At 68.5% G+C, this 57,671-nt stretch carries 48 protein-coding genes and 1 tRNA gene (1 of these 49 running past the window's edge); 22 read left to right on the forward strand and 27 right to left on the reverse strand.

What is annotated here, in order from left to right:
* Positions 1 to 414: 414 nt before the first annotated feature.
* The 4 genes from ABZZ22_RS03555 (at position 415) to ABZZ22_RS03570 (ending at position 6,839) form a co-directional block, all read left to right on the forward strand.
* The gene (locus ABZZ22_RS03555; protein WP_354926873.1) at positions 415 to 1,689 is read left to right on the forward strand and encodes a choice-of-anchor P family protein; all 1,275 of its coding nucleotides are present in this window, start codon (positions 415 to 417) and stop codon (positions 1,687 to 1,689) included.
* A gap of 183 nt (positions 1,690 to 1,872) precedes the next feature.
* Positions 1,873 to 5,199: a heterodisulfide reductase-related iron-sulfur binding cluster gene (locus ABZZ22_RS03560; protein WP_354926875.1), complete on the forward strand. Its 3,327-nt coding sequence runs from the start codon at positions 1,873 to 1,875 to the stop codon at positions 5,197 to 5,199.
* A gap of 214 nt (positions 5,200 to 5,413) precedes the next feature.
* Positions 5,414 to 6,004, forward strand: a complete 591-nt coding sequence (locus ABZZ22_RS03565) for a toxin-antitoxin system HicB family antitoxin (RefSeq protein ID WP_354926877.1) — start codon at positions 5,414 to 5,416, stop codon at positions 6,002 to 6,004.
* Positions 6,005 to 6,077: 73 nt separating this feature from the next.
* Positions 6,078 to 6,839, forward strand: coding sequence for a DUF4097 family beta strand repeat-containing protein (locus ABZZ22_RS03570; RefSeq protein ID WP_354926879.1), 762 nt, complete (start codon positions 6,078 to 6,080; stop codon positions 6,837 to 6,839).
* Between the two features lie 10 nt (positions 6,840 to 6,849).
* Here the strand turns inward: ABZZ22_RS03570 and ABZZ22_RS03575 are convergent, their stop codons facing one another.
* The 9 genes from ABZZ22_RS03575 to ABZZ22_RS03615 form a co-directional block, all read right to left on the reverse strand.
* Positions 6,850 to 7,146, reverse strand: a complete 297-nt coding sequence (locus ABZZ22_RS03575; protein ID WP_354926881.1) for a hypothetical protein — start codon at positions 7,144 to 7,146, stop codon at positions 6,850 to 6,852.
* Between the two features lie 10 nt (positions 7,147 to 7,156).
* On the reverse strand, positions 7,157 to 8,893 hold the full coding sequence (locus tag ABZZ22_RS03580; RefSeq protein ID WP_354927105.1) for a sodium:solute symporter family protein: 1,737 nt from the start codon (positions 8,891 to 8,893) through the stop codon (positions 7,157 to 7,159).
* A gap of 84 nt (positions 8,894 to 8,977) precedes the next feature.
* A complete protein-coding gene (locus tag ABZZ22_RS03585) occupies positions 8,978 to 9,919 on the reverse strand; it encodes a siderophore-interacting protein (protein ID WP_354926883.1) in 942 nt (313 codons plus the stop codon).
* 1 nt (position 9,920) lies between these two features.
* Positions 9,921 to 10,751, reverse strand: coding sequence for an ABC transporter ATP-binding protein (locus ABZZ22_RS03590; RefSeq protein WP_354926885.1), 831 nt, complete (start codon positions 10,749 to 10,751; stop codon positions 9,921 to 9,923).
* A gap of 1 nt (position 10,752) precedes the next feature.
* Complete coding sequence (locus ABZZ22_RS03595; protein WP_354926887.1) at positions 10,753 to 11,790, reverse strand: iron chelate uptake ABC transporter family permease subunit; 1,038 nt, start codon at positions 11,788 to 11,790, stop codon at positions 10,753 to 10,755.
* Positions 11,790 to 12,833 (reverse strand): iron ABC transporter permease, encoded by a 1,044-nt coding sequence (locus ABZZ22_RS03600; RefSeq protein WP_354926889.1) that lies wholly within the window; start codon positions 12,831 to 12,833, stop codon positions 11,790 to 11,792. Before ABZZ22_RS03600 ends, ABZZ22_RS03595 begins: the two co-directional genes overlap by 1 nt.
* A complete protein-coding gene (locus ABZZ22_RS03605; protein WP_354926891.1) occupies positions 12,830 to 13,888 on the reverse strand; it encodes an iron-siderophore ABC transporter substrate-binding protein in 1,059 nt (352 codons plus the stop codon). The genes ABZZ22_RS03600 and ABZZ22_RS03605 overlap by 4 nt, the downstream gene beginning before the upstream one ends.
* A gap of 94 nt (positions 13,889 to 13,982) precedes the next feature.
* A complete protein-coding gene (locus tag ABZZ22_RS03610; RefSeq protein ID WP_354926893.1) occupies positions 13,983 to 14,585 on the reverse strand; it encodes a DNA-3-methyladenine glycosylase I in 603 nt (200 codons plus the stop codon).
* A gap of 36 nt (positions 14,586 to 14,621) precedes the next feature.
* Positions 14,622 to 15,125, reverse strand: coding sequence for a DNA-binding protein (locus ABZZ22_RS03615; protein ID WP_354926895.1), 504 nt, complete (start codon positions 15,123 to 15,125; stop codon positions 14,622 to 14,624).
* Between the two features lie 79 nt (positions 15,126 to 15,204).
* Between ABZZ22_RS03615 and ABZZ22_RS03620 the strand changes: the two genes are divergently transcribed.
* A complete protein-coding gene (locus ABZZ22_RS03620) occupies positions 15,205 to 17,160 on the forward strand; it encodes a VWA domain-containing protein (protein WP_354926897.1) in 1,956 nt (651 codons plus the stop codon).
* On the opposite strand, the gene ABZZ22_RS03625 is transcribed toward ABZZ22_RS03620, so the two are convergent.
* The gene (locus tag ABZZ22_RS03625) at positions 17,157 to 18,113 is read right to left on the reverse strand and encodes a serine/threonine-protein kinase (protein ID WP_354926899.1); all 957 of its coding nucleotides are present in this window, start codon (positions 18,111 to 18,113) and stop codon (positions 17,157 to 17,159) included. The two genes, ABZZ22_RS03620 and ABZZ22_RS03625, sit on opposite strands and share 4 nt — an antisense overlap.
* 7 nt (positions 18,114 to 18,120) lie before the next feature.
* Positions 18,121 to 18,696 (reverse strand): dCTP deaminase, encoded by a 576-nt coding sequence (gene dcd / locus ABZZ22_RS03630; protein ID WP_141794788.1) that lies wholly within the window; start codon positions 18,694 to 18,696, stop codon positions 18,121 to 18,123.
* A 102-nt stretch (positions 18,697 to 18,798) separates the two neighbouring features.
* Here dcd and ABZZ22_RS03635 point away from each other — a divergent pair.
* The 5 genes from ABZZ22_RS03635 (at position 18,799) to ABZZ22_RS03655 (ending at position 23,331) form a co-directional block, all read left to right on the forward strand.
* Positions 18,799 to 18,874 (forward strand) — tRNA-Gly (locus ABZZ22_RS03635).
* Between the two features lie 144 nt (positions 18,875 to 19,018).
* Positions 19,019 to 19,834, forward strand: a complete 816-nt coding sequence (locus ABZZ22_RS03640; protein ID WP_354926901.1) for a class I SAM-dependent methyltransferase — start codon at positions 19,019 to 19,021, stop codon at positions 19,832 to 19,834.
* Between the two features lie 330 nt (positions 19,835 to 20,164).
* On the forward strand, positions 20,165 to 21,541 hold the full coding sequence (locus ABZZ22_RS03645) for an adenylosuccinate lyase family protein (RefSeq protein WP_354926903.1): 1,377 nt from the start codon (positions 20,165 to 20,167) through the stop codon (positions 21,539 to 21,541).
* A 31-nt stretch (positions 21,542 to 21,572) separates the two neighbouring features.
* Positions 21,573 to 22,214 carry a DUF2461 domain-containing protein gene (locus ABZZ22_RS03650; RefSeq protein ID WP_354926905.1) on the forward strand — a complete coding sequence of 214 codons (642 nt, stop codon included), beginning with the start codon at positions 21,573 to 21,575 and terminating at the stop codon, positions 22,212 to 22,214.
* A gap of 205 nt (positions 22,215 to 22,419) precedes the next feature.
* Positions 22,420 to 23,331, forward strand: coding sequence for a calcium-binding protein (locus tag ABZZ22_RS03655; protein WP_354926907.1), 912 nt, complete (start codon positions 22,420 to 22,422; stop codon positions 23,329 to 23,331).
* Between the two features lie 44 nt (positions 23,332 to 23,375).
* Here ABZZ22_RS03655 and ABZZ22_RS03660 read toward each other — a convergent pair whose 3' ends face one another.
* On the reverse strand, positions 23,376 to 23,828 hold the full coding sequence (locus ABZZ22_RS03660; protein WP_354926909.1) for a nuclear transport factor 2 family protein: 453 nt from the start codon (positions 23,826 to 23,828) through the stop codon (positions 23,376 to 23,378).
* 199 nt (positions 23,829 to 24,027) lie between these two features.
* Here ABZZ22_RS03660 and ABZZ22_RS03665 point away from each other — a divergent pair, with 199 nt between their 5' ends.
* Both ABZZ22_RS03665 and ABZZ22_RS03670 read left to right on the forward strand, forming a co-directional pair.
* On the forward strand, positions 24,028 to 25,896 hold the full coding sequence (locus ABZZ22_RS03665; protein WP_354926911.1) for an acyl-CoA dehydrogenase: 1,869 nt from the start codon (positions 24,028 to 24,030) through the stop codon (positions 25,894 to 25,896).
* A 113-nt stretch (positions 25,897 to 26,009) separates the two neighbouring features.
* Positions 26,010 to 27,233: an MFS transporter gene (locus tag ABZZ22_RS03670; RefSeq protein WP_354926913.1), complete on the forward strand. Its 1,224-nt coding sequence runs from the start codon at positions 26,010 to 26,012 to the stop codon at positions 27,231 to 27,233.
* A 9-nt stretch (positions 27,234 to 27,242) separates the two neighbouring features.
* Here ABZZ22_RS03670 and ABZZ22_RS03675 read toward each other — a convergent pair whose 3' ends face one another.
* On the reverse strand, positions 27,243 to 28,184 hold the full coding sequence (locus tag ABZZ22_RS03675) for an ArgP/LysG family DNA-binding transcriptional regulator (RefSeq protein WP_354926915.1): 942 nt from the start codon (positions 28,182 to 28,184) through the stop codon (positions 27,243 to 27,245).
* A gap of 74 nt (positions 28,185 to 28,258) precedes the next feature.
* Between ABZZ22_RS03675 and ABZZ22_RS03680 the strand changes: the two genes are divergently transcribed.
* The 3 genes from ABZZ22_RS03680 (at position 28,259) to ABZZ22_RS03690 (ending at position 30,774) form a co-directional block, all read left to right on the forward strand.
* The gene (locus tag ABZZ22_RS03680) at positions 28,259 to 28,903 is read left to right on the forward strand and encodes a LysE/ArgO family amino acid transporter (protein WP_354926917.1); all 645 of its coding nucleotides are present in this window, start codon (positions 28,259 to 28,261) and stop codon (positions 28,901 to 28,903) included.
* A 74-nt stretch (positions 28,904 to 28,977) separates the two neighbouring features.
* The gene (locus tag ABZZ22_RS03685; protein ID WP_354926919.1) at positions 28,978 to 29,919 is read left to right on the forward strand and encodes an oxidoreductase; all 942 of its coding nucleotides are present in this window, start codon (positions 28,978 to 28,980) and stop codon (positions 29,917 to 29,919) included.
* 69 nt (positions 29,920 to 29,988) lie between these two features.
* Positions 29,989 to 30,774: a hypothetical protein gene (locus ABZZ22_RS03690; protein WP_354926920.1), complete on the forward strand. Its 786-nt coding sequence runs from the start codon at positions 29,989 to 29,991 to the stop codon at positions 30,772 to 30,774.
* On the opposite strand, the gene ABZZ22_RS03695 is transcribed toward ABZZ22_RS03690, so the two are convergent.
* Positions 30,756 to 31,547 carry a crotonase/enoyl-CoA hydratase family protein gene (locus ABZZ22_RS03695; protein WP_354926922.1) on the reverse strand — a complete coding sequence of 264 codons (792 nt, stop codon included), beginning with the start codon at positions 31,545 to 31,547 and terminating at the stop codon, positions 30,756 to 30,758. The two genes, ABZZ22_RS03690 and ABZZ22_RS03695, sit on opposite strands and share 19 nt — an antisense overlap.
* Before the next feature lie 38 nt (positions 31,548 to 31,585).
* On the opposite strand from ABZZ22_RS03695, the gene pgm reads away from it, so the two are divergent.
* The gene (gene pgm / locus ABZZ22_RS03700; RefSeq protein ID WP_354926924.1) at positions 31,586 to 33,283 is read left to right on the forward strand and encodes a phosphoglucomutase (alpha-D-glucose-1,6-bisphosphate-dependent); all 1,698 of its coding nucleotides are present in this window, start codon (positions 31,586 to 31,588) and stop codon (positions 33,281 to 33,283) included.
* A 15-nt stretch (positions 33,284 to 33,298) separates the two neighbouring features.
* On the opposite strand, the gene ABZZ22_RS03705 is transcribed toward pgm, so the two are convergent.
* Entirely contained in the window at positions 33,299 to 33,763 is a 465-nt protein-coding gene (locus tag ABZZ22_RS03705; RefSeq protein WP_354926926.1) for a carboxymuconolactone decarboxylase family protein, read from the reverse strand.
* A 146-nt stretch (positions 33,764 to 33,909) separates the two neighbouring features.
* Here ABZZ22_RS03705 and ABZZ22_RS03710 point away from each other — a divergent pair, with 146 nt between their 5' ends.
* Positions 33,910 to 34,806, forward strand: coding sequence for a sigma-70 family RNA polymerase sigma factor (locus ABZZ22_RS03710; RefSeq protein ID WP_354926928.1), 897 nt, complete (start codon positions 33,910 to 33,912; stop codon positions 34,804 to 34,806).
* Here the strand turns inward: ABZZ22_RS03710 and ABZZ22_RS03715 are convergent.
* Positions 34,803 to 35,066 carry a WhiB family transcriptional regulator gene (locus ABZZ22_RS03715; protein ID WP_354926930.1) on the reverse strand — a complete coding sequence of 88 codons (264 nt, stop codon included), beginning with the start codon at positions 35,064 to 35,066 and terminating at the stop codon, positions 34,803 to 34,805. The two genes, ABZZ22_RS03710 and ABZZ22_RS03715, sit on opposite strands and share 4 nt — an antisense overlap.
* A gap of 207 nt (positions 35,067 to 35,273) precedes the next feature.
* Here ABZZ22_RS03715 and ABZZ22_RS03720 point away from each other — a divergent pair, with 207 nt between their 5' ends.
* On the forward strand, positions 35,274 to 38,348 hold the full coding sequence (locus tag ABZZ22_RS03720; protein WP_354926932.1) for a M4 family metallopeptidase: 3,075 nt from the start codon (positions 35,274 to 35,276) through the stop codon (positions 38,346 to 38,348).
* A gap of 70 nt (positions 38,349 to 38,418) precedes the next feature.
* The gene (locus ABZZ22_RS03725; RefSeq protein ID WP_354926934.1) at positions 38,419 to 39,132 is read left to right on the forward strand and encodes a peptidase E; all 714 of its coding nucleotides are present in this window, start codon (positions 38,419 to 38,421) and stop codon (positions 39,130 to 39,132) included.
* Between the two features lie 155 nt (positions 39,133 to 39,287).
* Here the strand turns inward: ABZZ22_RS03725 and ABZZ22_RS03730 are convergent, their stop codons facing one another.
* The 3 genes from ABZZ22_RS03730 to ABZZ22_RS03740 form a co-directional block, all read right to left on the reverse strand.
* The gene (locus ABZZ22_RS03730) at positions 39,288 to 39,851 is read right to left on the reverse strand and encodes a hypothetical protein (protein WP_354926936.1); all 564 of its coding nucleotides are present in this window, start codon (positions 39,849 to 39,851) and stop codon (positions 39,288 to 39,290) included.
* An 89-nt stretch (positions 39,852 to 39,940) separates the two neighbouring features.
* Positions 39,941 to 41,191: an acyl-CoA desaturase gene (locus ABZZ22_RS03735; RefSeq protein ID WP_179660043.1), complete on the reverse strand. Its 1,251-nt coding sequence runs from the start codon at positions 41,189 to 41,191 to the stop codon at positions 39,941 to 39,943.
* Positions 41,192 to 41,218: 27 nt separating this feature from the next.
* Positions 41,219 to 42,376 (reverse strand): ferredoxin reductase, encoded by a 1,158-nt coding sequence (locus tag ABZZ22_RS03740; protein ID WP_354926938.1) that lies wholly within the window; start codon positions 42,374 to 42,376, stop codon positions 41,219 to 41,221.
* 71 nt (positions 42,377 to 42,447) lie between these two features.
* Between ABZZ22_RS03740 and ABZZ22_RS03745 the strand changes: the two genes are divergently transcribed.
* Complete coding sequence (locus tag ABZZ22_RS03745; RefSeq protein WP_354926940.1) at positions 42,448 to 43,632, forward strand: helix-turn-helix domain-containing protein; 1,185 nt, start codon at positions 42,448 to 42,450, stop codon at positions 43,630 to 43,632.
* Between the two features lie 8 nt (positions 43,633 to 43,640).
* Here the strand turns inward: ABZZ22_RS03745 and ABZZ22_RS03750 are convergent, their stop codons facing one another.
* The 4 genes from ABZZ22_RS03750 to ABZZ22_RS03765 form a co-directional block, all read right to left on the reverse strand.
* The gene (locus tag ABZZ22_RS03750; RefSeq protein ID WP_354926942.1) at positions 43,641 to 43,808 is read right to left on the reverse strand and encodes a hypothetical protein; all 168 of its coding nucleotides are present in this window, start codon (positions 43,806 to 43,808) and stop codon (positions 43,641 to 43,643) included.
* 51 nt (positions 43,809 to 43,859) lie between these two features.
* Complete coding sequence (locus ABZZ22_RS03755; protein WP_354926944.1) at positions 43,860 to 44,261, reverse strand: VOC family protein; 402 nt, start codon at positions 44,259 to 44,261, stop codon at positions 43,860 to 43,862.
* Position 44,262: 1 nt separating this feature from the next.
* Positions 44,263 to 44,814, reverse strand: coding sequence for a DinB family protein (locus ABZZ22_RS03760; RefSeq protein ID WP_354926946.1), 552 nt, complete (start codon positions 44,812 to 44,814; stop codon positions 44,263 to 44,265).
* A 70-nt stretch (positions 44,815 to 44,884) separates the two neighbouring features.
* Positions 44,885 to 46,186, reverse strand: coding sequence for a DUF222 domain-containing protein (locus ABZZ22_RS03765; RefSeq protein ID WP_354926948.1), 1,302 nt, complete (start codon positions 46,184 to 46,186; stop codon positions 44,885 to 44,887).
* Between the two features lie 380 nt (positions 46,187 to 46,566).
* Between ABZZ22_RS03765 and ABZZ22_RS03770 the strand changes: the two genes are divergently transcribed.
* Both ABZZ22_RS03770 and ABZZ22_RS03775 read left to right on the forward strand, forming a co-directional pair.
* Positions 46,567 to 47,031, forward strand: coding sequence for a DUF4383 domain-containing protein (locus ABZZ22_RS03770; protein WP_354926950.1), 465 nt, complete (start codon positions 46,567 to 46,569; stop codon positions 47,029 to 47,031).
* 76 nt (positions 47,032 to 47,107) lie between these two features.
* Positions 47,108 to 47,473 carry a PPOX class F420-dependent oxidoreductase gene (locus ABZZ22_RS03775; protein WP_354926952.1) on the forward strand — a complete coding sequence of 122 codons (366 nt, stop codon included), beginning with the start codon at positions 47,108 to 47,110 and terminating at the stop codon, positions 47,471 to 47,473.
* A 21-nt stretch (positions 47,474 to 47,494) separates the two neighbouring features.
* Here ABZZ22_RS03775 and ABZZ22_RS03780 read toward each other — a convergent pair whose 3' ends face one another.
* The 4 genes from ABZZ22_RS03780 to ABZZ22_RS03795 form a co-directional block, all read right to left on the reverse strand.
* Complete coding sequence (locus ABZZ22_RS03780; protein ID WP_354926954.1) at positions 47,495 to 49,732, reverse strand: transglutaminaseTgpA domain-containing protein; 2,238 nt, start codon at positions 49,730 to 49,732, stop codon at positions 47,495 to 47,497.
* Entirely contained in the window at positions 49,729 to 50,964 is a 1,236-nt protein-coding gene (locus tag ABZZ22_RS03785) for a DUF58 domain-containing protein (protein WP_354926956.1), read from the reverse strand. The genes ABZZ22_RS03780 and ABZZ22_RS03785 overlap by 4 nt, the downstream gene beginning before the upstream one ends.
* An 88-nt stretch (positions 50,965 to 51,052) precedes the next feature.
* Positions 51,053 to 52,021, reverse strand: a complete 969-nt coding sequence (locus ABZZ22_RS03790) for a MoxR family ATPase (protein WP_354926958.1) — start codon at positions 52,019 to 52,021, stop codon at positions 51,053 to 51,055.
* A 13-nt stretch (positions 52,022 to 52,034) separates the two neighbouring features.
* A protein-coding gene (locus ABZZ22_RS03795) for an Ig-like domain-containing protein (protein ID WP_354926960.1) crosses the window boundary here: on the reverse strand, positions 52,035 to 57,671 show its 3' portion. 585 nt of this gene lie beyond the right edge of the window; 5,637 of the gene's 6,222 nt are visible here — the last part of the coding sequence; the start codon falls outside the window, past its right edge; its stop codon occupies positions 52,035 to 52,037.

Consider the following 57,671-nt stretch of genomic DNA (forward strand, 5'->3'; position numbering starts at 1 on the left):
CGTGGGTCTCCGGAACCTCGATGTCGCCGATCCGCGAAACCGTCAGCACGCACACGTGGCTCGTCTCCTGGCGGCCTCCGATGCTGCTGGTGACCGGCGTGGTCGACGCACTCACCGGAATCAAGATCGATCTGACCCCGTAATCCCGGGATCCCTGAAACGGGCCGTGACCTCAGCCGAGGTCACGGCCTGTTTACGTTCGCCTGGGTGGCTTGGGGATAGTCAGGACGGGTCATTCGGAAAAAGGACCTCCGTCCCGATAACTTCCATGGTTTTCTCTCGTTTGAGCGGTGTGCCACCCCATAACTCGGGAGTGCGCCAGGTTCCCCCGGATCTGGCAGGTGGCACGGCCCCGTAGCGGGGATCTTGGGGGATCCCCACCGCAGAATCGGAGTCCAACCAACAATGCGAAGCATGCGTACGCTCGCGCTGTCCGCAGCCTCTGTCGCCGTCGTCGGCGCAGTCCTGGCTGTGCCAGCGCCCTCTCAGGCCGCTCTGACGAACACCGACTTCGGGCTGTTCGCCAGCGGTTTCGGCACCCGTGTGACCGGTGGAAGCATCCCGGCGAACTCGGGAGATCTCGGCTACCAGACCATCGGTTGCACCCGTAAGGCTGGTCACAACGTCAGCAACAACACCGCCGGCGCCAAGGTGCCCGGCCTCGGCACGATCGGTGCCACCACCACCAAGCAGCGCACAGTCAAGTCCGGCTCGATGGTGAAGTCCATCTCGGAGCACAAGATCGCCGACGTCGTTCTCGACAAGAGCCCGCTCGGCAAGGTCACCGTCGAGGGTCTCAGCTCGGTCTCCCAGGCTTGGTGGGACGGCAAGGGCTACAAGTCCGACTCGAAGGCCAAGATCGCCCACGTCATCCTCGACCCGGCCGGTCCCGGCCGGAAGATCGACCTTCCGGTCCCCGGTCGCGACAAGCCGCTGGTCATCCCGGGCATCGCCACCATCGGCATCGGCAACACCGTCGAGCGCGCCAACGCCGACGGCGCGCACGCCTACGCCAACGGCATCTGGATCAAGCTCCACGGCACCGACTCCGAGGTCATCGTCGGTCGCTCCCGCGCGGAGATCAATGGCCAGGCCTTCTCCGCGGTCTTCAACGGCTTCTCCAACTCGGTCGACGCCACCGCTCTCGGCGGTGTCGTCAAGGTCGGCAAGAACCCGCTGACCAACGCCGGCTGCGCCGGCACCAAGGGCAAGCTGAAGACCAAGTCCATCGGGCATGTCCCGCTGGGCGAGGTTGGCAACATCGTGGACGTCAAGGGTCTCACGAGCGGTCAGCGCTCGAACCAGACCAAGACCACCGCCGGGGGCTACACCTTCGGCGAGGTCGCCAACGTCAACATCGGCGACGGCGCCATCCGCATCGAGGCCATCCGTGCCCAGGCGAACGCGAAGTACGTCAAGGGCAAGGGCTCGACGACCTCCATCTCGGGCACCAAGTTCGGTGACATCTACATCGGCAAGCAGAAGGTCTCCCTCGCCCAGCTGGAGTCGGCGCTCTCTCGCGTCGACATCCCCGGCCTGGCGAAGATCGAGACCAAGGTCGTCGTTGAGCGCAGCAAGAACCTGGTCGAGGTCGTCGCCCTGCGACTGACCCTCCTCGACGGTTCCAAGGGCACCAAGACCGTGGTCAACATTGGTCACGCCAAGTTCAAGGTCAACGCGAACAAGTGAAGCTTTGAAACACTAAGGCTGTCCTAAGAAACGGCCCGCGACCTGCCCAGGTCGCGGGCCGTTTCTTCACTATGAAGTTACTCACGGGTAGTATCAACCCACCCTTAGCAACCGAACCGACTCACAAGCATTAGGCTCGGTTGCATTCCGGCAGTCCTGCCCCCTGATGAGGAGCGCCTAGGCATGTTGCAGATCATCGCCATCGTCGTGTGTCTTGCGGCAACGGTGGCCACCGCCTACCTGGTGACCAAGGCGGTCCGGTCGATGCTCGCGGTAATCAAGGTCGGTACGCCGATCAGCCGCGTCGACCAGCCGCTGGCCCGCACCCTGACGATGTTGAAAGAGACCGTCCTCCACACGCGCATGCTGCAGTGGACCTGGGTCGGTGTGCTCCACTGGTTCGCCTTCGCCGCGTTCCTGCTGCTCTCGACGGCAGTGGGGGCTGCGTACTTCCAGCTCTTCGACCCGGAGTGGACGCTCCCGGTCATCGGACAGCTGTTCGCCTACGAGTGGCTCGCCGAGCTCCTCGGCCTGCTCGGCGCCCTGGGCATCATCCCGCTGATCATCTACCGGGTGACCCACCTGCCCTCGAAGATGGGCCGCGGCACGCGGTTCTACGGCTCCACGCAGTGGCAGGCCTTCTTCGTCGAGGCGATGGTGCTGCTGGAGAGCGCGGCGATCCTGTTCATCCGCGGTGCGGAGTACAACCTCGCCAAGGCCCACGGCGGCGAGGTCGCCGAGCACGCCACCGCGTTCCACTTCCCGATCTCGCAGTTCTTCGGGGCGCTCTACCCCACCGGGCCCGATGCGATCCACACGCTCGAGAACATCATCTACGCGATCGCGGCCTTCAAGATCATCACCGCGCTGATCTGGCTGGCCGTCGTCTCCACCCACCTGACGATGGGTGTCGCCTGGCACCGCTTCACCGCCTGGTTCAACATCTGGTTCAAGCGCGAGCCGGGTTCGCGTACCTCCGACACCGAGGGCGCCCGACCGCTCGGCACCGCGCTCGGCGCGATCAAGCCGATGCTCATCGACGGCAAGCCGGTCACCCTCGAGGACGTCGAGGAGGACCGCATCCCCGAGGACGCGATCCTCGGCGTCGGCTCGATCCAGGACTTCTCCTGGAAGGGCATCCTCGACTTCACCACGTGCACCGAGTGCGGCCGCTGCCAGTCGCAGTGCCCCGCCTGGAACACCGAGAAGCCCCTCTCCCCCAAGCTGCTGATGATGGGCCTGCGCGAGCACGCCTACGCCGCCGCCGGCGACTCTGACTTGAAGGAGCTGCCGCTCATCGGCAAGGCCGATGGCGCCCCGGAGGGTGCAGGCAGCAACACCGAGGTCCTCGACTGGTTCTACAACCCGGAGGACGGGGGCTTCGTCATCGACGAGGACGTCCTCTGGTCCTGCACCTCCTGTGGCGCCTGCGTCCAGCAGTGCCCTGTCGACATCGAGCACGTCGACCACATCATGGACATGCGCCGCTACCAGGTGCTCGTCGAGTCGAACTTCCCCACCGAGCTCAACGGTCTCTTCAAGGGCCTCGAGGGCAAGGGCAACCCCTGGAACATGAACGCCAACGCGCGCATGGACTGGGCCAAGGACCTGCCCTTCGACGTCAAGGAGGTCGGCAAGGACATCGAGTCGCTGGAGGAGGTCGACTGGCTGTTCTGGGTCGGCTGTGCCGGCGCCTACGAGGACCGGGCCAAGAAGACCACCCGCGCCGTGGCCGAGCTGCTCGACATGGCCGGCGTCTCCTTCGGTGTGCTCGGCAACGGCGAGACCTGCACCGGCGACTCCGCCCGTCGTGCCGGCAACGAGTTCGTCTTCCAGGGCCTGGCTCAGCAGAACGTCGAGACGTTCAAGGAGTTCAAGGTCAAGAAGGCCGTCACCACCTGTGCTCACTGCTTCAACACGTTGAAGAACGAGTACAAGGAGTTCGGCATCGAGCTCGAGGTCGTCCACCACACCCAGCTGCTCAACCGGCTCGTACGCGAGGGCAAGCTGACTCCGATCGCGGACGGCGCCGGCGCCCACAAGCGCTCGATCACCTACCACGACCCGTGCTTCATCGGCCGCCACAACGGCGTCTACGAGCCGCCGCGCGAGCTGCTGCAGATCATGCCGGGTGCCGAGGTCAAGGAGATGCCGCGAAACTCCGAGCGCTCCTTCTGCTGTGGCGCCGGTGGTGCCCGGATGTGGATGGAGGAGAAGATCGGCTCGCGGATCAACGAGAACCGCACCGACGAGGCCGTCGCCACCGGCGCCGACCAGATCGCCGTCGGCTGCCCGTTCTGCCGCGTCATGCTCTCCGACGGTCTGACCAAGGCCCAGGCCAACGGGGCCGCGCGCGAGGAGGTCGAGGTGCTCGACGTCGCGCAGATGCTGCTCGCGTCCGTGAAGGGCGAGCAGGCCACCAAGCTGGCCCCAGGCGAGGGTGCGAAGGTCGGTGCTGCCGCCAAGGCTGCTCCGGCCGTCGAGGAAGCGGCTCCGGCCGCCGGTGCTGCTGCCGCGGGCTCGTCGCTCTTCGACTCGCCCGCCGAGACCACGGAGACGACCGAGACCACGAAGGCTCCGGCCGACGCGTCCTCGCTCTTCGACACCCCTGCCCCGGCCGAGCCGGACGCAAGAGGTACGTCGGGTGGCGGGTCGCTCTTCGACACTCCCGCTCCGGCCGCTGAGCCGGAGAAGCCTGCCTCCGGCGGCTCGCTCTTCGATGACGGCGGATCGCTCTTCGACACGCCCTTAGAGACGACCGAGGAGACCCCGGCCTCGAGCGGCTCGCTGTTCGACGTGCCGGCCGACAAGGCGGCCGACAAGCCCACAGACGCGCCCGCTGAAGAGCCTGCTGCCGACCTCGGGGCTGGCGGATCGCTCTTCGACGTACCGGCTCAGCAGGCAGAGCCCGCTGCCGCGCCCGAGGCGAAGGCTGCACCCGCAGCCGAGCCCGAGGCACCTGCCGCAGCCCCGGCTGCGCCGCCGGCCGCCGAGGAGCCGAGCGTCGACCTCAGCGCGGGTGGCTCGCTCTTCGACATCCCGGCCGCCGAGCCCGAGCAGGCTCCGGCGAAGGCCCCCGAGGCCTCTGCTCCGGCTGCTCCGGCTGCTCCGGCTGCTCCGGCCGAGGCTCCGGCTCCGGCTGAGGCAGGCTCGGGCGTGACATCGGAGCCGAAGTCCGACGTCGACTTCGACAGTCTCGGCTCGCTCTTCGACATCGAGGCGCCGGAAGGCTCGGTCACCGCCGCGGCTCCGGCCGCACCCGCTGCTGCCGAGGCCGCTCCCGTGGCCGAGGCTCCTGCGGAGACCGTGGCCGAGGCGGGACCCGTCGAGGCTGCACCTGTCGAGGAGGCGGCAGTCGAGACGGAGACTCCGGCCGAGCCGGAGCCCGCCCCGAAGGCAGAGCCTGAGGCAGAGGCCGCGCCGAAGCCGGCATCGTCGGTGAGCGGTGAGGCGCACACGCCGCGTACCGACGTCGACATCCACGAGACAGGGTCGCTCTTCGACCTCTGATCCCACCGCAGCCAGTCGGCTGCACCAGACGATGACACCTTGTGAGTGATTCACAAGGTGTCATCGTCATTTAGCCGAGACGTCGCTCGCGTCGGCCGAGATGGCAACATCGCGCCATCTCGGCCGACCTGAGTGACGTCTCGGCGAAGGCTTGACATCAGATGACGCCACATTGGGATTGAAATGACGTCATAGTGATGTCATAGTGGTGCGTATGGACATCACGCCGTATATCGACAGCCTGCGACGAGACCTGCTGGCCGCGGCCGAGGCCTCCGGGCCGGAGGCACGGGAGACCGCGGAGCGGCTCACCTACGCACTCGACCCGGCCGCGCGGCTCGCCGTGATGGAGGCGGTGAGCCAGGCAGCGGCTGAGATCACCGCGGAGCTGCCGACGGGCAACGTGGACGTACGCCTGCGAGGACGCGACCTGGAGTTCGGCGTCACGCTTCCGGAGCTCGCCGAGCCGGTCGCCCCCACCCCGCCGGCACCGCCCGCTCCCCCCGCACCCCCGACTCCGCCGGCCCCGCCGGAGCCCGAGACCGACGACACCCTCTCCCGAGTGACCCTTCGCATCCCGGAGTCGCTCAAGGCGAAGGCCGAGGAGGCCGCGGCCGAAGCCGGCCAGTCGCTCAACACCTGGCTCGTCGGCGCGGTGCGCGCAGCGACGCGGGAGAACTCGGTCGGCGTCGATGTCGACCTCTCCGCGATCCCCCACATCGTCAACGAGGCGATGAACAGCTTCGATCCCTTCCGCGAGAGCTTTCGCGGCAGGTCCGACCGCCGGATGACCGGCTGGCTCTGACCTGAATCGAGACGCACCAACGGACGGCCGCCCGGCCGGTCCGGTAGATCAGCACACCCTGAGGAGCAGCACCATGAGCACGTACACCTTCATGTCCACCGCCCCCGCCAAGCTCTTCGTCGAGTTCGGCAAGGGCAACCTCGAGGTCCAGACGACCGACACCGACGAGACGACCGTCGAGGTCGACGGCGATGACGCCGAGAGTCTGGTCGTCGAGCAGAGCGGCGACACGATCAACGTCATCGACCCGCACAAGGGGCCGTTCAGCCGTACGCGGCGCTACGACATCACCATCACGGCGCCGTCCCGCAGCCAGCTGCGAGCTCGCACCGGAACCGCCGACATCGCCACCCGGGGCGTCCTCCGGGCCGCGTGGATCCAGACCGGCTCCGGCGACGTACGGATCGACCAGGTCGCCGAGGAGTTCCAGGTCGAGTCCGGCTCCGGAGACATCGAGGCCGACGCCCTCGGCGGCCGCGCCTCGATCAAGTCCGGGTCAGGTGACATCCGGATCGGTACGGCACACGACCTGAACACCAAGACCGGATCCGGAACCGTGGAGATCGACGAGGTCGAGGGCGACGTGAGCCACTCGACCGGCGCCGGTGACTTCGCGATCCATTCGATCAGCGCGGGTCGGATCTCGGTGAAGGGGGCCTCCTCCGACGTACGCATCGGGATCCCGAACGGCACCCCGGTGTGGACCGACGTCAACACCGTGACCGGCCGGTGCACCAGCACTGTCGAGAGCGCTGGCGCACCGGCCGCGGGTGAGCCCTACGTCGAGCTCCGCACCACCACGGTCAGCGGTGACGTCACTCTTGTCGGTCTGTGAACCGTCCGACCTACTCCTTGTCGCCGGGGTGAGGCGCGTCCGGCACGACCGGCTTGAGCACACCCCAGGCGATGAAGATCGCCCCGATGACGAGCAGGACGATGCCCGCCCAGAGGTTGGCGTTGGGCCCGCCGGTCTTCTCGACCTCCGGGTCACCGAAGAGGCCCATCAGCAGCAGGATGATGCCGTAGATCGAGAGCAGGGCCCCGATCACGTTGCGGATGTCGAAGAGCGCCAGCAGCGTGCCGAGAAGCCCCTTGTTGGAGTCAGTCCGGTTGGAGTCAGCCGGGTTGGATTCGGTGGACATCTCAGCCTCCTTAGAAGATCACGTTCAAGATGATGACCATGACCAGCGCGACGCCTGCCAGGGGCACCGGCCGCGCGTACCACGGGCGGCCGGCGTCCTCGGCGTCGACCAGATCCTCCTTGGGGGTCTCGGAGTAGACCAGACCCTTCAAGGAGCCCTCCGGCTTCGGCTTGGTCACCAGCGAGACGATCACGCTGACGATGATGTCGACGACGAAGGCCGCACCGGCAGCCACGAACGACGCCCCCTGGCCGGAGAGCGGCAGGACACCCACGGACAGCCCGCCGAGCGTGCCATCGGAGAGAACGCCGACGAGCACCGCGGCCAAGGTGCCGGAGACCAGACCGGTCCAACCGGCGGTGGCGGTCATCCGCTTCCAGAACATACCCAGGATGAACGTCGCGAACAGCGGCGCGTTGAAGAACCCGAACAGGGTCTGCAGGTAGTCCATGATGTTGGAGAAGTTGGACGCGAGCGCTGCGGTGAAGATCGCGATGGCGGTCGCCGAGACGGTGGCCCAGCGGCCCAGCCTGACGTAGAACTCGTCCGGCCGGTCCTTGATGATGTATTCCTGGATGAGGTCGAAGGACACCACCGTGTTGAAGGCAGACACATTCGCCGCCATCCCGGCCATGAACGCCGCCAGCAGACCGGCGAGCGCCAGGCCGAGGAGACCGTTGGGCAGCAGATCCCTCATCAGGAGGAGCAGCGAGTCGTTGTAGGTCACGTTGCCGCCCGCACCTCCCGCGATCTGTGCCTCCCCTCCGGATGCCTTGAAATCGGCCAGCTCCGTCACCAGGACCGCCGCGATCATGCCGGGCAGAATCGTGATGAACGGGACGAACATCTTCGGGAAGGCGCCGATGATCGGCGTCTTGCGCGCGGCACTGATCGAGTCGGCGGCCATCGCCCGCTGCACCTCGACGAAGTTGGTCGTCCAGTAGCCGAACGAGAGCACGAACCCGAGACCGAACACGATGCCGACCACCGAGAGGATGTCGGAGGAGAAGCCGGTCAGCGCGGTGCCGGGCCAGGAGGTGAGCTGGCCGGCGGCCGGCGCGACGGTGTCGGGGTTGGCAGCCGCGGCCCCCTCGATCTTCGAGGCGAGACCGTCCCAGCCTCCGACGTTGTAGAGGCCGAGGATGGTCAGCGGCAACAGCGCGGCCACGATCACGAAGAACTGCAGCACCTCGTTGTAGATCGCCGCCTTCAGACCACCGAGGGTGATGTAGGACAGCACGATCAGGGCGGCCACGATCAGCGCGACCCACAGCGGCCAGCCGAGCAGCGCGTGCACGATGGAGCCGAGCAGGTAGAGGTTGATACCCGCGATCAGCAGCTGCGCCACCGCGAACGAGATCGCGTTGACCAGGTGGGCCCCGGTGCCGAAACGGCGCTTCATGAACTCGGGGACCGAGCGCACCTTCGAGCCGTAGTAGAAGGGCATCATCACGACGCCCAGGAAGAGCATCGCCGGAACGGCGCCGATCCAGAAGTAGTGGACGGTGGGCAGTCCGAGCTGTGCGCCCGTCGCCGACATACCCATGATCTCGACCGCGCCGAGGTTCGCTGAGATGAAGGCGAGGCCGGTGACCCACGCGGGCAGCGATCGGCCGGACAGGAAGAAGTCCACCGAGCTCGACATGCCGCGGCTGGCCAGGAAGCCGATTCCGAGGACGAAGGCGAAGTAGATCGCGATCAGGAGATAGTCGACCGCGTTGGCCTGGATCAGGGTGTCCGCGGCCAGGATGCCTGTGTGCATTCCCAAGACCCTTCTATTTGATTGGGCGCATCAAACTTAACCCCGCGCCTGCCCGAGAACCGCGCTGGGTCAACCCTTCATCGACACGCCTTCTCGCCAGTAGCCCATGAAAGCGACCTGCTTGCGCGGCATCTCGAGCTCGTTGACCAGGTGACGGCGCAGTGCGGTGACCATCCGCGACTCCCCTGCGATCCAGGCGTAGCGCCCGTCCTCGCCGTCGTCGGCGGCCTTCACCGGGCCGTTCTCGAGCGCCGCGACCTCCTCGCCGGAGGACGAGTAGATCGGGGTCTCCCAAAGGTCCGGGTCCTCGACCTCGACCGAGGTCACGTCCTCGGGCGTGGCGTCGAAGCCGAGCAGCCCGCCGACGGCGGCCAGGGCAGGACCACCCACCGGTGCTCCGTCGCGCGGCAGCCAGCTGACCTTCAGCCCCTCAGGAGCAGACACGTCCTGTACGTCGCCGGCGACCGGCACCTCCAGGAACGCCGATCCGGTGGCATCCGCGGGCAGCGACTCGATGATCGAGACGAGCGCCGGCACGGCCGTCTCGTCGCCGACGAGGAGCAGCCGGGTGGCATCGCCGGGAAGCCACTCGATGCCGCCGTACTCCTCACCGAGCTTCGGGCCGACGACCATGATCTCGTCCCCGGGACCTGCCGCCACGGCCCAGTCGGAGCCGGGACCGTGCGCGCCGGGATGCAGCACGAAGTCGACGTACAGACGCTTCTCACTGTGCTCCCCCGAGCTGGCCTCTCCCGCGATCGAGCGGATCGTGTAGGTGCGCATCCGCGGGCGCTCCTCGTCGGGAAGAGCGAGCCACTCGGTGTACCAGTCGTCGGCGAAGAGCTCGGGCAGGACGCCCGAGGCGGCTGGGAAGAGGAGCTTGATGCGCTGGTCGAGGGTGGGACCGTCGGTGCCGAAGTCGGCCAGGTCGTCGCCGACCAGCTCGATCCGGGCGAACGACGGTGAGAGGCGTTCCACGGAGCGCACCGCGACGCGGGCGAGGATGGGCATGTCAGGCTCCTTGTGCGTGGGGGTGAGCGGACGGTCGGTGGTGGCGGCCGATGGGTACGACGAGCGGGGTGCCGGAGACGGGGTCGCGGATGACCTGCGCCTCGAGCCCGAAGACCTCCTCGACTCGGTCTGCGGTCACCACGTCGCCGGGACGGCCCGTCGCGGCGATCTTGCCGCCGCGCATCGCGATCAGGTGGTCGGCGTACCGGGCGGCCAGATTGAGGTCGTGGAGCACCATCACGACGGTGGTGCCCCGGGTCTCCCGCAGACCGTGGAGCAGGTCGAGGAGATCGATCTGGTGGGCGACGTCGAGGAACGTTGTCGGTTCGTCGAGGAGCAGCAGATCGGTCTGCTGGGCCAGCGCCATCGCCACCCAGACCCGCTGCCGCTGGCCACCGGAGAGCTCGTCGACGATCCGGTCGGCGAGATCGAGCGTGTCGGTCAGCTCGAGCGCCTCCGCGACCGCCGCGTCGTCCTCGGGAGACCAGCGCTGCAGCGCGCCGCGGTGGGGCTGGCGTCCGCGGCCGACCAGGTCGACGACGGTGATCCCCTCGGGCGCGATCGGCGACTGCGGCATCAGGCCGAGCGTCTTGGCCACCGCCTTCGTGGGCTGCTTGTGGACCGCCTTGCCGTCGAGAACGACCTGCCCGGACATCGGCTTCAGCAGTCGGGCCATCCCCCGCAGAAGGGTGGACTTCCCGCAGCCGTTGGCACCGACGATCACGGTGGTGAGCCCGTCGGGGATCTCCAGCGAGACCTCGTCGACGACGGGGTCTCCCCCGTAGCCGAGGCTCACGCTCTCCGCGGAGAGTCTCATCTGGGCCTCTTTCATGTCATCGCCTTCCAGCTCGCCCAGCGGCGAGCAACCACAACAGGAACGGCGCCCCGAACGCACCGGTGACGACGCCTACCGGGAAGGAGACGCCTGGGACCGCGTAGTCGGCGATGTAGTCGCCGGCCACCATCACGATGGCGCCGACCAGCGCAGCGCCGACAAGGGTCGTACGCCCGCCGTTGAGCGCCCGCGAGATCGGTCCGGACACGAACGCGACGAAGGCGACCGGCCCGGCTGCCGCGACGCCGAGCGCGGTGAGCAGGACCGCGAGCAGGAGCAGCAGGTCCGTACGCCGCCGACTGACCCCCAGGCCGGTGGCCACGTCCGGGCCGAGCTGGAGGACATGCGCGGAGCGAGCGGTCCAGATCAGCGCCGGGACGAGCACGACGAGGAAGCCGAGCAGGATCCAGATGGTGGGCCAGGTGACGCCGTTGAGCGCCCCGGTGAGCCAACGCAGCACGAGCAGCGCGTCGAACTCGTTGGCACGGGTGAAGAGGTAGTGGACGACCGCGGTCATCGCGGCCGCGGCGGTGACGCCGACGAGGACGAGCCGGTAGCTGCCGTCGGAGCCGGCGACGAGCCGGACCGCCACCGCGATCGCGAGCGCGCCCAGGATCGCGGCGACGCTCAGGGCCAGGCCCTCGAGGTCGAGCACCACGATCGCGAAGACCGCCGACGCGCTGGCGCCGAGCGAGACTCCGACGATGTCGGGGCTGGCCAGCGGGTTGCGCAGGGTGCTCTGGAAGACCGCGCCGGCAGTGCCGAACGCGACTCCGACCAGCACCCCGAGGATCGCCCTCGGGAGCTTCTCCGACATCAGCAGGAAGGTGGCGCCGGGGATCTCGGCCCCGCCGAGGATCCGGAAGAAGTCGGGCACAGTGATGATGTAGTTGCCGAGCAGCACTCGGGCGACGAAGGCTCCGAACAGCAGCGCTGCCAGGACACCGACGACGTAGGCATGGTGCCGACGCGGCGCCCGCCGGGCCTTGCGTACGACGTCCACGGCCGGCGTGGCTTCCGCAGATGCTGTCGTCATCACAGGCCCGCCATCCGTCCACGTCGCAGGAACCAGATGAACGCCGGTACGCCGACCACGGCGGTCATGATGCCGACCTGCACCTCGGTCGGGGGCAGCACCACCCGGCCGAGCGCGTCGGCGATGGCGGTCAGCGCGGCGCCGGCGGCGATCGAGAAGGGCAGCACCAGGGCGTAGCTGGGACCGACCAGGGCGCGTACGGCGTGCGGCACGACCAGGCCGACGAAGGCGACCGGGCCGACCAGAGCGGTGGCGGTGCCGCAGAGCAGGACCACCGCGACACCGACGACCATGCGGTCCAGGCCCGTGCGGCGGCCGAGACCCTTGGCGAGGTCGTCACCGAGCGCGAGCGCGTTCAGGACCGGGGCGCTCAACAGGGCCATCAGGGCACCCACGAGCAGGAACGGGGCACAGATCGCGAGGTCGCCCCAGTCACTGCCGATGGTGCCGACCTGCCATTGCCGGAAGACCTCCAGCCCTTTGTGGTCGATCAGCAGGATGCCGCTGGTCCAGCTGGTCAGCGCCGCGGTCAGCGCGGCTCCGGCCAGCACCAGCTTGGCGGGAGTGGCGCCGTCACGACCGAACGCGGCGATGCCGTGCACGAGGATCGCGGCCAGCGCCGAACCGACGAAGGCGGCCCACAGCAGCGAGTTCAGGCCGGTGGCCCCGACGTACACGAGCGCCACCACGACCGCGAAGGCTGCGCCGGCGTTGAGCCCGAGCAGCCCGGGGTCGGCCAGCGGGTTGCGGGTCAACCCCTGCAGGCAGGCACCGCCGAGCGCGAGCGCGCCGCCGACCGCGAAGGCGGTCGCCGTGCGGGCGATGCGGTTCTCCAGGATCGCGTGTCCGAAGCTGCCGTCGTCGAACAGTGCGCTGGGTGGCACCCATTCGGCGCCGAGCAGGATCGAGACGACCGCTGCGAGGACCAGTGCCCCCAGGATCAGGCCGATCCCGGGAAGTCGCCGGCCCCGGGCGACCGCGGCAGCAGGCGCTGCCGGGTCGACCGGGGCGAGAGGCGTGGAGGCGGTCAACGCGGTCGTCACTTCTCCGCGGTGACGTTGACCTTTCCGCCGTCGACCGCCTCGGCGATCGAGGGAACGAGCTCGTCGATGAAGTAGGGGATCGACAGGGTGCTCGCGGCGGAGAAGGTCAGAGACAGCGGCTGGTCGGTGATGTCGAGGTAGTGGCCGCTCTTGATCGCCGGGATCTGGCTGAGCAGCTTGTCCTGCTGCAGGGCCTCGAAGCTGCCCTCGGTGTAGCCGAGGTTGATCAGCACCTCCGATTCCAGCTGGGGAGCCTTCTCCGCGGAGACGTCGGCGTAGAACTGACCGGCCGGGACGAGCTCTTCGGCGACCGGAGCGAGCTTCATGCCGAGCTGGGTCAGCATCTGCGGGCGGGCGTCACCAGCACCGTAGAGACCGATGGTGCCGAGCTTGGAGTTGTCCTGGACACCCGTGACCAGGTATTCGGCACCGACGATCTGTGGGTGGTCCTTCTGGGCCTTGGCGATCGCGTCCTCGGTCTCCTTCTTGAGCTCCTCGGACAGGGTGACCCGGCCGGTGGCCTTGCCGACCATCTCCAGGGAGTCCTGCCAGGAGGTCAGCCACGGGTCGCCGGGAAAGGCGACGGTCGGGGCGATCTCGCTGAGCTTTTTGTAGTCCTGCTCGGAGATGCCCGAGTTGGTCGCGAGGATCAGGTCAGGGGTCGCCTTGCTGATCTCGGTGAACGGGATGCTGGTGTCGGCGTTGTAACGGACCGGCTGCTTGCCGCCGACCTCTTTCAGCTCGGCGTCGAACCAGTCGGTCGACTGCTGGTCGTTGCCGCCCCAGGTGATCGCCTGAGCGGCGACCGGGACGACACCCAGCGACAGCGCGACGTCATGGTCGGACCAGCCGATGGTGGCGACCTTGGTCGGCTCCTCGGTGATCTCGGTGCTGCCGTAGGCGTGCTCGACGGTGACAGGGAAGGCACCGGAGTCGGCCTTCGATGCGGATTCCGCGGAGCTGTCCGCGGAGTCGGTCGCGCCCGTGCTGCACGCAGCCAGGCCGGTGGCAGCGAGCACGACGCTCGCGGCGATGAGTACGGATCGACGGATCACGGGGGGGACACCCTTCGACAGGCTCAGGACATCGCCTCGGGTTAGGCAATGCTTAGTTAGGACAGCCTAATCACATTGTCGCCCGACGTCGAAGTCAGGGCCTGTCGAACGCCGCCCGCTCGGCCGCGACCCGCTCCCGGATCACACAGTCGAGCGAGTGGTCGTTGATGATCCCCATCGACTGCATGAACGCGTACATCGTCGTCGGCCCGACGAACTTCCAGCCGCGCTTCTTGAGGTCCTTGGAGAGCCTGACCGAGGCGGGCGAGGTCGCCACCACCTCCGGGACCTTCAGCGGCTCGGGCTCGAAACCCCAGACGTACGCAGCCAGCGACCCGTGCTCCTCGACGAGCTCGACCGCACGTCGGGCGTTGTTGATCGTGGCCTCGATCTTGCCTCGGTGGCGGATGATCCTGGCGTCCTGCAGGAGGCGCTCGACGTCACCCTCGTCGAACTCGGCCACCGCGTGGTAGTCGAACCCCTCGAAGACCTCGCGGAACGCGGGCCGCTTGTTGAGGATCGTGCGCCATGACAGCCCGCTCTGGAACCCCTCGAGGCAGATCTTCTCGAAGAGCCGGACGTCGCCGCCAGCCGGGAAGCCCCACTCGGTGTCGTGGTACGCCAGGAACTCCGGCGCCCCTCCGGCCCACGCACATCGCGTCTTGCCGTCGGGAGCCAGGAACGGTGTCTCACTCATCCACCCGACCCTAGCCGCGACCACCGACAGCTCCCCTCACAGCAGGTGGCGGATCGAGGCGAAGTGAGCTCTGATGTCCTCGTCGGTCCCGGAGCCGTAGATGTGGAGCACCTCGGCCAGCGCCGGCGCGACGTCGCGCAGGGCGTCGACGGCCTGCTGGAGATCGCGGCCGGAGGCAACCGCGCGCAGTACGCCGCGCACCGCCGCGCCACCCTCGACGGCCGCAGCCCGAGAGCCGGTGGTCAGCTCCGCGGAGAGCTCACGGATCTCGTCGAGCCGCTCATTGATCTGGGCGGTGGTGAGACCACCCGCCTCGGCACCGAGCTCGATGAGCGCGTGCAGGCGTCCCAGCGCGATCGGGTTGGCGATCTTGACCCGCTGCCCGGTCATCAGGTGCGACAGCATCGCCGGGCTCAGCCCGAGGACCTTGGCGGTCGTCGCCTGGGTGAGGCCCAGCGGAACGGTCGCGCGACGCACCAGCTCACCGAGCGGCTCTCCGTACAGCTCACGCTGCTGGCGGATGTTCTCCTCGACGCCCATGCCGGAAATCTACACAAGTAGACAAGACATTTGCAAACGTACTTGCACCGTATACGTTAGTGAATCTATGGTGCTGTCCATGCGCCTAGGACTTGTCATCGCCACCGGCCTCGCCGGGGCGCTCACCGTAGCCGTCGCCGGCACCGGTGCAGCCCCTGCCGCCGCCGAGGAGCCGAGCCAGGGGACGTACGGCCGAATGATCCTGGTGCTCGACTCCTCCGGTTCCATGAAGGAGCCGGCCGGCGGCGGCAGCACCAAGATCGAGGCGGCCAAGCAGGCGCTCAACACCGTGATCGACGATCTGCCAGAGAGCGCCGACGTCGGCATGCGGGTGTTCGGCGCGAAGGTGTTCGGACGCAAGCAGAAGGGCGCCTGCGAGGACACTCAGCTGGTGGTCGAACCCGGCACCGACAACCGCGCCGACCTGAAGTCCGCGGTGAGCGGCTACAAGCCCTACGGCGAGACCCCGATCCCGGTTGCCCTGAAGCGCGCCGCCGAGGACATCGGGGCCGAGGGAAAGCGGTCGATCGTCCTCGTCTCCGACGGTGAGTCGACCTGCGGCGACCCCTGCCCAGCCGCGCAGGCGCTCGCCGACAAGGGCATCGACCTGCAGATCGACGTCGTCGGGCTCTCGGTCTCCGGCAAGGCTCGCAGACAGCTCGAGTGCATCGCGGAGAAGGGCAACGGCACCTACTACGACGCCGATGACGCCGAGGGCATCGGTGAGTCGATCTCGGGCGCCTCGCAGCGGGCGTTGCGGCCGTTCGAGTTCACCGGCACCCCGGTGAAGGGCACCCCCGACGCGGCCAATGCGCCCGTCGTGAAGACCGGACAGTATCTGGACACGATCCAGACCCGCGGCGAGCGCTACTACCGCTTCAAGCGCAGCGCGCCAGGCACCACCGTGCACTTCGGCCTGATCTTCGAGGGAGAGTCCGAGGACCTGGTCAGCAACCTGAACGCGCAGATCAGCGTCGAGAACGAGAACGGCGATCTCACCTCGTGCCGGCGAGCCGTCGTGCAGAGCACGACGCACGGCGACGGCAGCCGGCTCATCTTCGGCTCCACGCACAGCGCGGACACCGACCCGGAGGACCCGTGCAACACCGCCGACGAGCTGTTCTTCGACACCAAGTCAGGCGGCAAGGACACCGGCGCCATCGCCGGCAAACAGGTCCAGCTGATGGCCTATGAGGAGCCGTCGGTCAGTGCAGCCGCCCTCGATGCCCTGCCCGCCCAGCCCGACCCGCCGACATGGACCGAGCTGACCCCGGGCGAGCCGACCGCGGGAATGGTCCCGGGCAGCGCGATCGCCAACGCGCCGATCGTCGAGGACGGCACCTACTCCTTCGACATCAACCCGGGCGAGAACCAGGTCATCGGCGTCCCCGTCGGCTGGGGCCAGCACCTGCAGGCCCAGTTCGACGCCAGGATGACCGACGAGATCCGCAAGGAGTGGGGAGTCGGAGCGGGCGTCGAGCTCGATGTCATCGGACCCCTCGGCGGCCAGGCCACGATCGACGTCGGCACCGACGCGCCGGAGAGCTGGTGCCGCACCGGCCTGCTCCAGAACTGCCCAGACGCGTGGCGGACCGGCACCCTCTCCAATGTCGTCGCCTACCGCAACCGATTCGACTACGCCGACGCGGCGGCCTCGACCGGGCTGCTGGGCGTCCACTACGTCAGGGTGCACTACCAGCTCGACGAGAACTTCAACGTGCCCTACACCCTCACCATCAAGACCGTCGGCGAGGACGGCGAGGGTGAGCCCGACTACGAGAAGGTCTCCGGCCTGACCGCGCCCACCGCCGCTCTCGACCTGAACGCCGCCGACGGCGCCGAGGCCGCGGACGGCTCGGATGGCTCAGGCGGCTCGGGTGCAGGCGAGACGGGCTCCGCCCCTACCGATGAGAGCGCGAAGAGCGATCAGGGATCCGACACGATCAAGCTGGTCGCCGGCATCGGCGGGGCCGGGCTCGGGATCGCCGCGCTCGCCGCGGCGGCCGTCCTGCTGATCCGGAGGCGGCGCGCCTAGCTCAGCAGGAAGACACTGCCCGCCACCAGGAGAAAACCGGCGAGCGCCAGCACGACGATCGGCCACATCGGCCGGTCGTCGTGCTGTTCCGTACGCCGCAGCGCGGTCTTCTCCCGGGTGTCCCGAGGCGTCGGCGGCGGAGGCAGCGGCGACGTTCGCCCGGCGACATACTGGTCCAGGACCTCCGCCTCCCCCGGCTCCCACGGCCGCGCGGGCACTGCCTGAGCGAGCAGCTGGCGGAACTCGCCGGCCGACTGCGGCCGGGCGGTGCGATCCTCGCCAACGGCACGCAGCAGCAGCTGCCCCAGCGGAGTCGCCGGGACGTACGCAGCATCGTGCGGTGGCCTCACCCCGGTGAGCAGGTGCAGGCCGGTGACGGCGGTGGCGTAGAGGTCGTCGCGCGGGTCGGGGTCGAAGCCCTGGTCAGGCGCCATGTAGCCCGGCGTACCGATCGTCACGTTGGCCTCGGTGAGCCGCGGCTGGTCGGCGGGCACGGCCACCCCGAAGTCGGATAGCCGCACGTGCGGGACGCCCGCGCCGGTCACCTCCAGCAGCAGGTTGCCCGGCTTCACGTCGCGGTGCACCACACCGGCGGCGTGCACCGCCTCGAGACCGGACAGCGTCTGGTCGAGGATCGCGACGACCCACTGCTCGGAGAGCGCGCCGTAGTCGCCCACCAGCATGGCGACCGAGCCACCGCGCAGCAGCGGCATCGTGAACAGCACGTTGTCGTCCTCGCCGGCCCAGCCGAGCGGGGTCACGACGTGCGGGTGATGGATCCGGGTTGCCTGCTCGCGGATGAACCGGAGCAGGGAGGAGGCATCGCGCTGGCGCAGCAGCTTGGCCGCCTTGACGTCGCCCTCGCGGCGGTCGTGGACCTGCCAGACCGCGCCCATCCCTCCCTCCGCGATGGGCTCCAGCAACTCGTAGCGCCCCGCGAAGACCTCGCCCACCGGTCGCTCAGATCTTGGTGCGGTGGAAGCTCTGGAAGCTGCGCGAGGCGGTCGGGCCGCGCTGGCCCTGGTAGCGGCTCCCGTACTTCTCGCTGCCGTAGGGGTTCTGCGCGGGCGACGTGAGCCTGAAGAAGCAGTATTGCCCGATCTTCATGCCCGGGTAGAGCTTGATCGGCAGCGTCGCGACGTTGGCCAGCTCGAGCGTCACGTGGCCCGAGAAGCCCGGGTCTACGAAGCCGGCGGTCGCGTGGGTGAGCAGCCCGAGGCGCCCCAGCGACGACTTCCCCTCGACGCGCGCGGCGATGTCGTCGGGCAGGCTGACGGTCTCGTAGGTCGACCCGAGCACGAACTCCCCCGGATGCAGGATGAACGGCTCGTCGCCCTCGGTCTCGATCTGCCGGGTGAGCTCGGACTGGTCCACGGCCGGGTCGATCGTGGCGTACTTGTGGTTGTCGAAGACCCGGAAGAACCGGTCCAGACGTACGTCGACGGACGACGGCTGCAGCATCGACTCGTCCCACGGGTCGATGACGATCCGTCCATCGTGGATCTCGGTCAGGATGTCCTTGTCGCTCAGCAGCACGAGGCAAACCTAACGCAGCCGGGCGCCGGGGACGACGGCGCGACTTTCCCGACCACTTTTCACACCTGCTGGGGAGCGTGGGGTAACATTCCCGTCGCACCTGCGGACGTAGCTCAGTTGGTAGAGCGCAACCTTCCCAAGGTTGATGTCGCGAGTTCGAATCTCGTCGTCCGCTCCACGTATCACAGCAGATCAGCCCGTACTCTCGTCGACATCGGCGTCAGTGCGGGTTTCTGTTTGGGCCTCAGTTGCCCCGGGGATGCTCCCGACTCGACGCGGCATTCAGGCGTCGTCGTCGTAGGAGCGCAGGTACCTTCCTCACGTGGATGCGGACGACAGGATCACGCGAGCAAAGTCATTCGAGCACGGGGCTGGCGAGTACGAGCGTCTGCGACCGGAGTTCCCAACTCAGCTGTTCGAAGACATCTGCGCGAGCGCAGGCCCACGGATCCACGGCCGCGTGCTGGAGGTCGGGGCGGGCACGGGGCGAGCAACGCTGCCTCTTGCCCGGCGTGGAGCCACGATCGAAGTTGTCGAGCCCTCTGGGGACATGCTCGGGATCCTGGCCAGTCGCCTCCAGGAAGAAGCGCTCAGCGGACAGTGCACCCTGACCCAGGCAGCATTCGAGGACGTCGACGCTACCCACGCGTACGACGTGATCGTCTCCGCGCAGTCGTTTCACTGGACCGACCCGACGACACGATGGTCCCGCCTGGCCTCTCTTATCCGCGCCGATGGGCGGGCGTACCTTTTCTGGAACGGTTGGCAGCTCGCCCCGCAGGCGCATGACGTCGCCGCCGTCCGGACGCTCTATTCAGATCACGGCTGCGGGCTCCAACCGGACGTGGAGGATCATCGAGCGGACGGCAGCTGGGCCGAATCCGAGATCGCGGCCGAGCCGACCCTGAGCCTCGTTGATGTCCGGACCTACGAGTGGCCCTGGCGGCTACCAGTTGAGGACTACTTCACCCTGCTGAGGACGACATCGCAGTATGCGGTCGCGGAAGCCGGCGTTCGCGAGCCCCTGCTGAAGTCCCTCGGAGATCTTCTCGGCGACCAGGTAACACTCAACGGAAGCACGAACCTCCTGCACATTGCCGCCCGAGAGGGCGCACCACACGCAGCACGAACCGTGTGATCCGGTGAGACTGACGGTCCGTGGCCCGCCAGTCTCGCGCCGCCGGTATGGTCCCGCCCGTGCAGTTGCCCGAACTCCTGATCGTCTTCGCGGTCACCGCGCTCACCGCCGTCGTCACCATCGGCATTCCGGTGTTTGCGGTGTATCTCGTCCTGAGACGACCGAAGCAGCCGTGATCCACGGCCGTTCCGTTGGCGCGGCCTCGATCGGCTCGCTTGCACGATCCAAGTGATGGAGCACACGATCGCCGTTGGTTTCGCGGTGCGTCCATTAAGATTGGGACTCTGTTTTCCAATCGATGTGTGAACGACGCGTAAAGGATCATTAGACATGCCCGCGGGCTCGACCAGCCGATTCACCGACGGACGAGTCCCCGACCACGGCATCGGAGACCTGTTCACCTACGAAGCGCGCCTGCAGGCGCGGCTCGACGTCGAGGCGGCGCTGGCCGGGGCCGAGGCGGCCGTGAAGGTGATCCCGGCAGAGGCCGGTGAGGCGATCGCCGAGGCGGCCGACCTGGACAAGCTCGACCTGGACCGCATCGAGAAGGCCACCGCCGAGCACAGCCATCCGCTGACACCGCTGGTCGAAGAACTCTGCCGGGTCGTCGGCGCGAAGCACGGTGGTTGGGTCCACTGGGGCGCCACCACGCAGAACATCACCCAGACCGCCGACCTGATCCTGCTGCGCCAGGCGCACGACAAGATCCTCGACCTGCTCGGTGATCTGCTCCGCTCGCTGTCGAAGGTCGCCGAGGCCGGCGCCGAGGTGCCGATGCCGGGGCGTACGCACTCTCAGCACGCCGTCCCGATCACCTTCGGATTCAAGGTCGCCATCTGGATCGACGAGATCGCCGCCCACGTCGACCGGCTCCGCTCGGTGGAGGACCGCGTCTTCCGGCTCTTGATGGGTGGAGCCGCGGGCACGATGGCGTCCTTCGGCACCCACGGCCGCGCGATCGAGACCGAGACGGCCTCCCGGCTCGACATGGGCTCGATGCCGGTCCCCTCACGCGCGATCAACGACGGCATGGTCGAGTGGGTCTCGATCCTGGGGATGCTCGGTGGCACCGCCGGCAAGATCGGCAAGGACGTCTACTCGATGATGCAGCCCGAGTTCGGGGAGGCCTTCGAGCCGATCCCCGAGGGCACCATCGGCTCCTCGACGATGCCCCACAAGCGCAACCCGCAGCTGACCTTGGACGTGATCACGGCCGCCACCCAGCTACGCGGGCTGGTCGCACCTGCGATGGAGTCGATGCTCCACGACCACGAGGCCAATGGCGCCATGACCGGCATCCTCGAGGACGCGGTCGCACAGGCTTCCCGCTTGGCCGGGGACGTGCTCGCCAGGCTCGTGGTCATCTTCACCGGCCTGACCTTCGACGAGGAGCGGATGCGTGCCAACCTCGCTCTGTCCGGCGGCCTCATCGGCTCCGAGTCCCTGATGCTCGAGCTCGGCGAGCGCATCGGCCGCCAGGTCGCCCACGACGTCGTCTTCGAGCTCGCCCAGCGTTCCGCGGTCGACGACATCGACTTCGCCTCGCTGCTCGCCGCCTCCCCCGAGGTCTCGGCCCACTTCAGCCGCGACGAGATCGACGGACTGCTCGACCCCGCCCGCCACCTCGGCGAGTCCGCCAACATCGCCCGCGCCATGGCCGAGCACGCCCGCCGGGTAGCGGACACCATCCAGATCCCAGGTGTTTAGCGATACGCCGAGTGAGCAAACGCCTCGTACGATGGGGCTCGTGGCTTTTGAATGTTTCCCGGTGGCAGCGCTCGACTTCTACGACGACCTCGAGGTCGACAACACCAAGTCGTTCTGGGAGGCCAACAAGCACATCTACAAGGAGTCGGTGCACGCGCCGATGAAGGCGCTCACCGACGAGCTCGCCGAGGAGTTCGGCAGCGCCAAGATCTTCCGGCCCTACCGCGACGTACGTTTCTCGAAGGACAAGCTCCCCTACAAGACCCACCAGGGCGCCTTCGTGGCCGTGGCACCGCAGACCGGCTACTACGTCGAGGTCTCGCCTCGCGGCATCCGCACCGGCGGCGGCTGCTACTGGTTCGAGCCGCCCCGGTTGGCGGCCTTCCGCGACGCGATCGTCCACGACCACTACGGCGCTGACCTGGAGAAGCGCCTCGCGGTCGCGGAGAAGAAGGGGTACGAGGTCACCGGCGACCGCCTCAAGACCGCCCCGCGCGGCATCGACAAGGAGCACCCCAAGATCGAGCTCCTCCGCTACAAGTCGATCCATCTCGGCCGCACCATCGGCTTCGAGCCGATCATCCATACTCCCGACCTGGTCGGCGAGGTGAAGAAGGACTGGCGGGCCGTACGTCCGCTGGTCGAGTGGATCGCCGAGCACGCTCAGGGTTGACGCGCGAGTGCTCGCCCCGACAACAGTCGTTCAACGGCAAAGAAACGCCGAGTACGCCCATGCCTGATGCCCTCTAGGGTGTGCCGTTGTGCGCGCCTCTCTTCTCCTCTCAACAGCGTCCCTCCTGGTCATCCCCGGAATCGTGCTGACCACCAGCTCCGCGAACGCGGTCGCAACCTGCGGAGGAGAGGCGGTCACCGTCGACATGAATCGGGGACAGACTCCGAGGACCTCGCCCGACCAGGACTTCATCCTCGGCACGCCCGGCGCCGACACCATCTATGCCGACTCGAACGACGTCGTCTGCGGCGGCGACGGCGATGACAAGATCCACGCCACCGACATCGTCTTCGGACAGGGCGGAGACGACGAGATCTGGTCGACGTACGCTTTCGGCGGCCCCGGCAACGACCGGATCCACGGAACATCCGGCAGGGACCAGCTGCGCGGCGGCACCGGCTCCGACGTCATCTGGGGCATGGGCGGTAACGACGCCATCCATGGCCATTACAACCCTGGCGACCGCATCGAGAGCAGTGGAACCGACAGTGGCGACACTCTCTACGGCGGCGACGGGAACGACCTCATCGAAGGCCAGGGTGGCAATGACCGCATCTACGGCGAGGCAGGCTCCGACAACCTCTTTGGCTCAGGCGGGAACGACGCTGTGGCCGGCGGGCCGGGCGACGACTTTGTGAGCGGCAACGGCGGCGACGACCGGCTCTTCGGCGGGGCCGGTTTGGATGCAGTCAAGGGCGGAACCGGAAGCGACGTGGCGTACGGCGGCACCGGGCCCGACAGCATCACCGGCCAGTCGGGCAACGACCGCCTCTACGGCGGTGGTGGAGCCGACTGGATCAAGGGTTACCGCGGTGCCGACTATCTGGCCGGCGGCCCCGGCCGAGACTCGATCGCCGGTGGCGACGGCCGAGACCGGCTCTTCGGCGGAGACGACCGGGACCGCCTCGTCGGCGGCCGCCATGCCGATGTCGTCAAGGGGCAGGGCGGCCGCGACATGTGTGCGTCTGAGCCCGGCGCCGGCGCGACGTACTCATGCACCGTCGTAGGCGGGCTGGGCACCTCTCCCCCGACCGGTGCGCACTACCCGTCGATCTGATCGCCGACCGCCGCATATGAGCACAGACGGGTCGCTCAACGCTCTCAGGCGGAGGTGAAGCTCGCCATGGTGCGCTCGGGCTCCCAGAATGCCTTCATGGAGGCGATGCGGCCTTCGTCGTTCACGGTGTAGACCATGATCAGCTCGGTGGTCGTGTAGCTGCCGTCTGGGAAGCTGGTCTTGATCTTGCCGATGTTGGCGCAGGTGTTGCCCTCGGGGTTGGCGAAGGAGTCGTTGATCTCGAACTCGAACTTGTGGACCGTGGCGATCGCCTTCTCCCAGAACGCCCTGAGCCCCTCGTGACCGTGGTGGCCCTTGCCCTCGGGGTCGAACATCGACGGTCCGACCGGGTCCTCGAGCACGCAGTCCTCGGCGTAGATCGTCAGCCACTCGTCGAGGTCACCCTTGGCGACGGCGGCATAGGAGCGCTGGCCGGCCGTACGTGCGGGGTGTTCGTCGTCGGGGGCGTTCCATGTAATGGCGTCGGAGGAGGTCATGCGGCAGATCGTACGCCGAAACTGGAACGTGTTCTATCTACTTGATGCTAGCAAATGTGAGCAAGACCCTTACTCGTGAGTAGCCCCGGGCTTGCCACCCCTTGAAGGCGAGCCTATTCTTGATGTTACCCGCCAGTAGTGCGTGCCGATCGGCGCTCCCGCAACTGGTACATCCGACAAAGGTTATGAAGGTGGATCAGTGAGCCACTACAAGAGCAATCTCCGCGACATCGAGTTCAACCTGTTCGAGGTCTTCGGCACCGACAAGGTGCTCGGCACCGGACCCTTCGCGGATCTGGACATCGACACGGCTAAGGAGATCCTCGCCGAGGTCGACCGGCTTTCGCGCGAGGACCTCGCCGAGTCGTTCGTCGAGGCCGACCGCAACCCGCCGGTCTTCGACCCCAAGACCAACACCGCGCCGGTCCCGGCCGCGTTCAAGAAGTCCTACGACGCGTGGATGGAGTCGGGCTTCTGGAGCCTGCACACGCCCGAGGAGATCGGCGGCCAGCCCGCGCCCAACTCCCTCGTGTGGGCGACCGCCGAGATGCTGCTCGGCGCCAACCCGGCGATCTGGATGTACGCCGCCGGTCCGTTCTTCTCGAAGGTCGTCTACGAGAACGGCAACGACCGCGACAAGCGCATCGCCGAGATCATGGTCGAGAAGCTGTGGGGCTCCACCATGGTGCTGACCGAGCCCGACGCGGGCTCCGACGTCGGCGCCGGCAAGACCTTCGCCACCCCCAACGAGGACGGCTCCTGGAACATCACCGGCGTCAAGCGCTTCATCACCAGCGCCGAGTCGGATCTGCAGGAGAACATCATGCACCTCGTCCTCGCCCGCCCGAAGGGCGTCGAGGGCGTCGGCGGCCCGGGCACCAAGGGCCTCTCCCTCTTCCTCGTGCCGAAGTACCACTTCGACCACGAGACCGGTGAGCTCACCGGCGAGCGCAACGGTGCGTACGTCACCAACGTCGAGCACAAGATGGGCATCAAGGTGTCCAACACCTGCGAGCTCACCTTCGGCGACCCGCAGGTCGGCGGCGGCGAGCCCGCCCAGGGCTGGCTGCTCGGCGAGGTGCACGACGGCATCCGCCAGATGTTCGACGTCATCGAGAACGCTCGGATGATGGTCGGCACCAAGGCGATCGCGACCCTGTCGACCGGCTACCTGAACGCGCTGGAGTACGCCAAGACCCGCGTCCAGGGCGCCGACCTCGTCGCCGCCGGCAAGACCGACCCGCGCGTCACGATCACCCACCACCCCGACGTGCGCCGCTCGCTGCTGGTGCAGAAGTCGTTCGCCGAGGGCATGCGCGCGCTGGTCTACTACACGACCTCGTGGCAGGAGAAGGTCATCCTCACCGAGGACGGCTCCGACGAGAACAAGCTGGCCGCCGCGGTCAACGACCTGCTGCTGCCGATCGTCAAGGGCTACGGCTCCGAGCGCGCCTGGACCCTGCTCGGCACCGAGTCGCTGCAGACCTTCGGCGGTTCGGGCTTCCTGCAGGAGTACCCGATCGAGCAGTACGTCCGCGACGCCAAGATCGACTCGATCTACGAGGGCACCACCGCGATCCAGGGCCAGGACTTCTTCTTCCGCAAGATCGTGAAGAACCAGGGTGCTGCGCTCGGCCAGGTCGCCGGTGAGATCCAGGCCTTCCTCGACAACGAGGGCTCCGCCGAGCTCAAGGAGTCGCGCGCCCTGCTCGCGACCGCGCTCGAGGACGTCAACGCGATGGTCGGCCACATGTTCAACGACCTGATGGCCTCCCAGGAGGAGATCACCAACATCTACAAGGTCGCCCAGAACACCTCGCGCCTGCTGCTCGCCGTCGGCGACGTCGTGGTCGCGTGGCTGCTGCTGCGCCAGGCGGAGATCGCCCTCGCGGCCCTTGCCGGCACTGCGTCCAATTCTTTGGCGAGCAAGGACACGGACTTCTACACCGGCAAGGTCGCCGCCGCGAAGTTCTTCGCCTCCTACAACCTGCCCAAGCTGACCGCTGAGCGGGCCATCGCCGAGGCGATCGACAACTCGATCATGGATCTGCCCGAGTCGGCTTTCTGATCCTGATCTGCAGAGTCTGACCTGCATGTACGCTGCGGCCCGCCCGGTTCTCCGGGCGGGCCGTGGCGCGTCCGGCGGAATGATGTGGGCACCGGGAGTGGTTGAGAAGTCACGTGACCACTTCGACCGATCGCCGGCTGCGTACGAGCTCTGTCCATCACGCTCGCGGGTTCTGGTCGGTGGCGTTCCTGTTCGCCGTGACGATGGGCTTCGCGTCCGCGCCGGCACCGCTCTACGTCTTCTACGTCGACGAGCAGGGATGGGGCTCGTTCGTGATCACCGTGGTGTTCGCGACGTACGGCGCGGGGGTGGCGATCTCGCTCTTCCTCGCCGGTCACCTCTCGGACCGGTTCGGGCGGCGGCGGGTGGTGGCACCGGCGGTGCTGCTCAACGTGCTCTCCGCGCTGATCTTCCTCTCGACCCACGAGCTGGGCTGGCTGCTGCTGGCGCGGCTGTTGTCCGGTCTCGGAGTCGGGATGCTGACCGCGACGGCGACGGCCCATCTCGCCGAGCTGCACCGGCGTAGCCGCCCGGAGGCCTCGACGACCCGCGCCGAGGCGGTCGCGACCGCGGCCAACGTCGGTGGCCTCGGGCTGGGTCCGCTGATCGCCGGCGCGCTGGCCGAATGGGCGCCGCAGCCGCTCTACACGCCGTACGTGGTCTTCGCGTTCCTGATGGTGCTCGGGCTGCTGGCGGTCGTGGCGGCACCGGAGACGGTCGACACCGACCAGCCGGACTGGACCTACCGGCCGCAGCGGGTGCGGGTGCCGGCGGACGCGCGCGGCGCCTACTTCGCGGCCGGGATGGCGAGCTTCGTGACGTTCGCGATGTTCGGCTTCTTCACCTCGCTGGTGCCGTCGTTCCTCGCCGAGGATCTGGACATTCGCTCGCACGCCGTCGCCGGCGTGGTCGGGTTCTCGATCTTCGGGGCCGCGGCGCTCTTCCAGGTGCTGGCCGGGGGCTGGCCGCGCCGGAGGCTGTACGTCGCCGGGCTGCTCGCGCTGGCCGCGGGACTGCTCCTCGTCGTCGGCGCCCTCCTGTCCGGCACGTTCTGGGTGCTGGTCGTCGGGGCCCTCGTCACCGGGGCCGGCGGCGGGATGTCTTTCAAGGCGGCGATCGCCACCGTGATCTCGGTGGCACCGGAGGACGGCCGTGGCGAGGCGCTGGCCGGGCTCTTCCTGATGGCGTACCTGGGGATCACGGTGCCGGTGGTGCTGCTGGGGGTCCTGTTGCAGTACGTCGCCACGGACCCGGCGATGATCGCCTTCGGTGCGCTCCTGCTGGTGCTGCTCGGGATCGCGGCTCGTGGGGTGGCCGGGGCGCGGCGTACGGCCTGAGACGGCGAGCTACCCCGGCGGCCGGGCCTGACCGGCTCGCCGGGCATTCGGCCGGCGTAGCTGCGAGCGGGCCGCGCGGCGTACGGCCTCGCTCAGGTCGTCCAGTGCGATCGAGTCCAGCCGCCAGCGCTGCCAGAAGAGCTGGATGTCGATGGGCTTCGCGCCGGGAAGCGGGATCGTCGCGCCGGTCTCGAGGTCGGCCTCGGCCTGAGCGTCGAGGAGCATCCCCCAGCCGAGGCCGCGGCGGATGGCCTCGTGGAAGTCGTGGCTGCTCGGGACGCGGTGGACGACCGGCGGCCGGGTCGCGCCGTGTGCCGCCAGCACCTCGTCCTGGAGATGGTCCTTCTCGTTGTAGATGATCATCGGCATCGCTCCCCAGTCGATGCCTCTCCCCCGCCGGTGGCGCTCGACGAGCGCCGGGGTCGCGCCCGGGGTGTAGCGGAGGCGGCCGAGCGGCTCGACGGTGCAGCCCTGGACCGGCTTCGGCTCGCTGGTGACCGCGGCGAGGACCTCGCCGCGGCGCAGCGCGTCGGCCGAGTAGCCCTGGTCCTCGACGGTGATCCGCAGCGCCGTCCGGTCCCAGGTCGCGACCTCGTCGAGCACCGGGCGGAACCAGGTCGCGAGGGTGTCCGCGTTGACCACGACCGAGAGGTCGACGACGGCGCCGCCGTCGCTGTCGTCCCTGTCGTCGCCGGCGTTCAGGCTCGCGGCGGCCTCCGCGAGCAGCAGCCGGAGCTGACGTCCGTGCCTGATCAGCGGCTCACCTGCCTCGGTGGGCGTGCAGGGGGTCGTACGCCGCACCAGCACCTGGCCGGCCGCGCGCTCGAGCGCGCGGATCCGTTGGCTGACCGCGCTCGGGGTGATGTGGAGGCGTCGCGCCGCGGCGTCGAAGGTGCCTTCCTCGGCGATGACGACGAGGGTCTCGAGCTGGGTCGGGTCGAGAGCAGGCATGGCTTAAGTGTGGCTTATCTTTGGTAAGATTCTTTCGTTGGTCTGTAGATCTGTCAGGCTCTAGCGTCGCCGGAGTGATCACCGCCATCCTCGCCGGCCTGCTGACCGGACTCAGCCTCATCGTCGCCCTCGGGTCGCAGAACGCGTACGTCCTGCGTCAGGGCATCCTGCGCTCGCACGTGCTGGTCGTGGTGAGCGTGTGCGCGGTCTCCGACCTGGTGCTGATCTGTGCGGGCGTCGGCGGGATGGGCGCGATCGTCTCGCACGCCGGGTGGGCGCTGGAGGCGCTGCGCTGGTTCGGGGTGGTGTTCCTCGGCTGGTACGGCATCGGCTCGTTCCGCCGGGTGCTGCGGCCCGGGGCTCTGGATGCCATGGACGCGCCTCGCGAGACACGCTCCCGCGTGGTCGCCAAGGCTGCCGCCTTCACCTGGCTCAACCCGCACGTCTACATCGACACACTGGTGCTGCACGGGTCGATCGCGGCGACGTACGGCTCTGCTCGCTGGGGGTTCGCGATCGGCGGCTGCCTGGCCAGCATCGTGTGGTTCTCCGGGCTCGGGTACGGCGCCCGGTTCCTCGCTCCGTTGCTCGCCAGCCGGCGGGCGTGGCAGGTGCTGGACACCCTCATCGGGTGCACGATGATCGCGATCGCGGCCGGCCTCGCGCTGGGCGGGCTGGGCGGGCTGGGCGGGCTGGGCGGGCTGGGCGGGCTGGGCTGACGATGGCGGCATCGACGGGGCGGGCGGCGGAGCAAATGCGTTCGTTGTGTTGACTGGCCGCCTAGTGTGGCCGCATGGCGTGGACGACCTCCGACATTCCCGACCTGACCGGCAAGAACGCCGTGGTGACCGGCCCGACGCTGGGCGGGATCGGCTACTTCGTCGCGCGTGGCCTCGTCGCGGCCGGGGCGCGCGTGATCCTGGCGGGGCGGTCCTGGGAGAAGCTCGACGCCGCCGCTGAAGCGCTGACCGAGGAGGTTCCGGGCGCCCGGCTCGACCGGGTAGCCCTCGATCTCTCCTCGCTCCAGGCGGTGCGAGCCGGGGCCGAGGCGATCGCGGCGGCGACCTTCGAAGGCGGCGGGCCGCTCCATCTGCTGGTCAACAACGCCGGGGTGATGGCGACACCACAGTCGCGGACCGTCGACGACCTCGACCTGCAGATGGCGACCAACCACTTCGGGCCGTTCCTGTTGACCGGGCTGCTGCTCGAGCCGCTGGCCGAGAGCGGCGAAGGGCGGATCGTGACCATGGCGAGCGTGGCGCACAAGGTCGCCCGCAAAGCACCGCTCGGCTTCCCGACGGCGCAGGTCGGCCGCTATTCGCCGTGGGGCGTCTACTCGCAGTCCAAGCTCGCCAACCTGCTCTTCACCTTCGAGCTCCAGCGACGCCTGGAGAAGGCAGGGGTGCCGATCGCTGCGTACGCCGCCCACCCCGGGCTCGCCGCCACCCACCTGATGGCGAACGGGGCTGCCCGGACCATGATCGCGCCGATCGCGAGCATCGGCGAGGCATTCGTCCGGGCGACGGGGCAGACCCCGGAGGCCGGCGCCTGGCCGGCGCTGATGGCGGCGACCTACCCGGGGCTCGAGCCCGCGACGTACATCGGTCCGAGCGGCGTCTTCGAGGGCGGCGGCCTCCCGAAGCCGGTCTCCGCGTCTCGCCTCGCACGCGACCCGGACGCGGCGCGGGCGCTGTGGGAGCTCTCCGAGCAGACCACCGGACTGTCCTATCCCTGACCAAAGTCTGACTTCGGTCGCTACCTGCGGCCGATGCCACCGCGGTGCCCCGACTTCTAGATTCGAGGGGTGAGCAAGAAGGCCCAGATCTGGTCGCGAACGATCTCCGGGAACACCCATCACCTCGAGGTGACCGGAGAGATCATCCGTACGTTCGTGTGGACCGTCGACGGCGAAGAGATCCTCGCCCGGAAGACCTCCGACGACCGGGCTCGGCTCGAGAGCAAGGAGCACGGGACCCTGCTCGTGATCCACTCCGGACTCGGTACGCCGCGGCGCGCGACCTACTTCACGCCTGAAGAAGGGCTGGCCGGCCTGACCGGCGTCGGCGGCGTAGACCTGACCCCCGAGCCGGGGTCACGGGCCGCTGCGTACGAACGCCGGGTGATCGAACATCCCAGGCGCTATGCGCTCATCGAGACCCTGGGCGGCGTCGGCGGGGTGATCGCGGGCATCGTCGGCGCGATGGTCGTCGCCTGGATCATCGCCCGGATCTCGCTCCCGGACCTCGACCTCCCGAACCTGCCGGACCTCCCCGACCTGCCGCTCCCCGACCTCCCCAGCATCCCGTGGCCGGCGATCCCCTGGCCGGACCTGCCGAACGTACAGGTCCCCGAATGGGTCAAGTGGGCCGCGAACCATCTCAAGTACGTCTGGCCCGTCGTCCTCGCCTTCTTCCTCGCCCAGGGCGAGATCAAGCGCCGCCGCAAGCACGCCGAGGCGTCAGGTACGTCGGCCGAGAAGTCACGCCCGCTGGGCGAGATGGCAACAGATGACGCTTCGGCCGACGAGGGTGACGTCTCGGACGACGGGGGTGACGTTTCGGCGGATGAGGGTCAGCGGCGGGGCTTGTAGGTCGGCTTCTCGCGCTTGAAGGCGGCCTCGCGGGCGATCTTGGTGTTCTCGCCGAAGAGGAGGCGGACCTGCTCGATGCGCTCGCGGGAGAAGGTGCGCTTGATGGGGCCGTACCAGGTGTCGTTGAAGAGGCGCTTGGCGGCGGCGAGCTGGTCCGGGGAGCGCTCGGAGAGCCTGCGAGCGAAGGCGGTGGCGGTGGCCACCGGGTCGGCGGAGAGCTCGGTGACCAGGCCCAGCTCGTAGGCACGCTCGCCGGAGAACTGCTCGGCGGTCATGGTGAGCTTCTTGGCGGTGTCGATGCCGACGACCTCGGAGAGCGACCGGATGCCGGTCATGTCGGGGATGATGCCCCACTTGCCCTCGAGGACCGACCACTGCGAGTCGGGCTCGGCGATGCGGAAGTCGGCGCCGAGCGCGATCTGCACGCCACCGCCGAGGCAGTGGCCGTGGATGGCCGCGATCACCGGGACCGGCAGCCGACGCCAGGCCCAGACCGACTCCTGGAAGAGGTTGGTGCCGCGGAAGGGGACGGGCAGGAACGCGCCGACGACCTTCTTCGGGTCACGCAGGACCGAGGCGAAGTCGAGACCGGCGGTGAACGCGTCTCCCTCACCGGCGATGACCACCGCTCGCAGGTCGTGGTTCTTGCTGAGCATCTTGGCGGTGGCGACCAGCTCCCGGAGCAGGTCGAGCGTCAGCGCGTTGAGCTTGTCAGGGCGGTTCAGGCGCACCTGGGCGATGCCGTCGTTGATTTCGGTGGTGACGAGGGGCATGGGGAGAACAGTACGGGGCAGTAGGCATGATGGGACACATGGCTGACCCTCGCGCTGGAACGCTCGCTACACCTGCCGACCTGGTCGACGTACCTCACCTGGTCGCCTCCTACTACAACCTGCAGCCGGACCCCGACGATCCGGCCCAGCAGGTCGTCTTCGGCACCTCCGGGCACCGCGGCTCCTCGCTCAGGTCGGCCTTCAACGAGGCGCACATCCTGGCCACGACCCAGGCGATCGTCGACTACCGGACCTCGCAGGGGATCGACGGGCCGCTCTTCATCGGGCGCGACACCCACGGCCTCTCCGAGCCCGCCTGGGCGAGCGCGCTGGAGGTGCTGGTCGCCAACGACGTACGTGTCCTGGTCGATGACCGTGACGGCTACACGCCCACGCCGGCGGTCTCGCACGCGATCCTTCGGGCCAACGCCGGACGGGTCTCGACAGGCTCGACGGTCTCGACAGGCTCGACCACCGGGAGCGGCCTCGCCGACGGGATCGTGGTGACCCCGTCCCACAACCCGCCCTCCGACGGCGGCTTCAAGTACAACCCGCCCCACGGCGGTCCCGCCGACTCCGACGCGACCAAGGTCATCGCCGCGCGGGCCAACGAGCTGATCCGGGCGGGGCTAGCCGGCGTCAAGCGGGTGCCGTTCGCTGCCGCGCGACGGAAGGCCGAGGCGTACGACTTCCTGGGCTCCTACGTCGACGACCTGCCCAACGTGGTCGACCTGGCCTCCATCCGTGAGTCGGGCGTGCGGATCGCGGCGGATCCGCTCGGGGGCGCCTCGGTCGCCTACTGGGCCGAGATCGCCGAGCGGCACAAGCTCAAGCTCAACGTGGTCAACGAGCTGGTCGACCCGACGTGGCGTTTCATGCCGCTGGACTGGGACGGCAAGATCCGGATGGACTGCTCCTCCCCCAGCGCGATGGCCGAGCTGGTGCGCTTTCTGGAGGGCAACCCGGAGTTCGACATCGCCACCGGCAACGACGCCGACTCCGACCGGCACGGGATCGTCACCCGCGACGCCGGGCTGATGAACCCCAACCACTTCCTCGCGGTCGCGATCGACCACCTCTTCGGCGGCGCACGTCCGGACTGGCCAGCCACCGCGCGGATCGGCAAGACGTTGGTCTCGTCCTCGATGATCGACCGGGTCGCCGGCTCCCTCGACAAGCCGCTGGTCGAGGTGCCGGTCGGCTTCAAATGGTTCGTCCCGGGTCTGATCGACGGCTCCTTCGGCTTCGGCGGCGAGGAGTCCGCGGGCGCCTCGTTCCTGCGCTTCGACGGCACCGTCTGGACCACCGACAAGGACGGGATCATCCTCGCCCTGCTCGCCTCCGAGATCATGGCCCGCACCGGGAAGTCGCCGTCGGAGCGCTATGCCGAGCTGGTCGCCGAGCTGAATCCTGGGGGCGACGGCGAGCCGGCGTACGCCCGTATCGACGCCGCTGCCACCCGCGAGGAGAAGGCCAAGCTGGCCGCCCTCTCCCCCGATGCTGTCACCGCCACCACCCTGGCCGGTGAGGAGATCACCGCCAAGCTCACCGAGGCGCCCGGCAACGGCGCGGCCATCGGCGGCCTGAAGGTGACCACCGAGTCGGCCTGGTTCGCCGCCCGCCCGTCGGGGACGGAGGACGTCTACAAGATCTACGCCGAGTCCTTCCGCGGCCCCGACCACCTGGCCGCCGTCCAGGCGGAGGCCAAGGAGGTCGTCGCGGCGGCGTTGAGCTAGCGCTCAGCCCAGGGATCAACGGAGCCAGAAGGGGTGCTCAGCGTCCTCACGCACGGTCACGTTGACCCGGTTGAAGAGGTTGTGGGTGGCGATGCAGAGGACCAGGGCGGCGGTCTGCTTCTCGTCGTAGTGCTTGGTGACCTCGCGCCAGAGCTCGTCTGGCACCGCGTCCTCGGAGTCAGCGAGGCGGGTGACGGCATCGGCGAGGGCGAGGGCCGCCTTCTCCGCGTCGTCGAAGAAGGGCGACTCGCGGAAGGCGGCCAGACCGACGATCTTCTCGATCGGAATGCCGACGTCGGCGAGGCGTACGGCGTGGCCTTGGAGGCAGGCGGCGCAGCCGTTGAGCTGGCTCACTCGGATGGCGACGAGCTCGGTCGTGGTCTCGGGGAGGCCGCCCTCGGCCACTGCGGCCAGGAGGTTGCCGATGCCCTTGAAGGCCTGCGGGATGACTTCTGCTGGGTTCTTCATTCGGTTGCTCATGCCATCTCGACCCGGGCGGCGGCGCAGGTGTGACGGGTCGGTGAAAGAAAAAGTTCTTTCACCGGATCGGTCACATCTGATCTGCTTCACGGGTCGGGTCCATGGGGCGAGAAGACCCAGAGACCTAGAGAACCAGGGAGCAGACGATGCAACAGGAGTGGCTGGCCAAACGGTTCGAGGAGGAGCGGCGACAGCTGTTCGGGGTGGCCTACCGGCTGCTCGGCTCGGCCGCCGAGGCCGAGGACGCCGTCCAGGACGCCTGGGTCCGGCTGAGCAGGAGCGACGCCGACGAGATCGACAACATCGGCGCCTGGCTGACGACGGTGGTGGCCCGCGTCTCGCTCAACATGCTGCGCTCACGCAAGACCCGGGGCGAGGTGTCCCTGGCCGCCGGGCCTCTCGAGGCCGGGCTGCCGGACCCGTCGGTCGTCCTCGACGACGGCACGAGGCAGGATCCGGCCGAACGGGCGGTCCTCGCCGACTCGGTCAGCCTCGCTCTCCTGGTCGTGCTCGACCAGCTCTCCCCCGACGAGCGGCTGGCCTTCGTACTCCACGACCTCTTCGCCGTGCCCTTCGACGAGATCGCGACGATGCTCGACCGCTCCTCGGACTCGACCCGGCAGCTCGCGAGCAGGGCTCGGCGGAGGGTCAGAGGTCGTACGCCGGAGGCCGCTGTCACCGCACAGCGCGAGGTCGTCGACGCCTTCTTCGCAGCGGCCCAGGACGGCGACTTGGACCGCCTGATCGGTGCCCTCCATCCCGATGTCGTCCTGCGGGCCGACATTGGTTCCGGGATCACCACCTACCGCGGCGCCGCGAAGGTCGCCGGCAACGCGGTCATGTATGCCCATGCCGACCGCGTCACCCATCCTGCTCTCGTCAACGGCTCCGCCGGCGTCGCGGTCACCGTCCACGGGAGGCTCTACAGCGTCATGGCGTTCACCGTGGTCGACGGCCGGATCACCGAGATCGAGGCGTACGCAGACCCTGCCCAGGTCGCGAAGCTCGCCGAAAGCCTGGGCATGGAGTCAGCGCACGGCTAGGCCGCTTGGCGGCGAGGCCGCCCGCGGCCACGCTTGTGGGTGACCACCTGGCCGCGCTCGACGATCTCGCCGCCCCAGACGCCCCACGGCTCCGAGCGGGCCAGGGCGCCGGAGAGGCACTCCCGCATCACCGGGCAGTCGAGGCAGCGGTCTTTGGCCACCTCGAGGGCGGCAGGGGACTCTGAGAACCACAACGCAGAGTCGTTTCCGTGGCACGGCAGGCCGGCGGCGTACAGAGGTGGGATGATCTCGAGGGGCACCCCATGAGAATCTGCGCCTGAGGTAGTCCCGCGCATCGGGAAACTACCTTAGATCGCCCCTGAGGCCGCTCCTGAGCCGCGCGCGAGCCGTCCGGAATCGAATCGTTTTGGACTTGTGATACCCGTTTGCACGCCCGTGTGATGCAAATCTCTCTACGATGCGAAGGCGCCGCGACCTGACGCGGCGCAATCCCGAGAGGAGCAACCGTGAAGCTCGGAATGCAAGGAATCAGCCTTGCACTCGTCGCGGCGGGCATGGTGGTCACACCGATCGCAGCCGTCGCCGCACAGCCGGATTCAAGCGCCATCGACCAGCTCAGGGCCGATGCCGACAAGACGGTCACACTCAAGAAGGAGGGTGCCACCGGCCAGATCGGCTTCGTATCCACCAAGGGTGACCTACTGCCCGACGTCGCAGCCGACAGCAGGTCGGAGGCGGCCGCCAAGGCCCGCAAGTACCTCGACAAGTATGCCCCCGTCTTCGGGGCCGAGGCCGACCAGCTCGACCAGTCGAAGGTCACCACGAACCCCGCCGGCTGGACCGTCGAGTTCAAGCAGGAGTACGAGGGTGTGCCGGTCTTCGGCGGCGTCCTGAAGGCTCACGTCGACAAGGCCGGCGACCTGACCTCGGTCAACGGTTTCGCCGCCCCGTCGCTCGACCTCAGCACGACCCCGAAGTGGTCGAAGGAGAAGGCGAGCGCCAAGGCGCTCGACCTCGTGAAGGCGAAGCCCGCCGACGCCCACGCCGACAGTCAGGTCAACACGTCGGGCGTCGAGGTGGTCAAGGCCGACCTCAACGTCTACCGCATGGGCGCCGCCCAGGGCGTGAGCGGCAAGAGCCTGCTCGCCTGGGTCATCGAGGTGTCCAACAAGTCCACCGTGCGCGAGACCGTCGTGCTCGACGCGGCCAACGGCAAGCCGGTCAACCGCTACTCGATGATCCACTCGGCCAACGAGCGGGAGCTGATCGAGAAGCACAACACCCCTGACACCGGCGACGACGCGACCGTCTGGCTCGAGAACGACGCCTTCCCCGGCACGCTCGACCAGGACCAGGCCAACGAGGTCGCCACCACCGGCGAGTCCTACTGGCTCTACAAGAACACCTTCGGCCGCGACTCCTACGACGGCTCCGGCGCGAAGATGGTCACGGTCAACAACGACCCGGCGATCTCGTGCCCGAACGCCAACTGGAACGGCGCGACCACCAACTACTGCTCCGGGGTCACCTCCGACGACGTGGTGGCGCACGAGTGGGGCCACGCCTACACCGAGCACACCTCCGGCCTGATCTACCAGTGGCAGTCGGGCGCGCTCAACGAGGCGTACTCCGACATGTGGGGCAACGCGGTTGACTTCCTCAACACCCGCGAGAACACCACGGACGACGTGATCCGCTCCGACGACGCCTGCTCGACCTCGTCGCCCGCGCGGGTGAAGTTCGAGATCACCGCGCCGGAGGACATCGCGGGGCTCTGCCAGGTGGCGTCGGCCTCCTGGACTGCACCCGACGCGTTCGCCACGCCGGTGAACGCGAACCTCGTGGTCGCCCGTGACGCCGCGAACACCGAGGGCCCGTCCGAGACCGACGGCTGCACCGCGTACTCCAACGCCGCCGACGTGGCCGGCAAGTGGGCCTACGTCGACCGGGGCACCTGCTCCTTCCAGATCAAGGCGGACAACGCGGTCGCGGCCGGTGCCGCCGGCCTCGTGGTCGGGAACAACACCGCTGCGGCGCCCGGCTCGATGAGCGGCACCTCGACGATTCCCGGCGTCATGATCGACATGGCACACGGCGAGAAGGTGCGTACGTCCGGTTCGGCGACTGCGACGATCTCGCAGACCGCCAACACCGCCGAGTCCGAGCGCTGGCTGGTGGGTGAGGACTCCACCGCCTTCGGCGGCGCGATCCGCGACATGTGGAACCCGACCTGCTACGGCGACCCGGGCAAGGTCTCCGACGAGGAGTACCACTGCGACACCACCGACGCCGGCGGCGTGCACTCGAACTCCGGCGTCATCAACCACCACTTCGCCCTGCTCGTGGACGGCGGCGCCTACAACGACGTCACCGTGCCGAGCATCGGCCTCGACAAGGCGGCCAACCTGATCTGGCACACCCAGACCAACTACCTGACGCCGACCTCGGGCTTCCCCGAGTACGCCCAGGCGATGGTCACCTCGTGCGCCGACCTGGCCGGGGCCACCAACCTCAAGAAGCTCACCCTCGGCACCTCGACACCGCAATCCGGCGGCGGCGAGACCCCGGGTGGCGCGGCCGAGGCTCCGGCTCTCGAGCCGATCACCGCCGCTGATTGTGCTGCCGTCGTTGCGGCCAACACGGCCACCGAGCTCGCCGACGAGCCCGTCCAGTGCAACTTCGGTCCGCTGCTCGACCAGGACACCCCCGCCATCTGCGGCGAGGGCACCAACGAGGTTTCCACCTACACCGAGACCTTCGAGGACGGCCTCAGCGGCTGGTCCCAGGACGCCGAGGCGTGGAACGGCGGCAACGGCTTCCCGTGGGAGGCCCGCTCCGACATCGAGGGCAACGAGACCGGAGTCGCCTGGGGCCCTGACCCCGCGGACGTCGGTTCCTGCGGTGGTCCGAACGACCCCGACGACCTGACCTCTCGCAACGGCCTGATCTCCCCGGAGATCACCGTGCCCGCAGGCCAGACGCCGCGCCTCACGTTCGACCACTCGGTACGCACCGAGGCCGGCTGGGACGGCGGCAACGTCAAGGTGTCGGTCAACGGCGGCGACTTCGCGCTCGTCGACCAGGCCGCGTACCTCTTCAACGCTCCCGGCGGCACGCTCGGCGACGGCAGCGGCTACTTGGAGGGTCAGCCGGTCTGGACCGGCACCGACGGTGGCAAGTTCACCGGCGAGTGGGGCACGACGATCGTCGACCTGGACGCGGTCGCCGACGCCGGCGACACCGTGAAGTTCCGCTTCGACATGGGTCGTGACGGCTGCAACGGCGTCGAGGGTTGGGCCATCGACAACGTCTCGGTGAGCTACTGCACCGAGAAGGCCGTCCCGGAGATCACCGCCGAGTCGCCGAAGAAGGGCAAGGTCGAGATCACCGTCGACGGCAAGCGCGCCTCTGGCGAGATCGTCGTCACCGAGGACGGCAAGCGCGTCGGCCGGTTCCGTCTGAAGAAGGACGAGACGGCCACCTTCCGCGCCCGCCGAGGCGAGCACACCTACCAGGTGGCCTACTCGGGTGACCGGAAGAACGAGGCGATCACCGAGACGGTGACCGTCAGGGTCAAGTAGCCGTCACACCTCAGGAGCCCCGCCGGACAACCCAGTTCGGCGGGGCTCTTCGTGTCCCTACACTCACCCCATGCGCGGAACGATCCTGACCATGGGCGGTGGCGGCTTCTCGATGCCGGAGGTGCACGGGCAAGACTTCTCGCCGCTCGATGCGCACCTGAGCAGCCTGAGCGGCAAGGAGCGGCCCAAGGTCTGCTTCGTCGCCACCGCGAGCGGGGACGCCGACAGCTATCACGACAAGTTCCTCGCCGCCTACGCCGAGCGTTCCGAGGCGAAGGTGCTGTCGCTGTTCAACAAGGCTCCCGAAGGGCACGAGCTCCCGATCAACGACCTCGAGCAGCTGCTCGACCAGGACATCGTCTACGTCGGCGGCGGGTCCACCGCCAACCTGCTGGCGATCTGGCGACTGCACGGGCTGCCCGCTCTGCTGGAGAAGGCCGCCGGCGGCGGCACGATCCTGGCGGGGATCTCGGCCGGCGCCAACTGCTGGTACGAGGCCTCCTCGACCGACTCCTTCGGCCCGACCGCTCCACTCCCCGACGGCCTGGGCTTCCTTCCCGGCTCGTTCTGCCCGCACTACCTCGGCGAGGCGGACCGGCGCGAGACGTACGTCCGGTTCGTCGGCTCCGGGGCGCTGCCGGCCGGTTACGCAGCCGACGACGGCGTCGCCCTGCTGTGGCGCGACGGCGAGCTGGTCGAGGCGATCAGCGAGCGGCCCGACGGAATCGCCTACGCCGTCGGGCCGGACGGAGAGATCCCGCTCGAGGTGAGGGTGCTCGCCTAGATGATTGACGCAAGGGCTGGGCGAGCCGATTCGCGCTCGGCGCCGCGCTCGCAAGGCGCCGCCTCGAAGGAATACCGGTTGTCTTTCGAGGGGCGGCAACGCCGCGAGCGCGGATGCCGAGTGCGAAGCGGCCGGTCAGACCGCGCATCAATCATCTAGGGCACGTAGAGCAGGGCGTACGTCGCGACGTGGCAGAACCCGAAGAGCGCGGGCGCCCACACCTCGATGTTGCTCATCGGCAGGTAGCGCGAGCTGTCGCGCCCCAGGCCGACCGCCGACCACTCCGCGACACCAGGCGCCGCGGGAAGCTGCTTCTCGAGGTGGAAGATGACGGAGTACTTCCCGCTCGCCATCTGCCGGTAGGAGCGGATGATCCAGAACCAGCCGAGGCAGGTGCCGAGGGCGGCGATCAGGGCGACGGTGAAGAGCCAAGGCTGCTCGGGCGAGCTGGCCACGAGGACGGTGCCGGCGACCAGGAGCCCGATGTTGAGGACCAAAAGGAAGGCGCTGGTGAGCGTACGTCGCACGCTGAGCCGCTCCGCCTCGGCGACGTAGAGCTTGTACTGGTCGAAGAGCACCGCGCGGTCACCGCTGGAGAGCACGTCGGGAGGCAGCACCCACAGACCGTCGGCGAGCGCCGAGGAGTTCGGCTGGTTGGCGGTCACATAGCTGCGCACCGCGGTCTGTGACCCGGTGCCGGGAATCAACTCGTTCTCCATAGTGGCTAGTTGTCTACCGCTCCCGGCGGACGATGTCCATACGAGGTTCGTCACCGTGTGGACATCCAGCCGCCGGGAAGCAGGAAGCGTCAGACAGCCTTGCCGACCGAGGCCGCACCGGCAGCCTCGAACTCCTTCAGGATGCGCCGGCGGGTGCGGGTGTCGCCGCGGACGGCCTTGACCAGCTTGCCGAACTGCGAGGGAGCGTTGCGCACGTTGGTGGACTCGAAGAAGCCGTTGGGCATCGAGAGGCGCAGGACCTTGTGCCAGGCCGAAGCGACCTGCTGCGGCATCGGCGCGGTGTGGTAGTTCAGGCCGTACTTGTCGAACAGCGCGCGGACCTTGGGAGCGATCTCGGCGTAGCGGTTCGAAGGCAGGTCCGGGAAGATGTGGTGCTCGATCTGGTGGGACAGGTTGCCCGACATCAGGTGCAGGAACTTCGAGCCGGAGATGTTGGCCGAGCCGAGCATCTGGCGGACGTACCACTCGCCACGAGTCTCGTTCTCGGGGATGTCCTTGAGCTCGAACGTCTCCACGCCCTCGGGGAAGTGACCACACATGATCACCGAGTGGGTCCAGACGTTGCGTACGAAGTTGGCGGTCACGTTGGCCAGCAGCGTGGTCGGGCCGGAGAGCGTCACCATCGAGGCCAGCGGGTGCGCGACGTAGTCCTTGAACGCCTGGCGGCGGATCTTCTTGACCGTGTTGCGTGCCATCTCGTGCCAGCCCTCGGGCATGTCACGGCCGCTCTTCTTGAGGCGGCGCATCTTGCCGAGCTCGAGGTCGTAGGCCGCGATCCCGTACTCGAAGATGCACATGTTGATGAAGTTCATCAGCGGCTGACTGAGCGTCGCCGGCGTCCAGCGCTGCTCCTCGTCGACGCGCATGATGCCCCAACCGAGGTCGTTGTCCTTGCCGACGATGTTGGTGTAGGTGTGGTGCAGCTCGTTGTGGGAGTGCTTCCAACCCTCGCTGGTGGAGGCGTTGTCCCACTCCCACACGGAGGAGTGGATCTTCGGGTCACGCATCCAGTCCCACTGGCCGTGCATGATGTTGTGGCCGATCTCCATGTTGTCCAGGATCTTGGCGATCGAGAGACCGACGGTGCCGACGACGAACGCCGGCGGGAAGATGCTCGCCAGGAGGACCGCGCGGGAGCCGAGCTCCAGGGAGCGCTGGACCTTGATGACCTTGTGGATGTACGCGGCGTCGCGCTCACCACGGGTGTCGAGGACGTCTTGGCGGATGGCGTCGAGCTCGCGGCCGAGCTGCTCGACGTCCTCGCGGCTGAGGTGGGCGATGGGGCCGGTGTAGGCCGGGGCTTCGGGTGCGATGGTCATGTCTGTCTCGCTCTCGTGCTGGGTCGATCAGGCGGGGTGGTCGATGACGCACTCGCCGGCGGCGGCGGAGATGCAGGTCTGGATGGGGACGCCCTGGGGCCCGGTCTCACCGGGTCGGGCGACGGTGAGCTCACCGTTGCGGAGGTCACGGACAGCGCCCTCCTTCATCGGGAGCACACAGCCGAAGCAGATGCCCATACGACAACCGCTCGGCATCAGGACGCCGGCCTCTTCGGCGGCGTCGAGGATCGGCTTGTCGCCAGCGGCATCGACGGTCTTGCCCTTGAAGGCGACGGTGCCGCCCTCGCTGGTCACGACGGTGGCCAGGCGGAACTGCTCGGTCTGGAGCGGCAGGCCCTCGGCGTCGTACCAGGACTGCAGGGTGTCGAGGAGACCGGCGGGACCGCAGGCGTACGCCCTGCGCTCCTTCAGGTCGGGGACGAGCTCGGTGAGGGCGTCGAGGTCGAGGCGCCCCTCGGAGCCGGTGTAACGGGTGATGAGGCGGATCGCGCCGGCCTCCTCGAGGGACTCGAGGTTGCGGATGAAGATCGAGTCGGGGCGGCTCGGGGCGACGTGCACGACGGTGACGTCGAGGCGCTGGTGCTCGACGACGCCCTCGTCGGTGACCGGGAAGAGGTTGCGCAGCATCCCGATGACCGGCGTCACGCCGGAGCCGGCCGTGACCATCAGGAACTTGTGGCCGCGCAGGTCGCTGGGGAGGACGAAGTCGCCGGCCGCCTGCTCGAGGTGGACGATCCTGCCCGGGCGCAGACGGCGCACCAGGTGGCTGGAGACCTTGCCGTCGGGGACAGCCTTGACGGTGATCGAGATGAGGCCGTCCTTGCGGGGACCGTGGGTCAGCGAGTAGGCCCGCCAGTGGCGTACGCCGTCGACCTCGACGCCCACGCGGACGTACTGGCCGGGCGTGTGGCCCTCCCAGTCCGCGCCGGGCTTGATCTCGATGGTGGCCGCGTCGGCGGTCTCCGGAGTGACCTTCACGATGCGTCCGCGCAGGTCAGCGCCGGGCCGGAGCGGGTTGAAGAGGTCGAGGTAGTCGGCGGGGGCCAATGGAGTAGCGATCGTCTCAGCGAGCTCCCACGCCTTGCGCGAGAGTCGCTCCCGCAGCGCGGGGCGCCTGGCCTTGCTCGGGGAGAGCAAGGCGGGGGATGTGGAGATCTCAACCATGTCTCCATGGTGCTACTTATTCGAGGTAAACTCCTGTGTTAGCGACGTGAATCTGATAGGCGGATTTGTACGTGACGAACAAAAGTTCCCGAGATATCCCTGAACTCTCATCGTATGACGTCCAGCTGACCCCCGAGGTCATCGCCTCGATCCGAGAGGTGCTCCCCCAGGTCGGGGAGGATGTGGTGGCCGCGGTCATCGCCGAGGTGCCGCCCTATCAGGACGCGCTCTCCGGACACATGGGCGAGACCATCCGAACCGCGGTCGGGGTCGCGCTGGGCGGCTTCCTGTCGCTCGCCTCCGGCGCCGGCCTCGCTGCCGACGTGTCGGCCGCCACCCCGCCGGCACTTCAGGGCGCCTACGACCTCGGGCGCGGCGAGGCCAGGAGCGGACGCACGATGGAGGCCCTGCTCGCCGCCTATCGCATCGGGGCCAGGGTCGCCTGGAGGCAGCTCGCCAGCAAGGCCGTCGAAGGCGGGATGGAACCGGCGATGCTGGTCGAGTTCTCCGCGCTGGTCTTCGCCTGGATCGACGAGATCTCGGAGGCCTCGGCCGCCGGACATGCCGACGAACGCGCCACCACCGGACGCGTGCAGCGCCAGCTGCGCGAGCGCCTGGCCCGGAGGCTGCTGGCCGAGGCGACGACCCCGGAGGAGCTCGATGACGCCGCCGCGCGCGCCGAGTGGACTCCCCCCAGCACGCTGACCGCCGTGCTCGTGCCGAACTCCCAGGTCGGCAGTCTCCTCGCCAAGGTCAACCAGTCCACGCTGGAGTTCGACGACCTGCGCGATCTGAGCGACCACACCCTGCTGCTCGTCCCCGACGCCCACGGCCACCGTCGGCGGCCCCTGATGAAGGCACTGGAAGGTCGTCGGGCCGTGGTCGGGCCGGCCAAACCGTGGCGCGAGGCCAGGGTCTCCTACGAGCGCGCCCGCCGCGTCCACTTCGCGGATCTCGGGTCCGACACCGAGCAGCACCTGGTCGAGCTGGTGCTGTCCGCCGACTCCGATGCCCGCGAGGACCTCCGCGCCCAGGTGCTCGCCCCCTTGGCCGACCTGCGTCCAGCCACCGCCGAGAAGCTCACCGAGACGCTGCGCTCATGGCTCCTCCACCAGGGCCGGCGCGAGGACGTCGCGGACGAGCTCTTCATCCACCCCCAGACCGTCCGCTATCGGATGGGACAGATACGCGACGTGTACGGCGATCGGCTCGACGATCCCGCGATGCTCCTCGCCCTCACGGTCGCCCTGGGCTGACAACAGGATCAGCCCAGGAAATCACTCGAGTCCGCGACGGCACGCTCGCTCGGCGGAGGCAGAAGCAGCGCTATCGGCTGCCCCCTGTCCATCACGACCATCGACTCGCCGCGCGTCGCCCGGTCGATCACGATCTCGGTCTCATTGGCCAGCTCCTCGGCTGTCACCTCGTTCATGGCGCCACGGTACGTCGGCGCCGCGTGCTCGGCGGCACAGTTCCACGGCCTTCAGCTCTTATCGAGATAGAGGCAGAAGGGATGACCCTCGAGATCGAGCATGACGCGTACGTCGTCCTGAGGTTGGAAGTCTGCGAGCTGCGCACCCAGGTCAGCGGCGTCCTCGACTGCCGCAGCCAGGTCCGTGACTCCGATGTCCAGGTGGACCATCTGCTGCTGGTCTTCGGGATCGCTCGGCCAGACCGGCGGCCGGTAATGGCGGTCGAACTCGAAGGCGAGGTTGCTGTGAGTTGCGTTGCCTGACAGATCACGGATGAGGACGGTGGCGTACGTCGGTTCGGAGCTGCTGACCTCCCAGCCGAACAGGTCCGCATAGAAACTGGCGAGTGCGGGCGGGTCGGTGCAGGCGAGGTTGACACCGATCCATCCTGTGGCGCCCCTGATCCCGGCCATCTCATTCACCGTCTCGCGGGTCTTCGCCGACGAGACCGTCGATGGACTCGCGGATGAGGTCGGCGTGACCGGTGTGACGCGCGTACTCCTCGATCATGTCGGCGACGTAGCGGCGGGCGTTGGCCTCCACACCCCACTCAAGGTTGGGCGCGACGGTGTCCCAGCCGTCGACCGCAAGGGCCTCGGTGATGGCACGGCGCGACTTGGCCACCGCTCCTTCCCAGAGCGCCATCAGGTCGGAGGCGGTGTCCTCCGACTCGGTCCGATGATCCCAGTCCTCCAGACTCAGGTCGTAGCGGTCCCAGACGTCGGGGTAGCCCTTGCCTGCGAGGACTGCGGTGAAGTAGTGGTCTTCGCAGAAGGCGAGGTGCTTGAGCAGCCAGCCGATCGTGATCTCCGAGGGTTCCAGCCGCTGGCGCAGCTGCTCATCGGTGAGGCCGCCACACTTCCAGGCAAACGTACGCCGGATGCGGTCGAGCGTGCTGAGCAGCGTCCCGGTCTCGTCCATGACAGGAGTCATGTCGACCGGCCGGGTGGTGTCGATGCAGGTCATGCCCGTCAGGCTAAGCAAGGTTCCGGACGCAAGACTTCCGCATAGCAGCGCTCATCGGCCGGCCACCGCCTCATGCGGCGAGATCGTGGTCCAGGAGTACGTCGCGCAGCGTGAACTCGGCCCGAGACAGTGGTGGCGGGTCCGGTTGCCAGGTTTCGGGTGGTGGGCTGAGGTAGGTGTGGCCGGTGGGTGTGATGGTGATGATGCTGCCGTCGGGTCCGGGTCTGGCCTGCCAGCCGAGCGCTTCCTTGGCCTGATTGCACCGCTCACACAACCCTTGGAGATTCGCGCCGCTGGTGGTGCCGCCATCTGCGTGGCGCTGGGCGTGGTCGATGTTGCGGATGGGGGCGTCGCAGCCGTTGGTGCGGCAGATCCCGCCGTCGCGGGTGGTGATGAACTCGGCGAGGCTGTCGGGTGCTTTGCGGGAGCGGGATTCCATCGCGATCAGCTGGCCGGCGGGGTCGGCGTAGAGCCGACGGACGAACACCTCGGCGTCACTGAGTGCTTCGCGCGCCCAAGTGACAGGAACGGGTCCGTAGCCTTCGACCATGGCCGGCTGGTCGGTGTCGTTGGCGAGCGTATCGGCGGTCATGACGATCTTGACCTCGACTCGAGGCCCCGCACCGTCCTCGACGGTGGCGCGTCCGGTGACGCGGTCGACGAGGGTGTCGGCCATGACCTGACCGCGGGACCGCTCGTCGCCGGCAGCTTGGGCAGCCTTGGCTGCTTGGTCCAGTGCCGCGAAGACCGCGACGCCGTCCTTGACCGGCAACAGGGCCCCGAGCCAGGTCATCGTGTCCGGTGCGGGCCGGAGGCTGACCCGGCGGTCCTTCTCCGCGTTCGCGGCCTGGGCCACCACGGATTCCTGGTCGAGGGTGATCGCGAGCTTCTTGGCCGCATTCTCGAGCTGCCGCAACCCCATGACCACAACAGCCGGCGGTTCACCGTCCAGGCCGAGGGCGCAGAGCTGGTAGTCGATGACCCGGCGGTCCTCTACTGACAGGCAGGCGGTCTCGCGGGCGAGGATGGTGGCCTGCCACTGCGAGAACAGGCCGGCTCTCATCAACGCGAAGGTGTGCGGCATCTCTGCAACAAGGATCTTCGCGAGCCCGAGCAGCTTGGCGCCCTTGGCGGGTGAGACTCGCCGGGCGAGCGCGATCTGGGAGGCGACGCCCTCACCCAGTTTCCGTGCCGGCACTCCTGCCTCGGCCTGCCGTGCCCGGACGGCCTCATCGAGGCGTACGGCTGCTTCTGCTTGGACTGCCTCAGCGACACACTTGATCTCTTCGAGCCGGCTGATCCAGTCGACCAGCTCACCCTCGGACGCGCCCAGGGGCGGCCCGGTGAGGAGTTGGTCGACGGTCTCGTTCATACGCTTGATTATATGCTAAACAGCACCACAGTGCTACCTGTTTGGGCTGGTCAGCCGCAGTTTACGCAGTCAGCGACAAGCAACCTGAACTCCGCGCCACACCCCCGCCGCCGCCCCGATATAGGCGAAATCTTTCTCGATCAGGTGCCGGGTCAAGGACCGCGAAGCGGCCGGCGAAGCCGGCGCCCGAAGGGCGTCCTTGAGGCGGCGGCTGATCGAGAAACACTCGAGGAAGGGTCGGCGGCGAACCCTGAAACGAAGAAACAGTCGCTATGCGAGGTTTCCTCAGCGAAGGCCTCGACACGCCTCCGCCTGGCTAGCACACGGTCGATTCCCCGGGCACGACATACCAGCCCGGCAAACGGGGTACCGCTCTCGGCATGACTGACACCACTGCCTATCGGTCCATGACCGCAACTCCGCTGCAGATCGCGGCGACGGTCGTGGGCGCGACGTTTCTGCTCGTCGGAGTCCTCGGGTTCATCCCGGGCGTCACCACCGACTATGACTCGATGACCTTCGCCGGCCACGAGTCCAGCGCCATGCTCCTCGGCATCTTCCAGGTGTCGATCCTGCACAACATCGTGCATCTCCTGTTCGGGATCGCCGGCCTCGTCCTGGCAACCACCTGGAACGGAGCCCGTGGCTACCTGATCGCAGGCGGGGCGATCTACCTGATCCTGTGGATCTACGGCCTGTTGATCGATCACGGTAGCAACGCGAACTTCGTCCCGCTCAACGACGCCGACAACTGGCTTCATCTGGTATTGGGCGCGGGGATGATCGCGCTCGGCCTGGCCCTGGGGCGACGCCCGTACGCCGGAGATCGACCTGGCGCACTCTGACCGAAGCGAGGGTCGCGACGTCGCCGATCCGGAGAAGGGTTGACCTCAACTCGACATGAGCACCCACGCTGGAGTCATGAAGTTCACCGACACGCAGCTCCGCTACCTTCGCACCCAACCGCTGGGAAGGCTCGCGACCCTGGCACCCGACGGGGGCCTACAGAACAACCCCGTCGGGTTCAAGGTCGACGAGGAGCACCGGATCCTGATCGGCGGCTATGAGATGGGCAAGTCCAGGAAGTTCAAGAACGCCCAGAAGCACGCCCAGGTCGCATTTGTCGTCGACGACCTGAAGTCCACCAACCCCTGGCAGCCACGGATGGTCGAGATCCGCGGCACCGCCGAGGCCATCACCGACATCGATCCGCCGATGGAAGGCATGTCACGCGAGATCCTGAGGATCACCCCGACGCGAATCATCGAGTACGGGCTGGACGCCTGACCACGGTGGCTCCAACCGCAGCTACCGCTTGCCCCGCAACCGAGCGGGCAGCAGGGAGAGCGGGTTGACCGCCGCGCGGATGCGCTGCCAGCGCGTGCGAGAGCCGGACAAGGACGTACGCAGCGTTCCGACCTGCTCCCAGAAGGTCTCCACGTCGTCGTCCGCCGGCCCGGACTCGCCGAACATGGTGGTGTCGGTGAGGAGGGCGAGACCCGGGGCGCCGTCCATGCCCGCGGACGCGGAGAGGACGGAGGCCTGCTCGCGGCGGGTGGCGCCGCCGGGGGCGGCTACCCCGAAGTCTCGGGCGTGGTCGAGGGTCTCGCGCCAGCCGCCGGAGAGGCGGGCGACGGGAGTCCCGCGGGTGCGCCGGCGGTGGCGGCGCCAGATCTTGGCGCCGACGATCGCGGCGCACATCGCCGCGATGAGGAGCAGCGGCAGGCCGACGTACTTGAGGACAGCCACCACCCAGCCCGGCAGGACGAACCCGTCGGGACGGGAGTTGGCCTTCTGGTTGACCGACTCGTCCAGCGGGTCGCCGGAGGTCGCGGGCGGACGCACCGGCGCCGGGGGCGGGACGACCTTGCCGGTGACGAGCTCCTCGGGCTGCGGAGCGTTCTGCTCGGGCGGCTTCTCGGTGTTCATGAACTCGTTCCAGTCCAGCGTCGCCCAGGAACCGTCCGACATCCGCAGCTCTACCCAGGCGTGCATGTCCTTGCCCTGGACGACACCGTCGGAGCCGACGACGGCCCCCAGCACCACCCGGGCCGGTACGCCGACCTGGTTGGCCAGGATCGCCATCAGCGCGGCGTACTGCTCGTCGTTGCCGGCGAGCTGACCACCCTTGGCGGTGAAGTCGGCAAGACGACGCAGCGAGTGGCCGGCCGGATACTGCTGGTTGGGCGGCTCCCCGTCCGTGTAGGTCCCCTCGGACTTCAGCTTCTCAGCCACCGCCAGCGCGTTGGTGATCGGCGAGTCACCCCCACCTGCGTACTCCGCCGCGAGCGCCTGGAACTGAGCGGCCTCGTCGCCGATCGGCGACCCGCCCGACCAGTTCTCGCTCTTCTCCCCGACCTTCTCGTCATCGACCGAGGCGGTGAAGGAGTAAGAGTCGCCCGGCTTCAGCGCCGAGGGCAGAACACCGGTGGACGTCGCCAGGTTGTAGCGGAACGTGTCGGAGTCGGGGCCGTCGAACGAGATATGTGTGAGCGCGGTCGGCAGCGGCACCCAGACGCCGCCGAAGTCCTCGCCGATCGTGATCGTCCCGCGCACCTGCTTGCCGTCGGCGAGCGGGTTGCGCAGCGTCGAGCTGATCTTCTGGAAGGTGTCGTCGGGACCTTCGGTCTCACCGGAGTCGTTGGCCGCGCGCCAGACGGTGCCGTCGTAGGAATCCATGGCGGCGACCCGGACCCGGGTCCCCTCGGGCAGGCCCGAGACGGTGAAGAGGTCCTTCTCGTAGAGCCGGCGATCGTCCTCCGGGGTCTGGTAGCCCTTGGTGTAGATCCGGAAGCCGGCCAGGGGCGAGGGATACTTCCCGACGTTGAAGGGCGGCTCGATCTCGCCGCGCAGCACAGTGCGCTCGGGCGCGATACCCGGGAGCAGCGGCCCGCCGAGGAACGCCAGCCCGGCCGCGCCGAGGCACAGACCGGCCCCGATGGCGGTCCGAGAGAGACGACGGCCACCGGCGGCGAGGGTGCGAGCCCGCAGCCCGCGGATGCAGAGCCAGGTGATCGCCACGGCGCCGAATAGCGCGCCCAGCAGGGCGGTCTTGGACGGGTCCTGTACGCCGAGCAGGATCACTCCGGCCATCAACGCGAACGCGACCAGCACCGGCGGCAGCGCCGCCTTCATCCGAACCGCCAGCGCGAAGCCGAGACAGCCGGAGACCAGGCCGAGGATGTACGGGATCGTCAGCAGCGCACCACCGTCCACCGGCGGCAGCGTGGTCAGCAGCCGCTTCCAGCCGTGCACGGAGTTGTCGGCGAGGGTGCCGATGGTGTCGGGGACCGGGAGGATCGAGAGGTTGCCGAGCCCGTGCAGCGCGACCGCGCCGCCGAGCACGAAGAAGGCGGCCAGCAGCCCGACGGCCAGCACGACCACCGGCTGCCCGCGGCCTGCGAAGGCGATGAGGATCCCGAGCAGTAGCCCGGCGACGCCGGCGATCAGGTAGGTCCAGCCGGCGTAGGTGTCATCGAAGCCGAGGAACGCGATGGTGCCGAGAAGGAACAGGAGGAGGGCGTCGACGGCGTGGTGCTTCTTCATCCGGACAACCCCTTAGACAGCACGATCGGCAGCTGGTCCAGATCGGGCAGGGTGAGCATGGGCAGGTCGGCGACGGCCTTGAACCCGGCCCGCTGCGAGGAGTCGACCCGCACGGCGACGGTGGTGGCATCGACCGAGAACTGACCGGCCGCGCGCTGCAGGGTCACGAACTGGGGATAGCGCCCGGTCACCAGCATCACCAGCGACGCGTCCGGCGCCTGCCGGGCAGCCTCGGCGGTGATCTCGATCAGGTTGGCCTGCTGCGGGGTCGCTCGGGAGCAGGCGTCCAGTGCGGACCGCCCTCCCCCGTTGGCCGCGGTCGCCCGCACCATCATCACGTCGCCGGTCGCGAACGAGACGTCGAACTCGTCCAGGATCCCGCGGCGCAGCAGGGAGCCTGCGATCGACATCGCCGTCTCGTACTCGTCCTCGTTGTCGTAGGACGTCGGCGAGGAGTCGACGATGACGACGATGTGGGAACGACGAGTGTCGAGGAACTGCCGCACCAGCAGCTGCCCGTGGCGTGCCGAGGAGCGCCAGTGGACGTGGCGCAGGTCGTCGCCGGGGACGTACTCGCGCAGTGCGTGGAAGGCCAGGTCGCTCATCGAGGTGTTCTGGGCCGTGGACCCCTCGAGGTCGCGGACCAGGCCGACCCCGAAGGGCTCCAGGTGGGTGGTGCGCGGGTGGACGAAGACCTCGGTGCGGTCCGTCCACTCCTGCACCCGCCGGAAGAGCCCGAGCGGGTCGCCACGAACCGTCCGGACGGGACCGACGTCGATCACGCCACGGCGCTGCGTCGGCACCACGAAAAGCTCGGTGTGCTCGGCGCCGGGGAGCAGCATCGGCAGGTCGTACGTCACCCCACCTGCTCCGATGGGGAACTCCAGGCTCGTCGAGACGAGCGGGCCTCGCGCCTCGTTGCGGGCCCGCAGCTCGCCGGTCAGCGCCTGACCGACCGCGACGCGCGGCGGCTCAACGACCGTCGCCACCGCGAGCCGGGTGCGCCCGATCATGAAGAAGGCCGCGCCGATCACGAGGAACAGCGCCGCCATCGCCACCACTGCCGCCTCGATCCAGCCCAGCGCGGTCGCGGCGACCCAGGCGAGCGCGCCGAGGAGCAGCACGCCCCAGCCGATCGAGGTCACGGTGCCGAACCACTTCGCCAACGCTGGTCGAGCCGTCGCCACCGCTGATCGAGCCGCGAGCGCCAGCGAGCGTGCCGAGATCAACACGGTCCTGATCGAGCGTCGAGGGGACTGTGTTGGTTTCGACACGCCTCCGCCTAGCGGCTCCGACGGCTCAACCGACGACGAGCTCATCTCAGGCGACACGCTCGGAGGGAGCCGGGACCGAGGTGAGCAGGTCGCCGATGACGTCCTCGACCGTGACCCCGTTGAACATCGCCTCCGGGTCGAGGATCAGGCGGTGACAGAGCACCGGCTCGGCGAGCGCCTTGATGTCGTCGGGCAGCACCTGCGAGCGACCCTCGGAGAGCGCCCAGACCTTGGCGGTGCGCACCAGTGCGAGGCAGCCGCGCATGGAGGCGCCGAGGCGTACGTGCTTGTGGCGACGCGACTCGTCGACCAACGCGGAGACATAGGCGACGATCGCCTGGTCGATGTAGACCTGGTCGGCCATCTCGGCCATCTGGGTCACCGTCGGCGCGGTGATGATCGGGGTGACCAGGGTGGCCCGGTCACGGACCGAGGAGTTCATCAGCAGCTCGACGGTGGCGTTCCGGTCGGGGTAGCCGACCGACGTCTTCATCAGGAAGCGGTCCAGCTGCGCCTCGGGCAGCCGGTAAGTCCCGGCTTGCTCGATGGGGTTCTGGGTCGCGATCACCATGAACGGTCGGCCCACGTCGCGGGTGGCACCGTCGACGGTGACCCGCCCCTCCTCCATGACCTCCAGCAGCGCGCTCTGGGTCTTCGGCGAGGCTCGGTTGATCTCGTCGGCCAGCACGATCGAGTGGAAGATCGGACCGGGGTGGAACTCGAAGGTGCCCTTGCCCTGGTCGTAGACCGTGACGCCGGTGACGTCGGAGGGCAGCAGGTCGGGGGTGAACTGGATGCGCGCGTGCGAGCCCTGGACGGTGTTGGCCAGAGCGCGGGCGAGCTGGGTCTTGCCGGTCCCGGGATAGTCCTCGAGGAGCAGGTGGCCCTCGGAGAGCAGCGCGGTCAGCACCAGGCGGATCACGTTGCGCTTGCCCAGCACCGCCTTCTCGACGTTGTCGCACAACTTCTCGAAGGTCTCGTGGAACCAACGAGCTTGCTCGGTCGTGACGGTCATCTTCTTGTCTCCATTACCACGTTACGTTCTTCCGCTGGGTGGGTCGTCCGTCGTTCGACGTGCAGGTCACGGTGAAAGGCGTGTTGGCGCCGACCCAGCCGCGGCCGCTGCCCGTGCCCTTGCCACCGCTCCCGATGTTCACGTCCCAACGCGAGGTCGTGGCACTGGTGCCGCAGTCCCAGCTCGTGCCCGGGAAGGCGGGGTCGGTGATGGTGGAGCCGACGTACCAGCAGGTGCCGCCACACTGGGTCTCCGGCTGCGGGCAGGCACTGCCCGAGCACTCGCCGGCCTTGTTCACCTGCATCGTCGGGTCCGGGGGCACGGCCGTCCTGGCCGAGTCCGAAGCCGACTTGCTGGCCCGGCCGCTGTCGCTGACGGTCACGGTGAAGGTGTAGGACTTGTCCCACTCCAGGTCTCGTACGGTGCCGCTGGCGGAGCCGCTGCCGGCGGTCACCGTGCCGTTGCCGACCGCGCCGCCACCGGACCGGGTGACGCGGTAGGTTCCGGTCTTGCCGTTGCCGTTGAAGGTGATGCGCCAGTTGATCGAGTTGCCGTCGCCGCTCACCGAGATCGTCGGCTGACCCAGCGGACCGTAGGTGGTCACCGACTTCGACGACCAGGCACCGCACGCCGCATCCGCGCCGGCGCCTCCCGAGGAGCCGTTGCAGGAGCGCAGCTGCACGGTGGTGGCCCTGCCGTTGGTGAACCCGCTGATCGTCTTGGTCTGCTGTCCCGCCCCCTCCGGCGGGTAGGTCCACGACCCGCACGAGGAGCCGTTGCGTACGCACTCGACGATGTTGGTCTTCCCGTGCGAGGCACGTGGGGTGAAGACGATCTTGGCCTCGCCGTTGTTGCCCGTGGGCGTCGCCGACGCGAAGGAGACCGCGTCGGGGGTAGCGGCCGCCTCGACCTTGCCGCCCGCGGAGTAGCTGGAGATGTGCGCCTCCGGCGAGCCGCCGGAACCCGTCTCACGCGGCGAGGTCGCCTCGGCGTTGCGGGCTCGGACCACGTACGTGTAGATCGTGCCGTCGTTGGCGACGTCGTCTCGGCAGCTGGTCTCGGTCACCCAGGAGCAGACGATCTTCTCGCCGGAACCGCCCGTACGGCGAACCTCGTAGGTGACCGGGGCGGGACCGTTGGCTCCGACCGGGCTCCACGAGACGTTCACCGTCTTGCCGGAGTTGTTGGCCGTATTGGCGAACTGGAAGGTCGGTGTCGCCGGGGTGTCCGGCTTGCCGGCACCCATCCCCTCGACCGTCGCCGTCGGGCCCTTGTTGGTCTTGACTCCCTTGTCGTTGAGCGGGACGACGGTGAACTGCACCGGGTCGCCGTTGGTGCTCACTGCCGCAGGATAGGTCGTCTGACCGGCGGAGATGTCCTTGATGCCGCCGCCGGGCCAGCTGATCCGGTATTTCCGCACGGCGGAGCAGTCGCACTCGGCCGGCGGCGCCCAGCTCAGCTCGACCTTGTGGTCGCGCTGGCGGGTGACGCGGAGGTTCTGCACCGGACCGGTGTAGGCGTCGGGCTCGCCCTCGGCCGAGTTGCTCCACTCCCGGCTGGGTCCCACCGAGTTCACGGCGCGGACACGGAAGTCGTAGACGACGCCGTTCTTCAGCTCGGTGATCCGGCACGAGGTCGACGGGCAGTCCTGGATGTGGTCGCCGTTGGCCTCCACCTCGTAACGCTGGATCGGGTCGTCGCCGTTGTCCTTGGGCGCGTTCCACGACAGCGCGACCACGTTGGAGAGGAAGTCGGAGGTCGTACGCAGCCCCGTCGGTGCACCGGGGACGTCGATGACATCCACCTCGATGACACCGGTGGCCCTGACCCGTTTGGAGTCCTTGCCGGAGTCGCTGACCTCGATCGGATAGCGGTAGTGGCCGTGCCCCTCCTCGGGGGTGTTGAAGGTGATCTTCGACCCGCTGATCTCGCCCATGTCGGGTGAGTCACCGTTGATCGGGTCGAGCTTGGTGATCACGATCTCCTGCGACCCGGAGGGAACCGGTGTCTGCAGATAATCGGCGATGTCGATCGACACCGTCTTCCCGGCCTCGGTCTGCAGCGGCTTGATCGGGGAGAGCGAAGGCGGCGGCAGCGCGATGACGGTGACCAGGAGCTGGCCGGTCGCGTCGGTGCCCTCGATGCCGATCTCCAGGGCGCCCTGGGACCCGGCGTCGGCGTGCTCGGCGGTGAGGCGCAGACCGCCGGCCTCGGGCTTGACCTCGACCCCGTCGAGCCCGTCGCCGACCTCGGCGGTGAAGTCGAGGTCGTCGGAGTCGCCCGGGTCCGCGGTCCACACGTGGCAGATGGCGGCGATGTCGACCAGCGCGCCGTCGCCGCTCTCGGGGACCTCGACCGGCGTGCTCGGACAGTTGATCTCCGGCTCCTCCTTGCCGATCTGCACCGGCAGGGAGATCACCGCGAGGTGGGCTTCGGCGGAGGTGATCTTCTCGCGGTCGGCGACCTCGAACGTCAGGGCCGCCGGACCCTTCGTCTCACCCGCGGTGACATCCACCGTCGTCGCCGTGGTGTCGCCGGTGTTGAGCATCCCCTCCGGCGCGGCCACGATCTTGTCGGTGGTGGTGAGCACCACCGGGTCGCCCTCGGGGTCCTCGACGTAGTCGGTGATGTCGACCTTCTTCGTCTCCCCCGGGTTCAGCTGGAGCTCGGAGCCCGGCTTCAGGTAGGGAGCGTCCTTGGGACGCGCCGGGACGTAGATCGAACCGACCGCCTGGGCGCCGTCGGGGTCGGTGACCCGGTAGGTCCACACCCGGGTCGTGTCGCCGACCGGCAGGGTCACCTTGCCGTCATCGATCTTCGGCTTGGCCTCGTCCTCGCCGACCGACGGGCCCTTGACCGCGTCGACCGAGAGGTCCTCGAGCGAGTCGTCGATGTCGGTTACCTTGGCCATCACGTCGACCGTGGCCGTCGCCGAGTCGCCCTCGGGGTCGGCGACCACGATCCCCGCCATCGGCGGGTTGTCGTAGCCCTCCTGATAGCGGATCGCGAGCTCACCGGTGTCCTCGTGGAGGCCGGTGGTGGCGCGGTAGGGGATGTTCTGGAACGGCTTCTCGGAGCCACCCGAGACCGTGACGATGCCGTCGGAACGCTGCTTGACCCCGCCGCCGCTGGCCGCCTCGGTCGAGGCCAGGTGGAGCTCCGTCCCCGGAGTACGCAGGTCGTTGGCGAGCACGTCGTAGGTCAGCTTCTTGCTGGGGTCGAGCGTGACCAGGTCGTCGACGGCGACCGGGCGCTGGGGAGCGCCGGGCGCGACGACGGCGATCCGCACGGTGCCGGTCGCGACGGCACCGAACGGGTCGCTGACCTCGTAGGTGAACTCGTCGGTGCCCGCGGCATTGGGGAAGGCCTGGTAGGTGATCGTGTTCGCCCCGTGGGCCAGGACGCGGCCGTAGGATGGTGCGCTGTTGATCCTGGTCACCGAGACCGAGTCGCCGTCCGGGTCGGTGCCGACCGTGGGCAGGCGCAGCGTGACCTCGTCGCCCTGGACCACCCGCGACTCCAGCGCCTTCGGCGCCGGCGGGGAGTTGTCGGCCTTCTTCTTCGGCAGCGGCTTGACGTGGACGCGGATGTTGCCGGAAGAGTGCTCCGCGGAGGGGTCGCCGGTGTTCTGCACGACGTAGCGGACGTCGACGTCGACCGGCCCCTTCACGTCGTCCGGAGCGACGTAGCGGACCCGGTTGCCGTCGATGTAGGCCTCCCCGACGGACGGCTGGCCGAGCACCTGCAGCTGTCCCTTGGTCTCCATGGTCTGGTCGACCACCAGACCGACCGGGTCGCCGGAGGGCGTCGAGTCGTTGTCGAGCACCGGGATGGAGACGGAGTCGGCAGCCCTCACCGTCGCCTCGTCGTCGACAGCCTCCGGAGCGTTCGCGGCACCGCGCAGCGCCGGACGCTGACTCACCGTCACCGACCCCTCGGCCTCGGCCGCGCCGTTGCTGATCGTGTAGCGGATCGCCTGGGTGGACGGGTCCATGTCGGGCTTGGACGCCTGGATCCGCAGCCACCGTCCGTCGAGCACCGCGACCGTCAGGTCGCTCTCGCCGACCGGTTCGGCATGGGTCACGGCGAGGAGCCGGCCCTGGGAGTCGTAGTCGTTGGCGAGGACGTCCAGGGTGCGGGTCGAGGTGCCGAGCACGGCGGTCGTGTCCGGGGTCGCGATCGGCTCGTCCGCGGCCTGGGAGGCGGGCTTGACGTCGACGCGGATCTTCGCCGAGGCGGGCTTGGCCGCCCCGAACCCGGCGTTGTAGCTGAGCTGGTAGGTGCCGGGAGAGCTGCCCCTGGCACGCACCACACCGGTCTCCCGGTCGGTGCTCACCTCGAGGCCGCCCTTGGGCGGGACGTCGCCGGCGAGGGTGAGGGCCGCGTCGAGGTTGGACGGGTCGGCGCCGGGGATGTCGTTGTCGAGCGGCCGGATCGTGACCCAGGAGCCCTGGGTCCCCTCTGCGACGTCGTCCTTCGGCTCGGGGGATGCGGTGTTCGCGCCCGCGACGATGTTGACGCGCACCTTGTTCTTCGACGCCTTGCCGCCGGTGCTGACCTGATAGCCGAGGTTCTCGCTGCCCGAGGCGTCCGGGGCGGCGGTATAGCGCAGCAGACCGTCGGGAGTCACGCTCGCCTTGCCCTTGGAAGCTTCCGGGGACTGCGCGGTGATCGGGTCGCCGTAGCGCTCGTCACGCCAGTCGCTCACCACCGGGATCTCCACGGTGCCGCCTGCCGCGACGGTGTAGTCGGTCGGCGTGTAGTGATCACGCAGGGCCGGCTTGCCGGTGCCTTCGGAGCCCTGGATCTTCAGCTCGACGCTGGCGTCGTCCTGGCCGGCCTTGCCCTTGAGACCGTCGTCGACGGTGTACTTGAAGCTGGTCGTCTTCCCCCTGGCCGACTCGGGAGTGGTGACCAGGATCGACTGCCGGTCGGGGGCGACGGTGGCCTCGACGCCCTCGACGGAGGCCTTGCCGACCGAGACCACGCTCAGGATCGAGTCCTTCGCGGAGGAGTCGTTGTCGAGGACGTGCAGGACCGTGGTGCGTCCGGCCCGGGCGCCGAGCTGGTCGTCCTTGGCCTTCGGCGCCTGAGCGGCCTTGGTCTGCTGTTGCTGCTTGTCCTTCTTCTGGTTCTGCTTCTGGGTCTGCGGCTGGAACGCCTCCCAGTTGGAGATCTTCTTGATGTCGGCGCCGTCGATCTCCCAGACATCGCCGTTGCGCAGGTCGTTGAGCACCAGCTGGCCGCGGTTGATCCGGAACTCAAGCTCGGCTGCCGGCCCGAGCGTCGGGATCTCACCCAGGACCGGCTCGCCTTCGCCGCACTGGGTCGCCACCGAGCCGGTCGAGCCGTTGGCCCAGGCACCGAAGATGCAGTCACCGAGCCGGACGGGGGCCGCGGGGTCGCCCGCGGACTCGGAGATGTGGCGGATCTCGCCGTTCCTCAGGTCTACGGCCTTGAGACCCGTCGCGTCGCCGACGAGCACGTCCCCGGCCTTGACCGAGGGCTGCTGGAGGACCGCGCTCTCCGCGGTGTCACCGAAGTCCACGGCGATGTCCGAGCCCTTGGTGGCGCCGAGCAGCCAACCGGCCTCGTCGAGGGTGATGACGTCGCCGCCGACGACGGTCGCCGAGGTCGGGGTCTCCGCGTA

The organism is Nocardioides sp. NPDC006273, from assembly GCF_040613495.1.
GTDB lineage: Bacteria > Actinomycetota > Actinomycetes > Propionibacteriales > Nocardioidaceae > Nocardioides.

Coding starts and splice junctions, on each gene's coding strand:
- ABZZ22_RS03555 (WP_354926873.1), top strand. CDS start 415: ATGCGTACGCTCGCGCTGTCCGCAGCCTCTGTCGCCGTCGTCGGCGCA.
- ABZZ22_RS03560 (WP_354926875.1), top strand. CDS start 1,873: ATGTTGCAGATCATCGCCATCGTCGTGTGTCTTGCGGCAACGGTGGCC.
- ABZZ22_RS03565 (WP_354926877.1), top strand. CDS start 5,414: ATGGACATCACGCCGTATATCGACAGCCTGCGACGAGACCTGCTGGCC.
- ABZZ22_RS03570 (WP_354926879.1), top strand. CDS start 6,078: ATGAGCACGTACACCTTCATGTCCACCGCCCCCGCCAAGCTCTTCGTC.
- ABZZ22_RS03575 (WP_354926881.1), bottom strand. CDS start 7,146: ATGTCCACCGAATCCAACCCGGCTGACTCCAACCGGACTGACTCCAAC.
- ABZZ22_RS03585 (WP_354926883.1), bottom strand. CDS start 9,919: ATGCCCATCCTCGCCCGCGTCGCGGTGCGCTCCGTGGAACGCCTCTCA.
- ABZZ22_RS03590 (WP_354926885.1), bottom strand. CDS start 10,751: ATGAAAGAGGCCCAGATGAGACTCTCCGCGGAGAGCGTGAGCCTCGGC.
- ABZZ22_RS03595 (WP_354926887.1), bottom strand. CDS start 11,790: ATGACGACAGCATCTGCGGAAGCCACGCCGGCCGTGGACGTCGTACGC.
- ABZZ22_RS03610 (WP_354926893.1), bottom strand. CDS start 14,585: ATGAGTGAGACACCGTTCCTGGCTCCCGACGGCAAGACGCGATGTGCG.
- ABZZ22_RS03615 (WP_354926895.1), bottom strand. CDS start 15,125: ATGGGCGTCGAGGAGAACATCCGCCAGCAGCGTGAGCTGTACGGAGAG.
- ABZZ22_RS03620 (WP_354926897.1), top strand. CDS start 15,205: ATGCGCCTAGGACTTGTCATCGCCACCGGCCTCGCCGGGGCGCTCACC.
- ABZZ22_RS03645 (WP_354926903.1), top strand. CDS start 20,165: ATGCCCGCGGGCTCGACCAGCCGATTCACCGACGGACGAGTCCCCGAC.
- ABZZ22_RS03650 (WP_354926905.1), top strand. CDS start 21,573: ATGGGGCTCGTGGCTTTTGAATGTTTCCCGGTGGCAGCGCTCGACTTC.
- ABZZ22_RS03655 (WP_354926907.1), top strand. CDS start 22,420: ATGAATCGGGGACAGACTCCGAGGACCTCGCCCGACCAGGACTTCATC.
- ABZZ22_RS03660 (WP_354926909.1), bottom strand. CDS start 23,828: ATGACCTCCTCCGACGCCATTACATGGAACGCCCCCGACGACGAACAC.
- ABZZ22_RS03675 (WP_354926915.1), bottom strand. CDS start 28,184: ATGCCTGCTCTCGACCCGACCCAGCTCGAGACCCTCGTCGTCATCGCC.
- ABZZ22_RS03685 (WP_354926919.1), top strand. CDS start 28,978: ATGGCGTGGACGACCTCCGACATTCCCGACCTGACCGGCAAGAACGCC.
- ABZZ22_RS03695 (WP_354926922.1), bottom strand. CDS start 31,547: ATGCCCCTCGTCACCACCGAAATCAACGACGGCATCGCCCAGGTGCGC.
- pgm (WP_354926924.1), top strand. CDS start 31,586: ATGGCTGACCCTCGCGCTGGAACGCTCGCTACACCTGCCGACCTGGTC.
- ABZZ22_RS03705 (WP_354926926.1), bottom strand. CDS start 33,763: ATGAGCAACCGAATGAAGAACCCAGCAGAAGTCATCCCGCAGGCCTTC.
- ABZZ22_RS03710 (WP_354926928.1), top strand. CDS start 33,910: ATGCAACAGGAGTGGCTGGCCAAACGGTTCGAGGAGGAGCGGCGACAG.
- ABZZ22_RS03725 (WP_354926934.1), top strand. CDS start 38,419: ATGCGCGGAACGATCCTGACCATGGGCGGTGGCGGCTTCTCGATGCCG.
- ABZZ22_RS03730 (WP_354926936.1), bottom strand. CDS start 39,851: ATGGAGAACGAGTTGATTCCCGGCACCGGGTCACAGACCGCGGTGCGC.
- ABZZ22_RS03735 (WP_179660043.1), bottom strand. CDS start 41,191: ATGACCATCGCACCCGAAGCCCCGGCCTACACCGGCCCCATCGCCCAC.
- ABZZ22_RS03740 (WP_354926938.1), bottom strand. CDS start 42,376: ATGGTTGAGATCTCCACATCCCCCGCCTTGCTCTCCCCGAGCAAGGCC.
- ABZZ22_RS03750 (WP_354926942.1), bottom strand. CDS start 43,808: ATGAACGAGGTGACAGCCGAGGAGCTGGCCAATGAGACCGAGATCGTG.
- ABZZ22_RS03755 (WP_354926944.1), bottom strand. CDS start 44,261: ATGGCCGGGATCAGGGGCGCCACAGGATGGATCGGTGTCAACCTCGCC.
- ABZZ22_RS03760 (WP_354926946.1), bottom strand. CDS start 44,814: ATGACCTGCATCGACACCACCCGGCCGGTCGACATGACTCCTGTCATG.
- ABZZ22_RS03765 (WP_354926948.1), bottom strand. CDS start 46,186: ATGAACGAGACCGTCGACCAACTCCTCACCGGGCCGCCCCTGGGCGCG.
- ABZZ22_RS03770 (WP_354926950.1), top strand. CDS start 46,567: ATGACTGACACCACTGCCTATCGGTCCATGACCGCAACTCCGCTGCAG.
- ABZZ22_RS03775 (WP_354926952.1), top strand. CDS start 47,108: ATGAAGTTCACCGACACGCAGCTCCGCTACCTTCGCACCCAACCGCTG.
- ABZZ22_RS03780 (WP_354926954.1), bottom strand. CDS start 49,732: ATGAAGAAGCACCACGCCGTCGACGCCCTCCTCCTGTTCCTTCTCGGC.
- ABZZ22_RS03790 (WP_354926958.1), bottom strand. CDS start 52,021: ATGACCGTCACGACCGAGCAAGCTCGTTGGTTCCACGAGACCTTCGAG.